34 protein-coding genes and 2 pseudogenes (1 of these 36 cut by a window edge) are annotated in these 43,846 nt (G+C 71.5%); 16 read left to right on the top strand and 20 right to left on the bottom strand.

Translation table 11 applies throughout. From position 1 onward, the window contains the following. The 3 genes and pseudogenes from ACZ56E_RS05885 to ACZ56E_RS05875 form a co-directional block, all read left to right on the top strand. Positions 1 to 213 (top strand): annotated as a pseudogene (locus ACZ56E_RS05885) (aa3-type cytochrome oxidase subunit I); the annotation flags it as partial. Positions 214 to 218: 5 nt separating this feature from the next. Continuing rightward, positions 219 to 578 (top strand): hypothetical protein, encoded by a 360-nt coding sequence (locus ACZ56E_RS05880; protein ID WP_471211439.1) that lies wholly within the window; start codon positions 219 to 221, stop codon positions 576 to 578. A 39-nt stretch (positions 579 to 617) separates the two neighbouring features. After that, a complete protein-coding gene (locus ACZ56E_RS05875; RefSeq protein WP_471211437.1) occupies positions 618 to 1,616 on the top strand; it encodes an AraC-like ligand-binding domain-containing protein in 999 nt (332 codons plus the stop codon). A gap of 12 nt (positions 1,617 to 1,628) precedes the next feature. Here ACZ56E_RS05875 and ACZ56E_RS05870 read toward each other — a convergent pair whose 3' ends face one another. Continuing rightward, the gene (locus ACZ56E_RS05870) at positions 1,629 to 2,606 is read right to left on the bottom strand and encodes an alpha/beta hydrolase (protein WP_471211435.1); all 978 of its coding nucleotides are present in this window, start codon (positions 2,604 to 2,606) and stop codon (positions 1,629 to 1,631) included. Positions 2,607 to 2,900: 294 nt separating this feature from the next. Between ACZ56E_RS05870 and ACZ56E_RS05865 the strand changes: the two genes are divergently transcribed. Next, the gene (locus ACZ56E_RS05865; protein ID WP_471211433.1) at positions 2,901 to 3,890 is read left to right on the top strand and encodes a helix-turn-helix domain-containing protein; all 990 of its coding nucleotides are present in this window, start codon (positions 2,901 to 2,903) and stop codon (positions 3,888 to 3,890) included. 55 nt (positions 3,891 to 3,945) lie between these two features. On the opposite strand, the gene ACZ56E_RS05860 is transcribed toward ACZ56E_RS05865, so the two are convergent. Beyond that, a complete protein-coding gene (locus ACZ56E_RS05860; protein ID WP_471211430.1) occupies positions 3,946 to 4,848 on the bottom strand; it encodes a helix-turn-helix domain-containing protein in 903 nt (300 codons plus the stop codon). A gap of 164 nt (positions 4,849 to 5,012) precedes the next feature. Between ACZ56E_RS05860 and ACZ56E_RS05855 the strand changes: the two genes are divergently transcribed. Next, a complete protein-coding gene (locus ACZ56E_RS05855) occupies positions 5,013 to 7,856 on the top strand; it encodes a helix-turn-helix transcriptional regulator (RefSeq protein WP_471211427.1) in 2,844 nt (947 codons plus the stop codon). On the opposite strand, the gene ACZ56E_RS05850 is transcribed toward ACZ56E_RS05855, so the two are convergent. The 8 genes from ACZ56E_RS05850 to ACZ56E_RS05815 all read right to left on the bottom strand — a co-directional run bounded on the left by ACZ56E_RS05850 (position 7,838) and on the right by ACZ56E_RS05815 (position 18,221). Continuing rightward, on the bottom strand, positions 7,838 to 8,401 hold the full coding sequence (locus ACZ56E_RS05850; RefSeq protein ID WP_471211425.1) for a dihydrofolate reductase family protein: 564 nt from the start codon (positions 8,399 to 8,401) through the stop codon (positions 7,838 to 7,840). The genes ACZ56E_RS05855 and ACZ56E_RS05850 overlap by 19 nt on opposite strands. A 65-nt stretch (positions 8,402 to 8,466) precedes the next feature. Then, positions 8,467 to 8,991, bottom strand: a complete 525-nt coding sequence (locus ACZ56E_RS05845) for a hypothetical protein (RefSeq protein ID WP_471211423.1) — start codon at positions 8,989 to 8,991, stop codon at positions 8,467 to 8,469. Positions 8,992 to 9,051: 60 nt separating this feature from the next. Beyond that, the gene (locus ACZ56E_RS05840) at positions 9,052 to 11,907 is read right to left on the bottom strand and encodes a helix-turn-helix transcriptional regulator (protein ID WP_471211421.1); all 2,856 of its coding nucleotides are present in this window, start codon (positions 11,905 to 11,907) and stop codon (positions 9,052 to 9,054) included. A gap of 47 nt (positions 11,908 to 11,954) precedes the next feature. Next, the gene (locus tag ACZ56E_RS05835; RefSeq protein WP_471211419.1) at positions 11,955 to 12,296 is read right to left on the bottom strand and encodes a GNAT family N-acetyltransferase; all 342 of its coding nucleotides are present in this window, start codon (positions 12,294 to 12,296) and stop codon (positions 11,955 to 11,957) included. A gap of 95 nt (positions 12,297 to 12,391) precedes the next feature. Continuing rightward, positions 12,392 to 13,195, bottom strand: a complete 804-nt coding sequence (locus ACZ56E_RS05830; RefSeq protein WP_471211417.1) for a phytanoyl-CoA dioxygenase family protein — start codon at positions 13,193 to 13,195, stop codon at positions 12,392 to 12,394. Between the two features lie 71 nt (positions 13,196 to 13,266). Further along, positions 13,267 to 14,178 carry a glutaminase gene (locus tag ACZ56E_RS05825; RefSeq protein WP_468611120.1) on the bottom strand — a complete coding sequence of 304 codons (912 nt, stop codon included), beginning with the start codon at positions 14,176 to 14,178 and terminating at the stop codon, positions 13,267 to 13,269. Positions 14,179 to 14,317: 139 nt separating this feature from the next. Next, the gene (locus ACZ56E_RS05820; protein ID WP_471211415.1) at positions 14,318 to 15,256 is read right to left on the bottom strand and encodes an alpha/beta hydrolase; all 939 of its coding nucleotides are present in this window, start codon (positions 15,254 to 15,256) and stop codon (positions 14,318 to 14,320) included. A gap of 94 nt (positions 15,257 to 15,350) precedes the next feature. Next, a complete protein-coding gene (locus ACZ56E_RS05815) occupies positions 15,351 to 18,221 on the bottom strand; it encodes a helix-turn-helix transcriptional regulator (protein ID WP_471211413.1) in 2,871 nt (956 codons plus the stop codon). 206 nt (positions 18,222 to 18,427) lie between these two features. Here ACZ56E_RS05815 and ACZ56E_RS05810 point away from each other — a divergent pair, with 206 nt between their 5' ends. Beyond that, the gene (locus ACZ56E_RS05810; protein ID WP_471211411.1) at positions 18,428 to 21,265 is read left to right on the top strand and encodes an AAA family ATPase; all 2,838 of its coding nucleotides are present in this window, start codon (positions 18,428 to 18,430) and stop codon (positions 21,263 to 21,265) included. A gap of 11 nt (positions 21,266 to 21,276) precedes the next feature. Here the strand turns inward: ACZ56E_RS05810 and ACZ56E_RS05805 are convergent, their stop codons facing one another. Continuing rightward, positions 21,277 to 21,702, bottom strand: coding sequence for an SsgA family sporulation/cell division regulator (locus ACZ56E_RS05805; RefSeq protein WP_471211409.1), 426 nt, complete (start codon positions 21,700 to 21,702; stop codon positions 21,277 to 21,279). A gap of 299 nt (positions 21,703 to 22,001) precedes the next feature. Between ACZ56E_RS05805 and ACZ56E_RS05800 the strand changes: the two genes are divergently transcribed. The 9 genes from ACZ56E_RS05800 to ACZ56E_RS05760 all read left to right on the top strand — a co-directional run bounded on the left by ACZ56E_RS05800 (position 22,002) and on the right by ACZ56E_RS05760 (position 32,937). Next, entirely contained in the window at positions 22,002 to 23,744 is a 1,743-nt protein-coding gene (locus ACZ56E_RS05800) for a pyruvate dehydrogenase (RefSeq protein WP_471211407.1), read from the top strand. A 50-nt stretch (positions 23,745 to 23,794) separates the two neighbouring features. Continuing rightward, complete coding sequence (locus tag ACZ56E_RS05795) at positions 23,795 to 24,670, top strand: alpha/beta fold hydrolase (RefSeq protein ID WP_471211405.1); 876 nt, start codon at positions 23,795 to 23,797, stop codon at positions 24,668 to 24,670. 265 nt (positions 24,671 to 24,935) lie between these two features. Further along, on the top strand, positions 24,936 to 25,661 hold the full coding sequence (locus ACZ56E_RS05790; protein ID WP_471211402.1) for an alpha/beta fold hydrolase: 726 nt from the start codon (positions 24,936 to 24,938) through the stop codon (positions 25,659 to 25,661). A gap of 51 nt (positions 25,662 to 25,712) precedes the next feature. Beyond that, entirely contained in the window at positions 25,713 to 26,576 is an 864-nt protein-coding gene (locus ACZ56E_RS05785; protein ID WP_471211400.1) for an alpha/beta fold hydrolase, read from the top strand. 47 nt (positions 26,577 to 26,623) lie between these two features. Then, entirely contained in the window at positions 26,624 to 29,554 is a 2,931-nt protein-coding gene (locus ACZ56E_RS05780; RefSeq protein ID WP_471211399.1) for an FAD-binding and (Fe-S)-binding domain-containing protein, read from the top strand. A 13-nt stretch (positions 29,555 to 29,567) separates the two neighbouring features. Beyond that, positions 29,568 to 30,407 carry a fumarylacetoacetate hydrolase family protein gene (locus tag ACZ56E_RS05775; RefSeq protein ID WP_398304771.1) on the top strand — a complete coding sequence of 280 codons (840 nt, stop codon included), beginning with the start codon at positions 29,568 to 29,570 and terminating at the stop codon, positions 30,405 to 30,407. 74 nt (positions 30,408 to 30,481) lie between these two features. After that, positions 30,482 to 31,456: an SMP-30/gluconolactonase/LRE family protein gene (locus ACZ56E_RS05770; RefSeq protein WP_471211396.1), complete on the top strand. Its 975-nt coding sequence runs from the start codon at positions 30,482 to 30,484 to the stop codon at positions 31,454 to 31,456. Positions 31,457 to 31,482: 26 nt separating this feature from the next. Next, complete coding sequence (locus tag ACZ56E_RS05765) at positions 31,483 to 32,007, top strand: MaoC family dehydratase (RefSeq protein WP_471211394.1); 525 nt, start codon at positions 31,483 to 31,485, stop codon at positions 32,005 to 32,007. A gap of 63 nt (positions 32,008 to 32,070) precedes the next feature. Then, on the top strand, positions 32,071 to 32,937 hold the full coding sequence (locus tag ACZ56E_RS05760) for a helix-turn-helix domain-containing protein (protein ID WP_471211392.1): 867 nt from the start codon (positions 32,071 to 32,073) through the stop codon (positions 32,935 to 32,937). Between the two features lie 56 nt (positions 32,938 to 32,993). Here ACZ56E_RS05760 and ACZ56E_RS05755 read toward each other — a convergent pair whose 3' ends face one another. The 8 genes from ACZ56E_RS05755 to ACZ56E_RS05720 all read right to left on the bottom strand — a co-directional run bounded on the left by ACZ56E_RS05755 (position 32,994) and on the right by ACZ56E_RS05720 (position 42,843). Continuing rightward, positions 32,994 to 34,424: a vanadium-dependent haloperoxidase gene (locus ACZ56E_RS05755; protein WP_471211389.1), complete on the bottom strand. Its 1,431-nt coding sequence runs from the start codon at positions 34,422 to 34,424 to the stop codon at positions 32,994 to 32,996. 135 nt (positions 34,425 to 34,559) lie between these two features. After that, positions 34,560 to 35,003, bottom strand: a complete 444-nt coding sequence (locus tag ACZ56E_RS05750) for a DUF6299 family protein (RefSeq protein ID WP_471211387.1) — start codon at positions 35,001 to 35,003, stop codon at positions 34,560 to 34,562. Between the two features lie 103 nt (positions 35,004 to 35,106). Further along, positions 35,107 to 36,069 carry a glycoside hydrolase family 6 protein gene (locus ACZ56E_RS05745; RefSeq protein WP_471211385.1) on the bottom strand — a complete coding sequence of 321 codons (963 nt, stop codon included), beginning with the start codon at positions 36,067 to 36,069 and terminating at the stop codon, positions 35,107 to 35,109. An 87-nt stretch (positions 36,070 to 36,156) separates the two neighbouring features. After that, positions 36,157 to 38,412, bottom strand: a complete 2,256-nt coding sequence (locus ACZ56E_RS05740; RefSeq protein WP_471211382.1) for a beta-glucosidase — start codon at positions 38,410 to 38,412, stop codon at positions 36,157 to 36,159. A 66-nt stretch (positions 38,413 to 38,478) separates the two neighbouring features. Beyond that, complete coding sequence (locus tag ACZ56E_RS05735; protein WP_468306772.1) at positions 38,479 to 39,315, bottom strand: carbohydrate ABC transporter permease; 837 nt, start codon at positions 39,313 to 39,315, stop codon at positions 38,479 to 38,481. Beyond that, positions 39,312 to 40,298, bottom strand: coding sequence for a carbohydrate ABC transporter permease (locus tag ACZ56E_RS05730; RefSeq protein WP_471211578.1), 987 nt, complete (start codon positions 40,296 to 40,298; stop codon positions 39,312 to 39,314). The genes ACZ56E_RS05735 and ACZ56E_RS05730 overlap by 4 nt, the downstream gene beginning before the upstream one ends. Before the next feature lie 12 nt (positions 40,299 to 40,310). Then, positions 40,311 to 41,645: an extracellular solute-binding protein gene (locus tag ACZ56E_RS05725; RefSeq protein WP_471211380.1), complete on the bottom strand. Its 1,335-nt coding sequence runs from the start codon at positions 41,643 to 41,645 to the stop codon at positions 40,311 to 40,313. Between the two features lie 205 nt (positions 41,646 to 41,850). Next, positions 41,851 to 42,843, bottom strand: coding sequence for a LacI family DNA-binding transcriptional regulator (locus ACZ56E_RS05720; RefSeq protein WP_471211576.1), 993 nt, complete (start codon positions 42,841 to 42,843; stop codon positions 41,851 to 41,853). Between the two features lie 292 nt (positions 42,844 to 43,135). Here ACZ56E_RS05720 and ACZ56E_RS05715 point away from each other — a divergent pair, with 292 nt between their 5' ends. Continuing rightward, positions 43,136 to 43,711, top strand: coding sequence for a DUF6328 family protein (locus ACZ56E_RS05715; RefSeq protein ID WP_471211378.1), 576 nt, complete (start codon positions 43,136 to 43,138; stop codon positions 43,709 to 43,711). 13 nt (positions 43,712 to 43,724) lie between these two features. On the opposite strand, the pseudogene ACZ56E_RS05710 reads toward ACZ56E_RS05715, so the two are convergent. Beyond that, positions 43,725 to 43,846 (bottom strand): annotated as a pseudogene (locus tag ACZ56E_RS05710) (LysR family transcriptional regulator) (it continues 797 nt past the right edge of the window).

Raw genomic sequence — 43,846 nt, 5'->3', positions numbered from 1 at the left:
CCGTTCTTCTACAACATCTGGAAGACGGCCAAGTACGGCAAGAAGATCGAGGTCGACGACCCGTGGGGTTACGGCCGTTCGCTGGAGTGGGCGACCTCCTGCCCGCCCCCGCGCCACAACTTCCAGACGATTCCCCGTATCCGCTCGGAGTCACCGGCGTTCGACCTGCACCACCCCGAGATCGCGGCGACCGAACAGCGAGCCCTGCGATGACGGCGATGGACGACCGCCCGGTGCGCGTACGGGCCTTCATCAACGACGTCGAGGGCCACCTCCTCGTGGCGGCCGCCCGCGCCGACGGCCGCACGGCGGCCCAGCACTTCACCGAGCGGCTGCCCTGGCTGACCGACACCCAACGCGCCGAGGTGGAACGGCTCTACGCCGAGGAGCACCTGTCGCTCACCCGGCACGGCTGGCAGCACATCGCCCGGCGCGCGTGCCAGCTGCGCGCCGAGTACGAGGAGACGTACCGCACTCTGCGGCGGCGGCTTCTCCTGCGGAGCCTGTGGGGCCTGCTGGGTCTGGCCGTGGCGCTGGCCCTCACGCTGGCGGTCCTGACGGCGGGAGGAGTGCTTTAGATTTCAATGAGGCAGAATGTTCCCCCTGGTAGGAGTCTTATGGGGGGTTCTGTGCTGCTGGTCGATCTGTCCACCGTGGCGCCGCGCGAGCGCGCGGACGCCTTCCACCACGCACTGACCGATTCGTCGGTGCCCAACGAGGTCGTCCACGAGGAGCCCGAGACGGGCATCCACGCCCGTATGGAGCTGTGGCGCGTGGGCGGCCTCGACCTCTTCGCCACCCGCAACTCGGGCTTCGAGGTGCGGCGGAACGAACGGCACGTACGCCACCACCGCAGCAACCCCGTGATCTCCGTCTCGCTCCAGCTGTCGGGCGCCCACCGCGCCGAGGTCGCGGGGCGGCAGCGGGTCCTCGGCCCGGACGACATCTGTGTCTTCCACGAGCTGTCGCCCCGCGTCTACGGCTGGTCGGGCGACGGCGCCTCCCAGGCCATGATGTTCGACGTGAACCGCCTCGACGTACCGGTGGACACCGTCGAGCAGGCCTCGCACCGGCTGCGCGCGAGCCCGATGTACGACCTCGTCCTCAACCACCTGCGCGGTGTGTGGCGCGACCCCGCGCGCCTCGAAGCCGACCCCGGCGCCGGGGCCCTCGCCACGGCCACCACCGAACTCGTCCGCGCGCTCCTCCTCTCGGCCGCGCACGCCGAGGACTCCCCCGCCGTCCGTTCGACGATGGACGACACGCTGGTCACCCGGATCCTCGCCTACGCGCGCCGCCACCTCGCGGACCGCGACCTCACGCCCGAACGGATCGCGCAGGAACACGCCGTCTCCGTCCGGAGGCTCTACGTCCTGCTCAACGGCGCGGGCATCAGCCTCGAACAGTGGCTCATCACCGAACGCCTCGCCAAGGCACGCGAGATGCTGGCCGCGCCCCGCTACGACCGCCTCACGGTCGCGGCGGTCGCCGCACGCTGCGGGTTCAGCAGCCCGAGCCACTTCAGCCGCCGCTTCCAGGCCGCCTACGGCGCGTCCCCCAGCGAGTGGCGCCGCCACCGCGACGGCCCCGGTGCCAAGGAGATCGACGCCACCTGACGCGGCCGGGGATCAGGCCGCGTGCAGTGCGGCGTGCAGAGTGTCCGTCACCTGGATGCGGGCCGCCCTGGAGGCCTCCGTGCGGCGCAGCAGGTCGAACAGGACGAAGCCGTGGATCGTGCCCTGGTAGCGGAGCGACACGACCGGCACGTCCGCCTCTCGCAGGCGCGCCGCGTACGCCTCCCCCTCGTCGCGGAGCACGTCCGCCTCCGCCGTGAGGACCAGCGCCGACGGCAGCCCGCGCAGCCGGCTCACCGGGGCGCGCAGCGGCGAGACCGCGCCGTGCGTCCGGCTCTCCCGGTCCGGCGCGTACTGCCGCCAGTACTCGCGCATGGCGGCGCGGCCGAGGAAGTACCCCTCCGCGAACTGGCCGTAGGACGGGGTGTCCATCGCCGCGTCGGTCACCGGACAGACAAGGACCTGGTGGCGGAAGCCGGGCCCGCCGCGCTCGCGCGCCGCGAGGGTGAGGGCCGCCGCCTGCTGGGCGCCCGCGCTGACGCCGACGACCGCCATCCTGCTCCCGTCCAGGCGGCATTCGCTGCCGTGCCGGGCGACCCACCGGGCGACGGTGTAGGCACGCTCCACGGCGTGCGGGTGCCGCGCGTCCTCCGGTACGTCGTACTCGGGAACGACGACTGCGGCGTCCGCTCCGAGCACGAGGTCCGCCACCAGCCGCCGGTGCGCGTACGCGTCCGTCAGCATCCAGCCGATGCCGTGCAGGTACAGCACGACGGGCAGGGGCTCGTCCGTGCCGGCGGGGCGCAGGATCCGTACCCGGATCCGGCTCCCGTCGGGGCCCGGCAGGGCGAGCCACTCCTCCTCGACATCCGGTTCGTCGCCACCGCCGCCGTCCCAGAGGGCCGCGACGCGGGCCCTGGACGCGACGGGGTCGGTCTCCGACGGCACCGGGCACGCGTGCGCCTCGGCGAAGGCGCGCGTCCATCGTTCGAGGACAGGTGTCTCCCGGGCGGCCGGAACGTCTGCTTCCACGGGGACTCCTGCACGAGGGGCGGATCACGGGGCCGTTCGCGGCTCCGCCGGGCACGGAGTACTCACCCTAGGACGCCGTCGGCCCGGAAGGGGCGCGGCCACCTTACGGATCCATGCCGCTGCGTGCACACTTCGGCCGCCCACCCGCCTTCGTCACACCGAAGGGCAGTCATATGACCTAACGCCTCCCCCGGTCGTCGGCCGAGACTCGCGGCAGGGCCGTGGGCCAGGGGCGACCGTCCCCCTCTGCCACGCACCGTGCACCGGCCCGGGGACGGACGAAGGGAGCCCTCCGTGAGCGCTCGATCCGCAACGGCCGTGGCACCGGGCCCGGTCACCGAGACGTCGACCGACGTGGAAGCCGCCGTCTCCCGATGGCTCACGCCGGTCGTCGAATCCACCGACCCGGCCGGGCGCGCCGACGGCGCCGTGACGCTCCACCACTTCGGATACGTACGCGTGCTCACGCTCACCTGTGAGGCGGCCGGGCCGCTGCGCCTCGTCCGCAGCGCCCGCTCTGCGGCGCGGGACTCCGGGGACGCGGTCGCTCTCCTCGTCCCCCGCGAAGGGACCCTACGGCTGGCCCAGGACGGGCGCGGCGCAACCGTGTCGAGCGGTGAGCTGGCCCTGATCGACCTGCGCCGCCCCTTCTCCATCGAGCACCAGGAGCGGGCCCGGACCCTCATCCTCCGCCTGCCCCTGCACGCGCTGCACCTCCCGGCGGTCCCCCTGCGCTCCCTCACGGCCCGCGCCGTCACTCCGTCGGAGGGCGCGTCCGCGCTCCTGCCGGCGCTGCTCCCGCGGCTGGACGCGTCGGGGACCCGGGTGCCGGCTCAGGTGGGCGAGCGGCTCGGGGGCGTCATCGCGGACCTGGTCGCCGGTCTGGTCGAGGACCTCGCCTCGGACGCGGAGGGCCCACCGAGTCCGGACCGGCACCCTCTCCTCGTCACGGTCCTCGACTACATCGAGAACCACCTCGGCGACCCCGACCTGTCCGCCGAACGCATCGCCGCGGCCCATCTCATCTCGGTCCGCTACCTCCACCGCCTCTTCGAGGCCGAGGGCGTGACCGTGGGCCGGCTGATCCAGCGTCAGCGCGTCGAGAAGTGCGCCCAGGAACTCGCACGGCGCGGACGGGTGAGCCCGTCCATCGCCGTGGTGGCATCCCGCTGGGGCTTCCGCAGCCCGGCCCACTTCAGCCGCGCCTTCAAATCCGTCCACGGCCACTCCCCACAGCAGTGGCGCCGCCTGACGACCTCCTCGCCGGAGGCGGAATCCCGCTGACCACTGCGGCACCGAGCGTTCGCCGCTCCTGCCGGCAGAGGCAACCGGCCGGGGGCTACTCGGCGGGTCTCGTTCTGCCGTCGCGCCAGGCGCTGGGTGACATGCCGTAGGCCGCGCGGAAGCTGCGGCTGAAGTGGGTGGCGCTGGCGAAGCCCCAGCGGCGGGCGACCGCCGAAACCGTGATGTCGTCGCGCCCGGGGCGGGCGAGTTCCCGCCGGGCCTCCTCCAGGCGGCGGCGCTGGATCCACCGGCCGACCGTGCTGTCCCGGCCTTCGAAGAGCTTGTGCAGATAGCGGATCGAGATGTGCTGGGCCTCGGCGACGCTCGCCGGGGTCAGGTTTCTGTCCCACAGGTTGGCGTCGACGTACGCGTGCAACCGGCCCAGCAGGGCCTCACGTTCCTGCCCACCCTCCCGCAGCCCGGGGCCGCTGTCCCGCGGCCCGCTCCCCGCGTCCTCGACGGCGAGCAGCCCGACCAGGTCGGCGACGGTCCCCGCGAGGCGGAGCTCGGACCGTGGCGCGTGCCCGGGCCGTGCGCCGGCGATGTCCCGCAGCAGCGGACCGAGCAGCGGCGCGACGGTCCCGTCGGCGAAGGGGGCCCGGCCGCCCAACTCCCGTACCTGCCCATCGGTGAGGGTGAGCGCGCGCCGCGGAATCCGTACGAGGTGCAGTTCGAAGTCCCCCTCCTCGTCCAGGACGAAGGGCTCCCCTCCGTCGCAGGCGAAGAGGTCACCCGGCAGGCAGATCTCGGTGCTGCCCCGCCGGACGAGGGTGGCCCGGCCGAGGCTGTGGATGCCGAGGAGGACGTACGGTTCGGTCACCGCTTCGTCCTCGGGGTCGTGCCGCACGGACTGCACTGTTCCCCGCACCGTACGCACGTGGAGGAAGCCGAGCGTGCGGGAGGTATGGGTGTCGCACGTGGCGGTGGGGCTGTGGGTCATGATCGTTGTCAGGCTCATACGGAGTCAGCCTGGGGTGGCCGGCCGTCGATGACGAGAGCGTGCGGCCTTCCCTGCGGGCAGGGGCACGAGCCGTGCACGGTGGGGCATCGCGGCGGTGCCACGGTGGTTCAGAGGCGGTGGGTACGCGACGGAATGCGGTGCCGCGGGACGAGGGGAAGGTCATGGGGAGCGGACAGGGCGACAGGACACTTGTCGGCCGTCAGCGCGAACAGGCGCTGCTGGAACGGTCCCTGGAGCGTGCGCGGGCGGGAGCGGGCGGCTCGGCGACGGTGCTGCGCGGCGACGCAGGCATCGGGAAGACCACCCTGCTCGACTGGACGGCGACGCGCGCGGCGCGGGATGCCTTCACGGTCCTGCGCGTCGCGGGCAATGAGGCGGAGTCCGGTGTCGCCTTCGGCGCGCTGCACCACGTACTGCGGCCGCTGCGCGAGAACTCCCGCGCCCTGCCCCCGCACCAGCGGCTCGCGCTCGAACGGGCCCTCGGCCTGCGGGACAGCCTGCCCCCGGAGGGCTTCATGCCGGAGGGCCATCTGCCGGAGGGCTTCATGGTGGGCGCGGCGGCGCTGGCCCTGCTCGCGGAGGAGGCGCGCCGCCGTCCGGTGCTCGTCCTCGTCGACGACCTGCACTGGGTGGACCCGTCGAGCGCTGCCGTCTTCGTCTTCCTGCACCAGCGGGTCGCCGAGATTCCCGTGGTCATGGTGTGCACGAGCCGCCCCGACCACTCCGCCCTTGAGGGCTGGCCGACCCACCCGGTGGACGTCGAGGCGCTGTCGGGCGAGGACTCCCGCACTCTGCTGCGGCGCTGGCACCCCGGGCTCGCGGCTGCCACCGCCCGGCGTGTGATGGACGAGGCCGCGGGCAATCCGCTGGCCCTGGCCGAGCTGCCCGGCCAGTTGGCGGCCGAGCACCGCACGGGCGTGGTGCCGCTGCCGGAGAGGCTGCCGCTGGGCGAGCGCCTGGAGGAACTGTTCGCCCGGCGGCTGCGGTCGCTCCCCGAGAGCGCGGCACGGGCCCTGCTGCTCGCCGCGCTGGACGGCACCGCCACCATCGGGCATGACACAGACGGGGACGACACAGGCGGGCAGGGGGCCGACCAGGACCGTGCCGAACGGGTTCTCGGCCGTATCGAGGCGAGCGGTCTCGCCCGGCTGGACTCCGTGGGGCGGCTGGTGTTCCGGCATCCGCTGGTACGCAGCGCGGTGATCGCCTCCGCATCGGCGGCCGAGCGGCGCGCCGCCCACCGGACGCTCGCGCGGCGGCTGCGCGAGGACGACCCGCGTCGGCTGCTGCACGAGGCGTCCGCCGCGGACGGGACGGACGAACGGCTCGCCGCGCGGCTGCAGGAGGCCGGGACCCGCATCGCGCTGCGCGGCGGTGACGCGGAGGGAGCGCTGCTGCTCGACCGCGCGGCTGCTCTCGGCGCCGACCCCGGCGACCGGGCGCGGCGGCTGACATGGGCCGCCGTCATGTCGGCCCGGGGAGGACGCCTCGCGTACGCGGCGGAACTGGTGAGGGAGATCCGGCGCGGGCCGGTGCCGAAGGACATCGCCCCGTTGTTCGCCTACGCGGTGGTGTACGTCGACCAGAGTCATCACGTCGACTTCGCCTCGTCGTTCGCGCTGCTGCCCGGCGCCCTGGCCGCGCTGACCGCGCCCGGCGCCCCGGTGTTCGGCGATCTCGTCGAGCAGATGGCGTTCAAGCTGCTGCTGGCCTCGGCCTACACCGGCGACCCGCGGGGGTGGGAGACGCTGGAGCGGCATCGCGAGCACCTCTCCCCCTCGGCCCAGCTCTGCCACCGCGCCTGGTCGGACCCGCCGCGCACGGCGCACGGCGCGGAGGCGGAGCTGCGCGGCCTGGTGGCGCGGATGGCGGTGCAGCGGGAGACCGCCGGTGCGTGGCTGCTGTTGTGGGCGGCGTCGGCGGTGGACGCGGCCGACGAGAAGCTGTGGCGGCTCTTCAACGACGAGCACACGTACGCCACGCAGGGGTCCGTCGCCAAGGCGCGGTGCCATCAGGCGTTTCTGCGGGGCCGTTGGGACGCCGCGGAGGCGTGTCTGCGCGAGGCCGACATCGCCGAGGAACTGGGCTACCACTGCAATGCCCTGCTCTTCCGGCACTACTACGCACACTTCGTGGCGGGCCGTGGCGACGAGCGGGGGCTGCGGGCGGTGCGGGCCCGCGTCGAACCGGCGGCGGCGCGAGCCCGGATGCGGTTCGTCACCGACCACCTCGACCGCCTCGAAGCCCTCGCCGCCCTGGCGCACGGGCGGTACGAGGAGGCGTACGCCCTGCTGCGGCGCTTGATGGCGCCGGGTGAACTGCCAGGCGGCCTGGCCTGGTTCCACCTCCCCTTCTTCGACTTCGTCGTCGCGAGCCTGCGCTGCGGCCGCCGGGCGGAGGCACTCGCCCACGTCGCGGCCGGACGGGCGGCGGTGATGGGCTCCATCTCCGCGCACCACGCCTTCCTGCTGGCCGCCGCCAGCGCGCTCACCGCCGACGACGAGGAGGCGGACGCGGCGTACGCGGCGGCCTATGCGGTGCCGGGCGCCGGCGAGTGGGTCTTCGACCTGGCGCGCCTTCGCCTGTCGCACGGCACCTGGCTGCGCCGCCGGGGGCGGTGCGCCGAGGCGACGGAGCCCCTGCGCGCCGCGGCCCGCACCTTTCAGGAACTGCGCGCAGACCCCTGGCTGGCACAGTGCCGGGCGGAACTACGGTCCGCGAACCGCTTCCGGGTCTCCGTACCGGTTTCACCCCCTGCGGCCGCGGGGGCTCTACCGACCGTCCCGGCCGGCGTGCTCACGGCCCAGGAGCTGCGCATCGCCCGCCTCGTCTCCACCGGTCTGACGAACAAGCAGGTCGGCGCAGCCCTGCACCTGTCACCACGGACGATCGGCGCCCACCTCTACCGGATCTTCCCCAAGCTGGGGGTCACTTCACGGGCCGCCCTGGCGAGGGCGTTGCCCGGGCCGGACTCCGGACGAGCCGGTCACCGCGCCACGCGGTAGCGGAGATAGACGACCTTGGAGTTGAAGGTGCGGGTCTCGGCCAGTTCGAGGTTCACCCGGCGCTCGTTCCGGGGGAAGAACGGGGTACCTCCGCCGACCAGTACCGGGTGGACCACGGCCCGGTACTCGTCGATCAGATCCGCCGCGGCCGCCTCGGCGGCGAGAGTCGCGCCGCCGATCGCGATGTCGCCCTCCCCCGGCTCGGCCCGCAACCGCTCGATCTCCTCCGCCACACCGCCGGAGAGCAGGCGGGCATTACCCTGCACCGACGACAGCGTCGTGGAGAACACCACCTTCGGGAGCGGATTCCAGAGCGAGGCCCACTCGAGCATGGAGTCGTCGAGCGAGGGATCCTGGTCGGCGGTCTCCCAGTACAGCATCGTCTCGTACAGCCGTCGTCCCATCAGGTGGACGCCGACGTCCCGGATCTCGTCGATCCAGAAGCGGAAGACGTCCGCGTCGGGCTCCGTCCAGTCGAAACCGCCGTCCGGACCGACGATGTAGCCGTCGAGCGAGACGCCCATCGAATAGGTCACGCTGCGCATCAGAAGTCCTCCTCGGTGACGGACCGCCCGGGCCGCCCGTACGGCCGCCGGACGCACCGGTGGCGTCAGGGGAAGTACAGGGACGCCTTCTCCAGGACGTGACGCGTGAACATGCCGCCCCACGCGACCCCGCCCCGGTACATGGTGACCCGGGTGGCTCCCGGGGCCGTCTCCACCGTGAGGGGTCGGCCGATCACGGACGTTCCCAGGATCCGGGCGTCTCTGGCAGCCCACTCTCTCGCGGACGGCCGGACGTCGCCACTGACGAGAGCGGGCAGGACCATCATCGCGTTGCGGGCACCGGGCAGACCGCTCCGGAGGCTCTGCGCATAGCTCAGGGCCCACCCGGTGAACTCGCCCAGCGAGGCGTCGTCGACTTCGGGGACCGCGGCGGCGAGGACGAACAGCTCCACCTTCGTGCCGAACCACCGCGCTTTGCGGTCTGCTCGACTGCCGATCGACACCGGGTGGTCGCGCCAGGTGGTCGCGGTCACCCCGCATCCGTCGGCCGCCAGCCGCTCACGAAGTGCCTCCACGTAGGTGCCGGCCGCGTCGGCCGGTGGTGCCCCGTCGGTCCGCTGCTGAGTCATGCGGGGATCATCCAGCACAAGGGGGGCATGGGGAAGACGGTTCGCCGATCGGCCTGCCGCCTACTCTCCGCCTTCGAGGGCACGGGCGATGCCGGCCCGGGTCGTGATGCCGAGCTTGGGGAAGACGCGGTAGAGGTGCGCGCCGATCGTGCGCGGTGACAGACCGAGCCGCTCACCGATCTGGCGGTTGGTCAGCCCTTCCGCCGCGAGTTCGGCGATACGTGTCTCCTGCGCCGAGAGGGAAGGGTGCCGGTGTTCTCCGGTCGGTCCGCCGGGTGCCCTGGCGGCCGCCGTCGCCGCGGTGAGTTCCTGGGATGTCTGGGCGGCCCAGGGCGTGGCGCCGAGACGGTTGAACACGGTCAGCGCGGCCCGGCCGTGCGCGGCCGCCCGGTCGGGCCGACCGTGGCGTCGGAGCCACGCGGCGTGGGCCAGATGGGTGCGGGCGAGCGGGAAAGGCCAACTCTCCGCGCCGGGCAGGGCGTACACGGCCTCGTACCGCTCCGCCGCCTCGTCCTCCTCAGCGGCGAGGGCCTCGGCGACGGCCACCAGGAAGGCGTGGTGCGCTGACGTGCGGGCGAGACCGGACGAGCTGACCGCGCGGAGGTGGCGTCGGGCCTCCGCTCGCCGTCCGCTGTCGACTGCCGCCTGTATGCAGTCGACGAGCGACAGATGGAGCCACGGGCTGCGGACGGGGAGTTCACCGGGCGGCAGGAGAGCGCGTGCGTGGTGCCACGCCTCCTCGGCGAGACCGTGCCCGAGTGCACACAGCAACTTCGCCGCGCGCAGGCGCTCGGTGACCAAGCGCAGGCCGTGGGCTCCGGCGGACATGCCGAGCGCGGGCTCCAGTGCGGCGACTCCGGCCCGCTCCCCGCGAGCGGCGAGGATCTGTGCGGTGTTCTGCAGGAACAGCATCTCGGTCAGTGCGTAACCGTGGTCCGCGGAGGTGCGGGCGCCCGCGCGGGACGCCGTCAGGGACGCGTCCCAGCGGCCGTGCAGGAAGTCGTCATGGGCGCGCAGGCTGTCGATGAACGTCTGCGTCGCGTACGCGTGGCGGCGCGCGAAGGCGCTCCAGAGCGCGTCGTGCTCGCCGACCGCGTCAACGGCGGCGGCCGCCCACAGGAGCAGCCAGGCGGCAGTGGTCTCTCGGTCGGCGGGCAGGGCCTCGATGGTCTCGCGGAGCCGGAGCGGCACCTCGTGGGTGGGCTTCCGAAGCGACGCCTCGTGGGTGGCCCGCCCAGGGCCGGACCAGGCCTCGAGACACAGCGCCGCCGCCGGAGAGGCCTGCACCGCGTGACGTTCGACGGCGGCCCACGCCCGCTCGTCCCCGGTGAGAACGGCCGCGACGAGGAGGAGGAAGAGCATCGGCTCGCGGAGCCCGGCCCGCTCGTCCTGCCGGTCCTCGGCTTCCGGTGACGCCTGCGGCGCGTCCAGCACGGCGGGCAGCAGTTCGATCGCGGGGTTCGGGTCGGCGTCGAGCTGAAGGCGGGCGTAGGCGACGGCGAAGGCGTACGGGGCGGCGGGTTCGGGCTTTCCCGGGCAGGCCTCCGTCTCTGCCTCGGCGACGAGTTCCGCCGCGAGGTGCGGGCGGCCGCTCCGTACGGCGCCGGCCGCGGCGGCGACCAGGCGGGCAGTTCTGCTCGCCGGGTCCGGGCTCAGCCGGGCCGCCCGGGCCATCAGCTCTGCCGCCTCCGGGTCACCGCCCTGGGCGGCCATGCTGTCGGCCTCCGCGTGCAGCAGTGCGGCCAGTTCGCCATCGGTGCCGAGCGCGGCGGCGGCCAGGTGCAGGGCGCGGCGGGGGCTCTCGGTGGGCAGGGCGTCCGCGAGCAGCCGGTGTGCGGCACGCCGCTCGGCCGGTGAGGCGATGTGCACCAGACAGGCGCGCACCAGCGGATGGTGGAACACCACGACGCCGCTCTCCGCATCGGTGTGCGCGAGACCGGAGTCCTCGATGTGCTCGGCAATCTCTGTCCACGGCGTGCCCGAGGCACGGTCGGCCATGTCCCGCAGCACGGCGCCACGTGGAGCGGACGCGTCGTCGAGAGCGGCCACCAGCAGGAGTCGCCGCACGGCATCGGGCAGGGCGCGCAGCCTGTCCTCGTACAACCGTCCGAGGCGCTCGCCCAGCGGCAGTACGTCGAAGGGTTCGGTCAGTCCGAGCGGGGCGGGGCCCGCGAGGAACTCGGCGCGGTCGGCGGCCACGCGCCGCAGTTGTTCGGGGAGTTCGTGCAGGGCGAGCGGGTTGCCGCCGGCGGCCCGCAGCACCCTGCGGCGCGCCCCGTCGGGCAGGGCGGGGTGGATGGTGCGCAGGAGCCGCTCGGCCTGCGGCCCGTCCAGCGGCGGCAGGTCGATCACCCGTCCCGGCAGGCCCTGGGTGGCGTCGCGCTTCTCTCTGACGGCGGCAGGCGTGCGGCCTGCCGGGTCGCCCGCCCGCCGGGTCGCGGCGATGGCGACGACGGGCAGCGGGGCCAGATGACGTTGTACGTATCCGAACACGGCGACGCTCGACGAGTCGGCCCACTGCAGGTCGTCCAGGAGAACCACCGCGGGGCGGCGCGCGGCGGCGTGGGCGAGCAGGGTGAGGGCGGCGCTCGCCACGGTGAAGCCCTCGGGCGGCGCCCCTTCCCGCATCCCCAAGGCACTCTCCAGGGCGTGCCGTTGCTCCTCGAAGAGGCCCCGCGCGTCGTCGAGCAGCGGCCAGAGGACCTGGTGGAGGGCGGCGAACGGCAGCCCGGCCTCCGCCTCGGCCCCGGTCATCCGCAGCACGCGCAGACCGGCACGACGGGCTGTCGCCTCGGCCGACCTCAGCAGCGCGGTCCGCCCCGTGCCGGGGTCGCCGCGCAGGATCACCGAGGTGCCGGTGGAGCCGATGTCCGCCAGGGCGGCGTCGATGACCGCGACCTGGGCTTCACGCCCCACCAGATGAGGGCCGTCGTGACCCGTCTGCTCTGCAGCGTCAGGGCCCATCAGCGTTTCAGCACGCTGTCCAGCCATTCCACGACCTCAGGGGCCACCGGGTCGGCGAGATCGGCGAACTCCTCGTGCTTCTCCAGGAACTTCGCCACGTAGGGGCAGACGGGCACGATGCGCAGGCCCGCGCTCCGCACGTCGTCCAGTGCTTCTCGTACGAGGGTCGAAGCCAGGCCCTGTCCCGCGTAGGCGTCGTCGATCTCGGTGTGGAAGAACACGCGCCGGTCGTCCCGGTCGCGGTACGCGGTGAATCCCGCGGCCTTGCCCTCGACCAGGATCTCGTACCGGTGCCTGGCGTCCACACGTCGAACCACCGGAGCCGCTGCGGGCTGCGTCATTGTCGTACTGCCTTTCAGTGGCGCCGACCGATGAAATACCACCACATCTTAAACAGTTCCGGCGTCTGCCCAGGTCAAGAGCCTGGGAGGGGGTATCAGTGACCGCGTCCGACGCCTCGGCGGATCGCGGTCTCCACGGGAGAGTAGGGGTCCCCATCGGGACGTTCGACGTTCGGGCCCCGACCCGGCTTGGGAAGCAGCGGCGGCTGCGCCATGAAGCGGGGTTCGGCTCCTCGGTGAGGTTGCGCGGCGTGTACGAGGAAGGGATGGCAGAGGTAGACGTCACCGGCCCGGCCCGTGGCGAGGGCGACCGGTCGGTGCTCGGTGGCGGGCACGGCGCGCTCGGCGAGTCGCATGAAGGGCAGACCGCCCTCGCGTTCGGGGGCGAGGAGTGCGGCGACGTCCAGGTGGGACCCGACACGGATCCGGGTGGGCGCGTCGTCCTTCCCCACGTCGGACATGAGGAACAGCATCAGCAGCCACCGCCCGCGAGAGGCGACGTTCACCCGGTAGGACAGGAAGTCGGCGGGGTCGTCTCCCGGGTAGCTCGCGTCGATGTGCCATCCGTCGTCGCCCGGTTCCTGGTCGCTGGGGAACCGCACCGGGAACGTACCGAGTCCGCCGAGAGGAGCCCAGCGCCCTTCGCCGACGAGGGCGTCGAACGCGGCATGCAGGCGGGGCGAGTCGGCGGCGGCCCGGAAGGGCTCCTGCGTATAGGCGCCGAGCCGCACCACGGGGCTCTGCCACGTCGCGGGGTCATCGGGCTCGCCGTCGATGTCCCGCCACATGATGTCCCGGCATGCCGCCGCGAGGTCACGCGAGAACGCCCCCTCCACGCGGAGGAACCCCTTCTCCACGAACTCGGACACGTCGTCGTCGCTGATCACCGATGTACTCATGCCGTGAGCGTGTCATCGGGGCGAGGTCGCCCACCCGACAGTTCCCGCACGGCTGCTGTCGGGCGGCACGGCTAGAACACCGACCAGCCCGTCACCGTGGTGAAGTGGTCGAGCGCCGCCACGCCCGCCACGGAGTTGCCGTAGCTGTCCAGGCCCGGGCTCCAGACGCACAGGGTGCAGCGTCCCGGGATGACCGCGACGATGCCGCCGCCGACGCCGCTCTTGCCCGGCAGGCCGACGCGGTAGGCGAAGCTGCCCGCCGCGTCGTACGTACCGCAGGTGAGCATGACCGCGTTGACCTGCTTCGCCTCGCGTGCGGGCAGCAGGCGCGTGCCGTCGCCGCGCAACCCGTGCCGGGCCAGGAAGGCCCCCGCGAGCGCGAGGTCGCGGCAGCTCATACGGATCGCGCACTGCTGGAAGTAGTGTTCCAACACCGTGGAGACGGGGTTGTCGAGGTTGCCGTAGCTCGCCATGAAGTGCGCGAGAGCCGCGTTGCGGTCGCCGTGCTCGGCCTCGGATGCGGCCACCACCGGGTCGAAGGCGACATCGGGGTTGCCGCTCTCCGCGCGCAGGAACTCCAGCATCGTCGTGGCGGCGTCTCCGGTGAGGCTCTGCAGCCGGTCCGTGACGACCAGCGCGCCGGCGTTGATGAAGGGGTTCCGCGGGATGCCGTTCTCGTACTCGAGCTGGACCAGCGAGTTGAAGGGGTTGCCGGACGGCTCCGTGCCGACCCGGTCCCAGATCCGCTCGCCGCCCTCCGCCAGGACGAGCGCGAGGCTGAAGGCCTTCGAGATGGACTGGACGGAGAACGGCTCCTGCCAGTCCCCCACTCCGTGCACCTCGCCGTTGACGTCGGCGACCGCGATGCCGAAGCGCTCGGCGTCCACGCCCGCGAGCGCCGGGATGTACTGAGCCACCTGGCCGCGGCCCACCAGTGGCCGGGCGAAGGCGGCGACTTCTTCTAGAACGGCCTGGTAGTCCACAACAACCTGAGCTCTCTGCGTATACGGCGCGGCCGTATCGTCCTGAAAAGCCGCTGGTCCGGGGCTGTGTCGTCGACCGCGGCCACAGAATATCGCCCGGTGGGGACGTCCTCTTGTCCGGGATGTCGGGATGGCCTGTTCACCGCAGACGAGCGCGCAGGAACCTCCCGCCGAGCCGCACCGCCGCAAGCGTCGGCGGGCTGTCACGCAGAGCGGTCAAGGACACGAAGTCGTGGACGGTGCCCTGGAAACGCGCCGCGGTAGCGGCGACACCGGCCTGGCGCAGCCGGTGCGCGTACTCCTCCGCCTCGTCCCGTGCGACATCGGCCTCCGCGGTCACGATCAGCGCCGGCGGCAGTCCCGCCAGCTCGGCCATGCTCGCACGCAGCGGGGCCGCGGTCGGCTCGTCCCGCTGCCGGGATTCGACCGCGTACTCCCGCCAGTAGGACCGCACGGCATCCCGGGTGAGCTGGTATCCCGTGGCGAACAGCCGTTGCGACGGGCTGTCGCAGCGGGCATCGGTCAGGGGGTAGTACAGCAGCTGGGCGCGGAGCTCCGGGCCCCCACGCTCCCGGGCCAGCAGCGTCAGCCCCGCGGCAAGGGTGGCCCCGGCGCAGTCACCGGCCACCGCGAGCCGTTCGGTGTCGAGCCTGAGCGACTCGGCCTGCCCGACCGTCCAGTTCAGCAGGGCGTAGCACTCTTCAAGGGCGATCGGGTAGCGGCTCTCGGGCGTGCGGCTGTACTCGGGCACGACGGCCGCGACACCGGCTTCCCGCACCAGCTCGCTCACGAGCCACGCGTGGGTCTGCGCGTCGCCCAGCATCCAGCGGCCCCCGTGGACGTACAGCATGGTGGGGGGCCGGCCCGTGACTCCGGTCGGCCGGAAGACCCAGAAGCCCACCAGGCCGGTGGGTCCGACGGGCGCCGCGTGAAACGTGGCAGCCACGTCGAAGTCGTCGATCCGGTCCCCCTGGGCCTCCTGCAACGCCTGGCGGGCGGTCGCCGGTTCCAGCTCGTGGAGGAAGGGTGGTGTCGCCGATGCGTCGACGAGCCGTTGCACCAGGGGGTCGAGAATCACGGGCCGCGGCTGCTCGGCGTGCCTCTCCCGGTCAGGCTCCGGCCGCATTCGTTCCGCCTCTCGCTCGGGCCCCTGGGTACGGATCGTTCGCACGTCAGCTGTCGTGCAGGAGGTCCCGAAGTTGATGGCGGTTGCTGATGCCCAGCTTGGGATACACGTTGTAGAGGTGCGAGCCCACCGTACGCGGCGAGAGGAAAAGCCGTTCGCCGATCTCGCGATTCGACAGGCCGGCCGCGGCGAGCCGCGCAATCTGATGCTGCTGGGCCGTCAGCTCGGCAAGCCCCTCCGCCGGGGCCGAGGTGGCCGCGGAGGCGTCGACGGCGCCCGTCGCGCGCAGTTCGCCGCGGGCGGCTTCCGTGAGTTCCCTGGCGTCGAGCCGGGCCGCCGTCTCGAGCACCGCGGTCAGCTGTGCGCGGGCCTCCAGGGGCCTGCGGCGCCTGCGCAGCCAGATCGCGTAGTGCAGCCGGGCCCGGGCCCGTTCCATCGGCCAGGTGTCGCCCTCGGGGTTGACCAGAGCCAGCCGGAAATGGTGCTCGGGGTCCGCTGTGGCGTCGACGAGTGCCGCTGCGTGGTGCATCAGGAGCGTCATGCGGGTCGTCGGCCGCTCGCCCAGGCCCGCCCGCACCGCGTCGAGCACGCGCGCCGCCTCGCCCTTCCGGTCCACGCGCTGCGCGGCGGTGGCCAGCTCACCGACGGAGCGCGGGGGCAGGTAGGGGACGACTGGCGATCCGTCTGCACCGAACAGGGACCTGAAGTGGCGGAACGCACGCTCGGCATCCCCCAGGGCGAGCGCGTGCAGGCCGCTGGCGCGCAGCATCCTGGCCCGGGTGGCGCGGTTCTCGTCGAGGCTGACGGAGCGCCAGTGCGAGCTGGTGAACGGGATGTCCGGCAGGCTGTCGCCGCGCAGTGCGCGCAGCGTCACGTCCAGCGCCTCGAGGTCCATGTCGACACGGGGCAACCGGTGGACGACCGCCTCGGAGCGCCCTTCTTCGATCAGGGCCTGGGCCTCCGGCCATCGGCCCATGGCGATGAGGGTGTCCACGTGGTTCGGAAGCGTCCACACCCGTGAGGCCCACGTCCGGTGGGCGCCGTGCAGTGTGCTCGCCTGCCGGTACATCTCCGCGCACCGCTCCGACTCGTCGGCGTAGTACGCCACCGAGGCGTGGGTCAGCAGCCGGGTGGGTTGAGTCGGGCCGGCATGCGTTCCGGCGTGCGATCCGGACGGTGGGACCGGCGTCCGGCGAGTTCTGCCGCCCCCGCGGGCATGGGCATCGAGACCGACCGATACGTAGGCCTCCAGGGCAGCCAGGACACCGGGCCCGGTGAGGCCGGACAACTCGCACGGGTCCACGCGTTCGGTGTCTCCGGCGGGTTCAGTGCCTCCGGTAGGTGTGTCGCGTTCGGAGTGCTCGGCCCGGTCACCCCCCGGCCCGGGTGTCGCCCGGGCCAGCCGACGTGCGTGGTCGAGCAGGCGGGGCAGCTCCTCCCGATGCTCCGGCAGACCCGATTGCTGGGCGATCGCCGCCACGAGCGCCGTGAGCGCGAACGACGTGGTGGCGGTACGCGGTGGAGCGTGCCGCGACGTGTCCAGCAGGAGCCCGAAGGCTTCCCTCTGGAAGGAGAGCAGCGACAGTGCGGCGGCCATGGCACAGGCCGCGACGCAGCGCAGGTCCGGGTCGCGGGCGACCCGGGAGAACTCCGCATACAGCTCACAGACCCACTCCGGGTCCCCGAGCATGCTCGCCGCCGTCATGGCCGCGGTGAGGCGACGGGCCCGGCCCGCGTCGTTCCCGCTGAGCCGCGCCGCCTGCTCCAGTGCCCTCGCCGCGATGTAGTGGTCTCCCGCGTTCGCGGCGTGCACGGCGGTCACGCGTTCCAGTGCGGCGGCGACCTCCTCGTCGTGGCCCATCGCGGCGGCAGCCAGATGCCAGGCTCGGTACGCCGGGTTCTGGCCCTCCGCCGCCGCCAGGTCGCGGTGGGCCCGCTGCCGCAGCTTCGCAGGCACTCGTTGGAATGCCGCCGCACGCACCAGCGGATGTCCGAACGCGAGGCGGCCGTCGGCGATGCGGATCAGCCCGCCCTCCTCCGCCGGGGTCCAGACGGTGAGGTCGTCGGTGTCCAAGGCCGCCATCACGACGCGGAGTTCCTCCTCCCGGAGTGCGGCCGAGGCGTAGAGCAGCGCGCGCTGTGCGTGCTCAGGAAGGGCCTCCAGACGTGACGCGAACACCTGCGGGGCCGAGGCCGATCCGGCACCGGCGCGCGATGCCCGGTGCAGGTCCAGGATCGCCAGCGGGTTGCCCTCCGCCTGCCGCAGCAGGTCCAGCCGGAGCCGCCCCCGGGGCGCGTCGGGCTGCGCGTCCAGGAGCCGGGCCGCTGCCCCGGCGGACAACGGCCCGAGCCTGAGGACGGGAAGATCCGCCGGGACTCCGGACGGAGGGGCTTCGCCGCGTGCGGTGAACAGCATGGTCACCGCCTGGTCCGTGAGCTGCCGCCATACGGAGAACAGGACGTCCAAGGAGGCGTTGTCCCACTCCTGCACGTCGTCCACCGCCACCAGCAGGGGGTTCCTGCGCGCGAGGCGGGACAGGAGTGCCAGCGTGGCGGCGCTCAGCGCACGTCGCTCCCGCACAGCTCCCACGCCCGGCTCGTACGCGGTACGCGGTACCGGCCACCGGGCCCACGGAAACATGTCCGGCTCCTCGGACACCGGGAGCAGCAGCCGGTGCAGCGCGGCGAAGGGCGCGGGTTCCTGTCCGCCCGGGCCGCGCGTCGACAGAACCCCGGACCCTTGCGCCGCGGCCGACTCCTCGGCGAACCGCAGCAACAGGGACCTGCCGGTGCCGGTCTCCCCGAGCACGAGCAGTCCCTGCGGGCCGGACCGCGCGTCAAGGCACCGCAGGAGCCGGCTGACTTCCTCCTCACGGCCGATCGGCACAGCCGCGCGTCCCGCTTCGAACTCCGTCATCGCACTCCGAACTCGCCTTGCGGGCGGCTTCTTCCCACCCCCGCGGGAATGCTCCCAAGAGGGGGTACAGGCCGCTTCTGTCATGTGACCAGTCATGCGGGCCGAGCGCCTGGCAAGATGACATCAACGCTGTGAGCAGGTATTTCGCGGCTGACCCCGCACCACTGGGCGGTCCGGGGCAGCCGTGGGGCGGGACTGGGGAGAACATGGACGTCGGCGCCGTGGAGGCACACACGCGGAGCATCCGCGGCAGGGCCCGTGAACGGGAGCGGATCGGCGGACTCGTCGACGCCGCGGACGGCCCCGGCGCGAAGGTGCTGGTGCTGACCGGTCAGCCGGGTGCCGGCAAGAGCACCCTGCTGGAATACGCCGCCGACCTGGCAGCGGCACGAGGAAGGCGGGTGCTCCGCGTACGCAGCTGCGAAGGTGAGCAGAGCCTCGACTTCGCGGGAGTGCACCAACTGCTGCGCCCCGTCCTCCACGACATCGGCCGGTTGCCGACGCGTCAGCGCGAGGCCCTACGACACGCGTTCGGTATGGACGACGGTGACGGTATCGCCCACGGAGCCGGCGGCAGGGCCGACGGTGACGACACAGGCGACGGGGCCGGGCAGCAGATCCCTGAGCCGCTGGTGATCAGATCCGGGGTGCTCACCCTCCTCTCCGAGGCGGCGACGGAACGGCCCCTGCTCATCGTCGTCGACGACGCCCAGTGGCTGGACGTCTGCTCCCTGGACGTGCTGGCGTTCGTCGCCAGGCGTCTCGAAGGCGAACGGATCGCCCTGCTGCTCGCGGCACGGGACGAGTCGGTGCCGGCGCGCTTCGACCGCGACTTCCCCCATCTGGCGACCGGCCCCCTCGACGGGGCGGAGGCAGGCCTTCTACTGGACGACCAAGCGCGCCCGCCGCGCGGCAGGGCACGCGCCCAGATCATCGAACAGGCCGCAGGCAACCCGCTCGCACTCATCGAACTCGCCCAGGCCTTCGCCGAGGGGCGGAGCCTTCACAAGCCCGGTGCGGTCGACGCTCTGCCCCTCACCACCCGGCTCGAGCGGCTGTTCGCGGCCGAGCTGCCGGGACTTCCGCCCAAGACCCGGCACGCGCTGCTCCTGGCGGCGGCCGCCGGCACGGACCAGCTCTCCGATGTCCTGCACGCCGTGCCGGGCCTGGACGACCCCGAGGTGTGGCGGCCCGCCGAGGAGGCACGGCTCGTCCGAGTCGAGAACGGCGACGTCCGGCTGCGCCATCCGCTGATCCGCTTCGCGATCCACCAGGCCGCCTCCTTCGCCGACCGCCGTGAGGCCCATCTGACACTCGCCGCCGCGCTCGCACACGAGCCCGACCGTCGAGCCAGGCACCTCGCCGCGGCCGCGTTCGGCCCGGACGAGGAGGTCGCCGACGCCCTGGCGCAGAGCGCCGAGCGCTCCCGGCGGCGCGGCGGATACGCGGCAGCGGCCACCGCGCTGGAACGAGCGGCCGAACTCACCCCGGACACCGAGCGTCGCGCCCGGCGCCTGCTCGCCGCCGCCGTCTCCGCCATGTTCGCCGGATATCCCCAGTGGGTCGGCGAGATCGCGGCCCGGGTGGGCCCCCTGACGCAAGATCCCGAGCTGCTCGCCGAGGCCTCCCTGTGCGGAGGCTGGTCGCTGTCCGTCACCCTCCGCCATGAGGACGCGCTGCGCTTCCTGCTGCCGGTCGCCGAATCGATGGCCACCGCGGCGCCCGCCCTGGCGTTGGACGCGCTGGGGACGGCGGCGACTCCGGCGTACAACTCCGGTGACCCCTTCTACCGCGCCGAACTCCAGCGCGTCGGTGACCTGATCCCCTTGCAGCCGGACCGGAGCGACAGGCTGTGGGCCGAAGCGGTCGCCCACCCCTTCACGGAGCGGGAAGAGGCGCTGCGACGTCTGCGCGACGTGGCGGGCCCCTCCTGGGAGGGCCCGGTCTCGGACCCCACCACGCTCGGCGACCTCACCATGCTGGGGGCCACCGCCTGGATCCTGGACGAGACCGACCTGTCCGTACGGCTCCTCGGCCGGGCCATGGACCACTACCGCCCGGCCGCCACGGCCGGCGCCAACTGCACGGTCACGCAGGCACTCGCCCTCGCCCTCTTCGACAGCGGGGCATGGACGGCGGCCTGGTCCGCGGCCGAGGACGCCTACTCCCTGGCCGCGGAAGCCGGGGCGGAGAACGTCGCCGTGGGGGCGCCGATCCTCCAGGCCACGTTGCGTGCCGTCCGCGGTGACCACGCCGGTGCGCGTGAGCGGGCCGCAGCGGCCGTCCGCGGCGTCGAGCTGGGCAAGTCCCGCAGTCTGTACGTCCGGCACTGCCAGGCGCTCGGCATGGCGGCGCTCGCGGAAGGCGACCACGGAGCGGCATACGAGCACTTTCGGCGCGTCTTCACGCAGGATTCCCCTCCCGTCCCCGTGCACCACCACGCTTCGCCCTACCATCTCGCCGATCTCGCCGCGGCCGCCGTGCGCGTCGGCCGGGCGGACGACGCCCGGGCCGTGCTCCGAGCCGTCGTGGACCACGTGGGCACGCCACGCTCCAGCCGCCTGGCCACGATCGTGCACCGTGCCACGGCGCTCCTGAGCCCACCCGACGACGCTGAGCCGCACTTCCTTTCGGCGCTCACCGACCCCGCCGGCGCGCGGTGGCCCTTCGAACGCGCCCTCGCGCAGCTGGACTTCGCCGAATGGCTGCGCCGTCGCCGCCGGGTTGCGGAGGCACGCCCGCTGCTCGCGAGTGCCCTGGAGGTGTTCGAGCGGCTCGATGCCCGCCCGTGGACCGAACGTGCCATCGCCGAGCTCCGCGCGGCCGGCGTGGCCGTCGGGGCCTCCACCGCCCCGGAGGCCGTGGCCGGTCTGACGCCGCAGGAGCTGCAGATCGCCCAACTGGCCGCCGAGGGGCTGACGAACCGGGAGATAGGCGCCCGGCTCTATCTGTCCCCTCGCACCATCGGCTTCCACCTGCACAGGATCTTCCCGAAGCTCGGCATCACGGGACGCGGTCAGTTGCGGGACGTCCTCAGCCCTTGACCGGACCTCCGTCAGCCCCTCCCACCGGTGAGCTCGCTGATGGCGCGGTCGAGGTCCAGGTGGAGGTTCTCCGCTCCCTCGGGCACCAGCGCGAAGGTCCGCCGGAGAAACATGGCCACCTCCGGAACCGCCATTTCGACCAACGCCGTGCTGCTGGTGTTCCTCAGGACGATGCGCAGGAAGCTCCGATGGCAGCGGTGCCGGGGAATGACCAGCACGTCACCTGAGCCGGTCGGCCGGTGCAGTCCTTCGGTCATCAGCTTCCGGGCGAACACCCAGTCGACGGGTCTCGTCAGCGGCGCGCCGAGGGAAAGACGGACGGCGTAGGGGTCCGTCATGTCGTAGTGCAGCTCCGCGGGCAACGGTGCGGGCATGCCCTTCGGAACGCTGACGCGCGCCGTCACCGCGTACGTGACCGTGCTGAGACGCTGATCCATGAATGCCCCAAAGAATGATTGCGGAAGCGGTTTTCTACGCTCGACCATAAATTTCGGTGGCTGGCACAGGTTGTCGCGGAACGCACGGAACATGGCCCATGAATGAACTGTGTTCCGGATCGTGTCTCCACGAATGCGACTCGAATTCGACCGGTGGTCGTCCGGCGCTCATGGGCCGAAAGCCGAGCGCTGCCGTGGTGCACTGCCGGGCCCCGAACAGTGCACGGAGGGACAACTGCTGCGCCCGGCTCCTCATTAGCGTGGCCACCGCCCCGTGAGCGACCATCCGAGGAGCACCCGTGCCCAAACAGACCGTTGCCGAGCAGTACGTCGACCTCATGGCCCGCGCCGGAGTGCGCCGCATGTACGGGGTGGTGGGCGACAGCCTCAACCCCGTCGTCGACGCCGTCAGACGGCACGACGCCCTGGAGTGGGTCCAGGTCCGGCACGAGGAGGTCGCGGCCTTCGCCGCCGGCGCCGAAGCCCAGCTCACCGGCAGGCTGGCGGCGTGCGCGGGGTCCTGCGGACCGGGAAACCTGCACTTGATCAACGGCCTGTTCGACGCCCACCGTTCGATGGCTCCGGTCCTCGCGCTGGCCGCGCAGATCCCCAGCCGCGAGATCGGAACCGGCTACTTCCAGGAGACGCACCCTGACCGGCTGTTCGAGGAGTGCAGTCACTACTCCGAGCTGATCTCCTCGCCCCGGCAGATGCCGCGGGTGGTGCAGACGGCGATTCAGCACGCGGTCGGGCGGCGCGGAGTGTCCGTCGTGTCGCTGCCGGGAGACGTCGCCGCCGAGAAGTCCCCGGTGGGCGGGGCCGAACTCGCGATGCCGCTGGACCGGCCGGCGATCCGTCCCGCCGACCATGACCTGACCCGGCTGGTGGAGCTGGTGGACGCCGCCGAGACGGTGACCGTGTTCTGCGGCCGGGGTGTCGCCGGCGCCCACGCCGAGGTGATGGCGTTCGCCGAGAAGGTCAAGTCCCCGGTCGGCCACGCGCTCCGGGGCAAGGAACACATCCAGTACGACAACCCGTACGACGTCGGCATGTCCGGACTGCTGGGATACGGCGCCGCCTACGAGGCCATGCACGAGTGCGACCTGCTGATACTCCTCGGCACCGACTTCCCGTACACAAACTTCCTGCCCCGGCACGTCAGAACGGTCCAGATCGACATCCAGCCCGAACGCCTCGGCCGCCGCACCCAGTTGGACTTCGCCGTGTGGGGAGACGTCCGCGAGACGCTGCGGTGCCTGACCCCGGCCGTGCGGGAGAAGCCGTCCCGCCGGTTCCTCGACCGGATGCTGGACCGGCACGTCCACGCCCTGGAGGGCGCCGTCGGCGCCTACACCCGCGATGTCGACAAGCACACCCCCATCCACCCCGAGTACGTGGCGGCGGTCCTCGACGAAGAGGCCGCCGACGACGCGGTGTTCACCGTGGACACCGGGATGTGCTGCGTGTGGGCCGCGCGCTACCTGACACCGAACGGCCGCCGCCGCATCCTGGGCTCCTTCGTGCACGGTTCGATGGCCAACGCCCTGCCGCAGGCCATCGGCGCGCAGTTCCTCGACCGGACGCGTCAGGTGGTGTCGCTCTCGGGCGACGGCGGCTTCTCCATGCTGATGGGCGACTTCCTGACGCTGGTGCAGTACGGACTGCCCGTGAAGGTGGTCGTCTTCAACAACTCCTCCTTGGGCATGGTCGACCTGGAGATGTTGGTGGACGGGCTGCCGCCGTACGGCACCGGCTATCCGCACACGGACTTCGCGGCCATCGCCACGGCCGCCGGTGCGCGCGGCATTCGCGTCGAGAAGCCCTCGGAGGTGCGTGACGCGCTGCGTGCGGCCTTCGACCACGACGGGCCCGCCCTGGTCGACGTGGTGACCGATCCCGACGCACTTGCGATCCCGCCGAAGATCACCTCCGAGCAACTCACCGGCTTCGCCCTGTCGGCGAGCCGCACCGTCCTCACCGGTGGTGTCGGACGCATGGTGCACCTCGCCCGCGCGAACATCCGGAACATGCCGCGGCCATGAGAGACCGGGACCAGCCCGGCAGCCCCATCCCCCGAACCGACTGGACACACATGGAAGACCCGACCGGCACGACACATCACACCGCCGTACTCAACGGGATCAGGCAGCACTGGGTGACCGCCGGGCAGGGCCCGCCCGTCTACCTGCTGCACGGCTTCCCCGAGACCTGGTACGGCTGGCGCAAGCAAATACCCGTACTGGCCGAGCGGTTCACCGTGATCGCTCCGGACCTGCGCGGCTACGGAGACACGGAGAAGCCCGCCTCCGGCTACGACAAGCGGACCATGGCCAACGACATCGTCGCGCTGATGGACCATCTCGGGCACGAGAGGATCGCCCTCGTCGGCCACGACCGCGGAGCGCGCGTCGGCACCCGGTTCGCCAAGGACCACCCCGGCCGGATCGACAGGTTCGTGGCCATGGACAACATCCCCACCCGGATCATCGCCGATACCTACGACGTGAGCCTCGCCCGGCAGGGGTACTGGTTCTTCACCTTCCTCGGCGTGCCCGACCTTCCCGAGGCACTGATCTCCGGCCGTGAGGAGATCTGGCTCACCCACTTCTACCGGAGCTGGTCGTACAACCCCGACATGCTCACTCCAGAGGAGATCGCCGTCTACGTACACGCCTACCGGCAGCCGGGCGCGGTGCGCGGATCCTGCATGGACTACCGAGCCGCACCCCAGGACGTCGCCCAGGACCGGGAGGACGCCGACCAGCTCATCGACTGCCCGGTGCTGACCCTGTGGGGCGAGGACTTCAGCGCCGTCGGACAGGCATACGACGTCCTGGACGTATGGAAGGGCATCGCCCGCGACGTCCGCGGCGTGCCCATCGCCCAGTGCGGGCACCTCTGCCAGGAGGAACGCCCCGACGTCGTCAACCGGGAACTCCTCGACTTCCTGGCCGACTGGAACGGCTGACCGGGACGCCGTATCCCGGGTCCCGGCCCCGGGAAGAGCGCGCCCGCCGACGTGGACACGCTCAGGCCACAGACAGGGCGCTGACAGACAAACACCCCGGCCGGCCGTCCCTAGAGTTACTCACATCCGGTCAGCGCACAACGCACGCAACCGGCACCGGGGGCGGGACCCGCGACATCTCGCGGTATTTCCCCGACGCCGCCTCACGGCATCCCCGCCGAACACCCAACCCCACCCCACCACCCCATTGATGAGGGAGTTTCCCATGCCCAGTTCCGCCAAGCCGACCGTCGTCCTCGTGCACGGCGCTTTCGCCGACGCCTCCAGCTACGCCCAGGTCATCCCCCGGCTGATCGCCCGCGGCCTGGACGTGGTCGCCCCGGCCGTGCCCAACCGCAGCCTGATAGGGGACGCCGCCTACGTCGCCTCCGTCGTCCGGCAGATCCCCGGTCCTGTCGTCCTGGTCGGCCACTCCTACGGGGGCGCCGTCATCACCGTCGCCGGTACCGAGGACAACGTCAAGGCACTGGTCTACCTGGCCGGTTATGCCCTGGAGAAGGGCGAGAGCCTGGGCGAGCTGCAGGGCCGCTTCCCGGACAGCGACCTCGCCGCCGCGCTCGTCTACACCCCTTTCCCCATCGAGGGCTCGACGACGCCCGGCACCGACGTGTCGGTCCGTACCGACAAGTTCCCCGCCATCTTCGCCGCCGACGTCGACCCGGAGCTCGCCGCCGTCCTCGCCGTGTCCCAGCGACCGCTGGCCGCACAGGCCTTCGCCGACGCCGCCCCGGCCGCAGCCTGGAAGACCAAGCCGTCCTGGGGCCTGGTCGCGTCGTCCGACCACACCATCAACCCCGACGTGGAGCGCTACGGCTACCAGCGCGCCGGCATGACCACCGTCGAGGTCGACTCCTCCCACCTGGTGATGCTCGCCCACCCCGAGCGCGTCGTCGACCTGATCGAGGAAGCCGTACGGGCCACCTCCAGCTGACGCCGCACCCACCCCTTCGCAGATCCTCCACCCCTCCCAGAGAGCTGAACGATGAACCCACCGATCTCCCGCCGCACCGTCACCGTGTCCCTCCTGGCCGGCGCCGCCGCCCTGGGGACCGCCGGTGCCGCACAGGCCGCATCAGCCGCACAGCCGGCCACGGCCGACCGCCCCGCCGACCGGTACGGGCGCCCGGCCGCGCCCACCATCGTCCTGATCCACGGCGCGTTCGCCGACGCCTCCAGTTGGAGCGCGGTCGTCGAACGCCTGCAGCACCAGGGCCACCGCGTACTGGCACCGGCCCTGCCCCTGCGCGGACTGACGAGCGACGCCGCCTACATCCGCAGCGTGCTCGACAGCGTCACCGGACCGATCGTGCTGGTCGGGCACTCCTACGGCGGAGCGGTCATCAGCCAGGCCGCGGCCGGCCACCCGCGGGTCAAGGCACTAGTCTACGTCGCCGCGTTCGTGCCCGATGTCGGGGAGAGCGCGCTCCAGCTCACCGACAAGTTCCCCGGCAGCACGCTGGGACAGGCGACCGCCACGCAGTACTACCCGCTGCCCGACGGCGGGCAGGGAGAGGAACTGGTCATCAAGAAGGACCTGTTCCGCAAGCAGTTCGCGGCCGGTGTCCCCCGGCAGACCGCCCAGGTCATGGCCACCGGACAGCGTCCGATCACCCTGGCGGCCCTCCAGGAACCGGCCACCGCGGCCGCGTGGAAGAAGATCCCCAGCTGGTACCTCGTGGCCACCGAGGACCGCAACATCCCGCCGGCCGCCGAGCGTTGGATGGCCAAGCGTGCCCGCGCCCACACGGTCACCGTCCGCGCCCCGCACGCGGCCGCGGTGAGCGATCCCGGCCCCGTCACCGGCCTGATCCTGCGCGCGGTCCGCTCCGTCCGCTCCCACCACTGACCGGGCCGCCCCCGGACGACATACCTCGCCATGGAAAGGAGAGCCGTATGGCCCTGCTCGATCCGGAACCGGGAAAGCTGCGCCCGCGGCAGACCCGCCCCTCTGCCACCGACCGGGTGCCCGACGAACGGGCGTCGGGTACTCCCGAGGCCCTGCGGGACGACCTGATCCGCCTGCTGGGCTCCCACAAGGTGCTGCACACCCTGTCGGACCTGGTGAAGTACGCCTCGGACGCCAGCCCCTACCGCTTCGTGCCCCAAGTGGTCGTGATCGCCGAGAACGTCGAGGACGTGGCCGCGGTGCTGCGGTACGCCCACGAGCAGGACCGCGAGATCGTCTTCCGGGCGGCCGGGACCTCACTCAACGGCCAGGCCCAGGGCAAGGACATCCTGGTCGACGTGCGCCGCCACTGGACCGGCGTCGAGGTGCTGGACGGCGGGAAGGAAGCCAGGATCGGGCCGGGTACCACCGTGGGACGCGCCAACATCACCCTGTCCCGTCACGGCCGGCTGCTGGGCCCCGACCCGGCGAGTTCCAGCGCCTGCACCGTCGGCGGGGTCGTCGCCAACAACGCCTCGGGCATGACCGCCGGAGTCACCCGCAACTCCTACCGCCTGCTGTCGTCCCTCACCCTGGTCCTGCCGTCCGGCACGATTGTCGACACTGCGGCTCCGGACGCCGACGCGCGCCTCCGGGAGGCCGAGCCCGAGCTGTGGGCGGGGCTGCTGTCGCTGAAGGGCGAGATCGAGGCCGACACCGAGCTGGTCGCCCGGATCCGCGCGAAGTACGCGTTGAAGAACACCAACGGCTACCGTCTCGACGCCTTCCTGGACAGCTCCACCCCCGTGCAGATCCTGCGCGGGCTGATGGTCGGCTCCCAGGGCACGCTCGGCTTCATCGCCGAGACGGTGTTCCGGACGGTCTCCCTGGACCGGCTCACCCACACGGCGCTGTTGTTCTTCCCCGACCTCGCCGCCGCCGCGGCCGCGGTACCGCTGTTCAACGACGCCGGAGCCCGCGCCGTGGAGGTGATGGACGGCAACACTCTCCGTGCCTGTGCGAGCGTCGAGGGAGTCCCCGCCGACTGGGCGGACATCCCAGGGGACACCGCGGCACTCCTCGTGGAGTTCCGCGCCCCGGACGCGGCGGCCCGCGAGGCCCACCGGCAGGCCGCCGCCGCTGTCCTGGCGAACCTGACGCTGGTGGCCCCGGTGGCTTCCGTCACCAACCGCTTCGTCGAGGACCCGGCCACGATCCGGACGTACTGGCACGCCCGCGAGGCGTTCATGACGGCGGTCGGCAAGGCACGGCCCGCCGGGTCCACGCTGATCACCGAGGACTTCGCGGTACCGCCCGCCCGTCTGGCCGAGGCGTGTGAGGCCCTGGCCGAGCTGCAGCGCCGACACGGCTTCGACGCCGCGGTCGCCGGCCACGCGGCCCACGGCAACCTGCACTTCCTGCTCGCCTTCGACGCCGCCCGTCCGGAGGAGGTCGAGCGCTACGCCGACTTCATGGACGAGTTCTGCACCATGGTGGTACGCCGGTTCGACGGCTCGCTCAAGGCCGAGCACGCCACCGGCCGCAACATGACGCCGTTCCTCGAAGCCGAGTGGGGTGTGCGTGCGACCAGGTTGATGTGGCAGGTCAAACAGACCCTCGACCCCGCGGGGGTACTCGCCCCCGGCGTGGTCCTGAACCGCGACCCCGAAGCCCATCTCCAGGGACTCAAGACCATCCCCACCATCGAGGCGGTCGCCGACCCGTGCATCGAGTGCGGCTTCTGCGAGCCCGTCTGCCCGAGCCGCGACCTCACCACCACGCCGCGTCAACGGATCGTCCTGCGGCGCGAGATGCTGCGCCAGCCCAACGGCTCCGCCGCCCTGGAGAGCCTCCTTGAGTCCTACGGATACGACGCGGTCGACACCTGCGCCGGCGACTCGACCTGCAAGACGGCCTGCCCGGTCGGGATCGACACCGGCGCCATGATGAAGGCGTTCCGCCACCAGCGGCACTCCGAGCGGGAGGAACGGAACGCTGCCCGGGTCGCGGAGCGGTTCTCCCTCGTGGAGTCATCGGTCAGGACCGCCCTCGGCATCGCGGACCATGTCGGCGACCGGGTCCTGGGACGCGTCACCTCCGCCGCCCGCAAGGTGGTCTCGCCCGACCTGGTGCCGGCGTGGATTTCCGCCGTACCGTCCCCGGCGCGTACGCAACTGCCCGGCGCGGACCGCGGGACAGCCGTTGCCGTCTACTACGTCGCCTGCGTCAACCGAATCTTCGCGGGACCCGACGGCGTGGCCGGGCCTACCCTGCCCGAGGCGATCGTCGAGGTCTCCCGGCGTGCCGGGCGGCCGGTGTGGATACCGTCGGACATGGCCGGTTCGTGCTGCGCCACCATCTGGCACTCCAAGGGGTACGACGACGGAAACACCGTCATGGCGAACCGCATCGTCCAGCGGGCCTGGGAGTGGACCGACGCCGGACGCCTGCCGCTCATCGTCGACGCGTCGTCCTGCACACTCGGCATCGGGCAGGAGGTCACGCCGTATCTGACGGCCGAGAACGCGCGCAGACACCGCGCTCTCACCGTGGTGGACTCCGTCGTCTGGGCCGCCACCGAACTGCTGCCGCACCTCGACGTCACCGACCCGATCGACAGCGCGGTGCTCCACCCCACCTGCTCCATGCGTCACCTGAAGGACGTCGACCAGTTGCGGGCCGTCGCCGAGTTCATCGCGCGGGACGTCAGCGTGCCCGTCTACGCGGAGTGCTGCGGCTTCGCCGGTGACCGGGGGCTGCTGCACAAGGAACTGACCGAGGCGGCGACAGCACACGAGGCAGCCGAAGTCTCCTCGGGCACGTTTGACGCCTATCTGTCGGCCAACCGCACCTGCGAGCTCGGCATGGAGCACGCCACGGGCCGCCCCTACCAATCCGTGCTGCTCGCACTGGAACGTGCCACCCGACCTTCCACCTGACAGGGAGCTCGCCTTGCGCATCGCCCATCTCGCCGGCCGACTGGTCGTGATCACCCACGGCCTGGCAGCCGACGTGCACACCGCCAGCGGCGGCCTGTTCTCCTCCGACCCACAGGCGGTCTACTCCCGCTGGGACGAGTTCCGCACCTGGGCCGCCCGGGCCGACCTCGACGGCGTCCCCTTCGACCCCGCGGACCTCGGCGCTCCTGCACCGGCCCCGCGCCAGCTCTTCGCCATCGGGCTCAACTACAGGGAGCACGTCGTCGAGGCCGGATTCACCACGCCCGAGGGCATGCCGCCGGTCTTCACCAAGTTCGCGACCGCTCTCACCGGCCCGGTGACCGAGGTGACGCTGCCACGGGACAGCCACACCGACTGGGAGGTGGAGCTGGTGGTGGTTGTCGGCAAGGAAGCGCGCCGGGTGCCCGAAGCCGACGCCTGGGACCACGTCGCGGGCCTGACGGTCGGCCAGGACATCTCCGAACGCGTCCTGCAGATGGGCGGCCCTGCCCCCCAGTTCAGCCTCGGCAAGTCCTACCCGGGCTTCGCCCCGACGGGCCCCTGGCTGGTGACCCCTGACGAGTTCGATGACCCCGACGACCTGGAGTTGACCTGCGCCGTCAACGGTGAGGAGGTGCAGCGTGGCCGTACCCGGCAGCTGATCTTCTCCGTGCCGGCCCTCGTCGCCAAGCTGTCCGATGTGCTGCCGCTGCTGCCGGGAGACGTCATCTTCACCGGCACACCGGCCGGTGTCGGCCTCGGCCGCACGCCTCAGCGTTGGCTGTCCGTCGGCGACGAGCTCGTCAGTGCCGTCGAGGGCATCGGCGAACTCCGACAACGGTTCGTCGCCTGACCCTCTCCGAGTTCCGGCGTTTCCCGCGTTTCCCGTAATCGACCACCCATCGAAGACAAAGAGAAGAGACCCCCATGCCCGGATTCCTGACAGGCACGCGCACCGGCCTCCTGGCCTCCGCCGTCGCGGTGGCGCTCACCATGACCACGGCCGGCCCCACGCCGGCGGCCACCGCCGCCCCGAAGCCGCACGTGCGCTTCATGGCCCACCTGAACATGGCCGACGGACAGCGCCCGGAGAACATCACCCTGGAGCCCGGCGGCAGTGCCGTCGTCACCTTCGCCTACAGCCGTCAAGTGGCCCGCGTCCACCGCGACGGCCGCGTACAGGTCCTCGCCACTCTCCCCAAGCCCCCGGCCGGCGCGGAGACCCCTGCCCTCTCCTCGCCCTTCCTCGGCGGCATCGTCCGTACCCATGACGGAACCCTGTACTTCCTGTACGCCACCGGCAGCAGCGACCTGACCGGACTGTGGCGTCTGCGCCCCGGCGGCACCCCGCAGCGCATCGCCGCGCTCCCGGCCGACGGTCTGCCCAACGGCCTCGCCCTCGACCGGCACGAAGGCCGGTTGTACGTGGCCGACTCGGTCCTCGGCACGGTGTGGCGGGTACCCGTCACCGGGGGCAAGCCCGCCCGGTGGGCCACCGCACCCGAACTGGCCGCCACCGGGTTCCTCGGAGCCAACGGCATCAAGGTCCACAAGGGAGCGGTCTGGGTGTCCAACCTGGACAAGGGCACCGTGCTGCGCATCCCCCTCACCCGGTACGGCGCCGCAGGCCGCGTCGAGACCCGGGCCACCGGCCTGACCAACATCGACGACTTCGCGTTCACCGGCCCCGGCACCACGCTCCTGGCCGCGATCAACGCGGACAACGAGGTGGCCCGCGTCAGGCCGGACGGCAGCCACACCGTCGTACTGACCGGCGCCGACGGGCTGGAGAACCCGACCTCGCTCGCCGTGCGCGGCAACAAGGCCTACATCGCCAGCGGCGCCTACTTCACCAACAACGACCCCAACCTCCTGGCCGCCCGGATCACCCCGGCCCGCTAGAGACCCCGAACGAGAGGACAGAGCCGATGACCCAGCAGGAAACACGGCAGGCACCAGTCACCGAGCCGCCCGAGTTCGACCCCGGAACATTCCTGGTCGTCCCGGCCAGAACCTTCGAGGACCTACGCGTCGGTGAAGTCTTCCGAGCCCCCAGCCGCACCCTGACGGACGCTCACGCCGCGGCCTTTCAAACCGTCTCCGCGGACAATCACCCGGTGCATTACGACGCCGAATGGGCACGCAAGCACGGGCACTCGGCACCGGTGGTGCACGGCCTGCAGGTGCTCGCCTTCACCGCGCCGGGCGCCACCCTGTTCCCCCACTTCATCGGAGAGGTGTTCATCAGCTTCCTCGAACTGTCCTGCACCTTCCTGGCCGAAGTGCACTCCGGAGACACCCTGTACCCGGCGCTCACCATCACCGGCCTGGAGCATCAGGACGACAACGGGGTCGTGGTCACCGCGGCCACCATCCACAACCAGCGCGGCGAGCTCGTGCTGTCCGGCCGGCACAAGTACCTGTTGCGGCGGCGAAGTGAGGAGGCGACGTAACGTACGGCAGACCAGTCGGCCGACTGATGCGTCCGTCCCCGGCGCGAAGGCACGCTTGCCCACATGTCAGCAATCTTTACCGGACCGCAGATGCGTCGTCGACAAGTGACCGGCACGGACGGCCTCGGCTCGCTGCGGGCCTCCGTGCTGTGTTCCGACGACAGGCAGACCGCCGTCCCGCCCTGGCTGTCGGAGGCCGGCCACGAAGATGTCCTGTACGTCGCCCTGCATGTCCACGGTTCAGTCGCGGTCTGTCACGACGGAGGCGACGCCTTCCTGCAACCGGGTGACATGGTCTTCTGCGACACGCGGCTGCGTGACGCCCCTCGCTTCGGCGAGCAGTTCCGGCTGACGGTCTTCCGTGTGCCGCGACGCCACCTGGAGGTCGCCGAGTCCGATCTGCGCCGGGTCATGGGGGCGCCTCTCCGCTGCGGAGACGGTGTGGGAGCGCTGGTGTCGAGCTTTCTCTCCGCGCTCGCCGCTGAGACGGCGTTCCACCAGACGCGCATCGGCCACCGGCTCGCCCGCAACGCCGTGGATCTCCTCGCCGCACTCGTCACGGAGTTCGTCGAGGAGGAGCACGCCGACGCCTCAGACGTCGGTGCGCAGACGACGCTCTCACGCATCCGGACCTTCATCGAGCTGCACCTCGCCGATCCGGACCTTTCACCGGAGTCGATCGCGCGCGCCCACCACATCTCCGTCCGCTATCTGCACAAGCTCTTCCGGAGCGAGGGCACGACAGTGAGCCGGCTCATACGGCTGCGCCGACTCGAGGCCTGCCGACACGAGCTGAGCCGGGCACCGGAGCGCAGGCTCGCCGTCGCCGCCGTGGCGCACCGTTGGGGTTTCGCCAGCGCGTCACACTTCAGCCGGGTGTTCCGGGCCACGTACGGCATGTCGCCCACGGAGTGGCAGACTTCGGCGTGACGGCAGCCGGTCGTCGTGCCGACCGGCTGCCGGGCTGGGTCGGCCAGGACCGAGCGTCAGAGCTTGCGCAGCTTGGTCGTGTAGACGTGGTTGGCGATCTTGTCACCGAGTACGAGGCCGTCCTCGGCGTCCCACGGGAAGTGGACGCCGAGCCAGACCCGGCTCTGGGCGTCCTCCTGGGCGGCCTGGCTGAAGCTGGTGAAGGAGCGCGACTTGATCGGGGACTGCGGTTCGTCGGTGGTCATGGTGAAGGCGATGTCATCGTTGCGGAAGTAGCGCTTCATCACGCCGGCCCAGGCGGCGCCGAAGGTGGCGTGTCCGGAGGCCCAGGCCGGGAAGCACGGGGTGACGTTGACTCCCGCCCGTGTCTTGAGCAGGGGCTTCCACTGGGGGTCGAGGCCGCTGTCGCGGATGGCGGAGACCGGCCGCCACAGGTCGATCGGGGTCAGGTACTTCACGTCCCGCACCGCGATGCCGGCGTCCGCCATCGCGATGGAGACGAGCGCGAACAGACGGGAGTTCTCGTACGTGTTGAGCTTCTGCTGGGTCGCGACCTCACGCGTGGCCTGGAGCAGCTGCCCCGGCGGCTTGTACGTGCCGTCCTCGTCGTTCGCCCAGAACCAGGCCACCGCTTCCTGCTCCGGGGTGCGGTTGATCGCGGGGGTCCTGGCGGTGGGCTCGTCGGCGCCGGCCTTGCGCACCACCTCGACCTGCTGCTTGTACGCGTCGCTGGCCAGCAGCTTCTCGTAGGTGCCGTACAGGCCGGGAGTCGGCGGCCGGAACTGCGAGCCCGAGGTCAGCGCGAAGGGTTTGACCTGCCCCCAGAACGGGGTCACGGCCTGGCTGGCCTGGTTGCAGCCGGGGTCGACCATGTCGGGGTAGCTGGTGGGCCGCCAGGCGCCGGGCTTGTTGTCCGCGACGTACTTCTCGTCGTTGTCGGATCCGTCGGCGTGCCGGGCGTCCCGCATCTGCTTGACCATCGGCCCGACGATCGTGGTGTCGAGGAGGTCGAACCCGGTCGGCTCGGTGCCGAAGCGTTCGCGGAACCGTGCGTCCAGGTAGTGGGTCTGCTCTGGGTAGAGCCCGAGCAGAATGTTGTACGCCGTCCGCCCGACGACGCGCTCCTCCTCGTCAGGCCCCTCTACCCAGCCCGCGTATTTGTCGGCGCGTATGTAGGGCTCGGAGGTGATCTTGCCCTTCCACTTGAGCTGGTACGAGGACTCCGCGTCGTAGATGGCGGCGTTGAGCATCGCGGCGGACCTGGCCATCGGGCCGGGACCACCGCCCTCTCTTCGTACGACCTCCATGAGCACGTCGTTCCAGAAGTGCACCGGGTCCGCGATGGTCTGCGGCGGCAGCGCCGCATGGGCTTGCTGCGGCACCGCGGTCAGCGTGGTGCTCGCGGCGGTCAGAGCCGCGGCGACCACCAGAGTCCGGCGCCAGCGTGCCGTCCGCTTGCCGTTGCCGGTCCGTATGTGCGCGGTCATGCTCAAACCCCCTGGGACGGTCCGTGTCGAGCTCCACCGGAGCGGTGGCGGCGAGATCCTCGCCCCAACGCACCGATGGCACAGACCACTCCCGGCGGAATGTCCGGCCCCGGCCAGATGCTTGTCCGAAACTTGTCAGACGCGCACGAGGGTGATGTCCTGCCGCCCAATCGCGTGGAACCTCGGCAGCGGGAGGCCGCTGCGGGTGTCCAGCTCCATCACGGTCGCCTCGACATGAGCCGCGCCCGGTTCCAGCTTGGATGCGGTACGGCCGCTGTTCTGCCAGCGGTGCTCCACGCCGTCGCAGACCGCGCGAGTGCCGCCGATGCCGTGTCGGACAACGGCGGAACTCTGGCGCACCGAGGAAGACACGAAGACCGGGCCCGCTCCACCCGAACAGCGGTAGGTGCCGGAGAGAGTGACGGTGCCGTCCGCGGCGAGCCTGCCGGTCCGGTCCACGGTCACCGTTTCCCCGGGAAGCCGGAGAACCTGGGGAACGGCGAACGCGTCGGTGACCGGAGCGGTGAGCAGGAGCAGTGCGGTGCCGATGGACGTGGCGGTGACCTGTCGCAAGGACATGTGAATTCCTCATGGCGTAGGGGCGCTCGGAACGAGGAGTTCCACATATACCCGGATGCCATCCACCCGGCACTCATTGACCCGATTTGTGTCGTGTCCCGGATCAGTAGCCGTAGATCATCTTGTAGGCAACCTCGGGGAGGAACTGACCAGCCGAGGAGCCGGCTCCGACGCCGCAGTCGCCGTCGGACTCCCCCGGGACCTTGATCCACAGGAGCATTTCCGCGCCACCGCCCAGCTGGGTGGGGGTGCCGATGCGGCGACCCGCGGGGTTGCACCACTGACCGTTGGAACCGTTGCCGTTGCGGCTCGTGTCCACGACGAACGGCTTGGTGTAGCCGTAACGGGCCTTGAGTTCACTGTTCACGGCGTTGCCGTACGCGGTGTTCTCGGCCGTGGTCAGGTAGTTGGAGACGTTGAGGGAGAAGCCGTGGGCCTGTCGGACACCGGCTTCGTGGAGGCGCCGGGCCATGGTCGCCGCGCTCGCCCAGGCCGGGTTGCCGGCGTCGAGATAGACCCAGGTGTTGGGGGCCTGGCGGTTGAACTCGGTGAGCGCGCCCTGGAGCATGGTCTCGCGTTCGTCGATCTGGGCCTGGGTCATACAGCCGTAGTCCCCGAGGGAGTCCGGTTCGAGGACGACGACGGCCGGGCGGTGGGCGATGCCGCCGGCGAACCGGGCGATCCAGTCCGCGTAGGCGGCCGGTGAGGGGGCTCCGCCCGCGGAGTGCCCGCCGCAGTAGTCGCGGTTGTAGATGTTGTAGGCGACGAGGAGGGGCAGCTTGTCCCGGGCGTCCGCGGCGCCGACGTACGCGCCGGTGGCGGTGCCGATGCTGCCGCTCCACGAACCGAACCAGCGGGCCGTCGGGGTGTCGGCGATGGAAGCCTTGATCGCAGGCGCCCGGCCGTCACCGGGGTTGGCGGCGGCCCACCGCTTCGCGCTCGAGTCGGGGTCCACGTAGAACCCGTTGGTCATGGTCGTCGGGTCGGCCGCGTGGGCCGGTGCGGCAGTGAGCGCCAGCGGCAGCGAGACGAGCGCTGTCAAGAGTGCGAGCAGTCTGCGGCGCATGAAAATACCTCGGCTTTCTGACAGTAATGCGGCGGACGGTCGGTGGTGCGCGGTTCAGGACCTGCGGAGCGGCTGTTTCCCTGCGGTCTACTTGACCCGCGTCTCGCACCACATCCGGCGCTCGTGTCCGACCTCGCGCACCGGGCCGGTCAGGGTGAGCGGCACGGTGTGGTGGACATGGGCGCTGGAAGCGGCGACGCGGAGTTCGAGGGCGCCGGGTTCGACGACGCGACGGCCGTCGGCGCCGGTGTACGCGGCGAGGTCGGCGGGGAACGTGGCGTGCACCTCGGCCGACGCGCCGGGCTCCAGCGGCACCCGGGCGTAGCCGACGAGGCGGACCTCGGGGCGGGCGACGGTGCCGACCGGGTCGTGCAGATAGAGCTGGACGACGTCGGTTCCGGGACGGTGGCCGGTGTTGCGGACGGTCAGGCGCAGCGCGGTCTCGCCGTCGGTGGTGAACTCCGTTGCGTCGCACACCGGTTGGCTCCAGCTGAACGTGGTGTACGACAGGCCGTGCCCGAACGGGTACAGGGGTGTCGGGTCCACGGAGCTGGGGAAGCCGTGCCGGCCGAGCGGCGGTGCGAGGTACGGGGCGGGCTGACCGCCCGGGTTGCGCGGCACCCCGACGGGCAGGCGCCCGGAGGGGGTGACACGGCCGGAGAGGACGCCCGCGACGACGCCGCCGCCCTCCTGCCCGGGAAAGAACGCCTGGACGACGGCGGCGGCCCGGTCGGCCCAGCGGCCGACTGCGTACGGCCTTCCGCTGAGCACGACGATGACGACCGGCACTCCGGAGGCCATTGCCTGGTCCAGTATCTCGCCCTGGCCGTACGGGAGTTGAAGATCTTCGGCGTCGCAGCCCTCGCCCGAGGAGCCGCGGCCGAACAGGCCCGACCGGTCTCCGACGACGGCCAGGCAGACGTCGGCCGCTGCCGGATCGTCGAGGAACACGGCGTCCGGGAACTCGGCGCGCAACGCCTCGGCGAGCGTCGGCACGTGGACGCCGGTGGGCAGCTCGGGGTGGTGCACGCCCACGTGCCGGGGGAATGTGTAGCAGCCGAGCATGGCGGCCTGCTCGTCGGCGAGCGGGCCGACGACGGCGATGCGCGGCCCGGCACCCAACGGCAGCACCCCGGAGTCGTTGGCGAGCAGGACGACCGACTCCTCGGCGACCTTGCTCGCCAGTTCCCGCAGATGCGGGGGGTTCAGGTCCACGGTCGCGCCTTCCGCGGCAGGCGCTGCGTCCGTGGCGGGCTCCCAGTCGGGGTCGAGCAACCCCAGTTCGCACTTCTGCGTGAGCACGCGCAGTGCGGCACGGTCCAGCAGGTTCTCGGGCAGCGGGTCGGCGGGGTCGAAGCAGCGCGCCGCCGGCAGCTCCACGTCTACACCGGCCGCGAGCGCGAGCCGCGCGGCACCGCCCTCGTCGGCGGCGATCCGGTGCGCCTCTTCGAGGAGCGAGACGCCGTAGTAGTCCGACACCACGGTTCCGGTGAACTGCCACTGTGTGCGCAGGAGTTGCGTGAGCAGTCCGCCGTCGGCATGGGCGGGCAGGCCGTCGACGTCGTTGTAGGCGGGCATCACGGAGCGGGCGCCGCCGTCGCGTACCGCCATCTCGAACGGCGGCAGGATCACGTCCGCGAGCTCTCGCGGGCCGAGCGAGGCGGGCGCGTGGTTGCGGGCGGCGCGCGAGGCCGAGTATCCGGCGAAGTGCTTGAGCGTGGCGACGATCCCCGCCGACTGGAGGCCGCGCACATAGGCGGTGCCGATGGTGCCGACGAGGTAGGGGTCCTCGCTGATCGTCTCCTCGGTCCGGCCCCAGCGCGGATCCCGTGCGACGTCCAGGACCGGGGCGAGCCCTTGGTGGACGCCGACGGCCCGCATCGACGCGCCGACGGCCTGCGCCATCTCGGTGATCAGCGCGGGGTCGTAGGTGGCGCCCCAGGCCAGCGGGGTCGGAAGGATGGTGGCCTGCCAGGCGGTGAACCCGGTCAGGCACTCCTCGTGGGCGATCGCGGGCAGGGCGAACCGGTTGCCGGCCTGGATCGTGCGCTGTAGTTCGGCGAGGCGGGCGACGCCCTCGGCGGGTGTGACGGGGACGGTGCCGAAGGGGCGGGTGAGGTGGCCGAGGCCGTGGGGCAGCAGGGCGTCGAGGGCGGCGCTGCGGGCCGCGTAGGTGTGCTGGCCGGGGGCGACATCGGAGACTCCGGCGCCGTCGGCATCGACGTCGGCGCCGATCCATACGCTGGTCAGCTGAGCGGTCTTCTCCTCGGTGGTCATTCGGGCGAGCAGGTTTGCCGCCCGGACGTGGGCGGGCAGGGTGGTGTCCTGCCATGGCTCGACCATGGAACTCCTCAAGTACGTCAAGTGCGTCAAGTGCGTCATGGGAAAGGCGTGTTCGCGCCTGGGGGCTCAGCCCTTGGTGGCGCCCGTGGTGATGCCGCCGATCAACTGCCGTTCGGCGACCGCGTAGAAAGCGAGGGCGGGCACCATGGCGAGGACGAGATAGGCGAAGACGCGGGCGATGTCGGTGCCGTACTGGCCCTGGAACTGCTGGACGCCGATGGGGATCGTCCACCAGGTCTGTTCACTGAACACCAGTAGCGGGAGAAGGAAGTTGTTCCAGCTGCCGACGATGGCGAGGATGGACACGGTGCCGAGCGCGGGCCGTGCCATGGGCAGCAGGATCCGCCAGAAGAAGCCGAACGCGGAGCAGCCGTCGAGGGTGGCGGCCTCCTCCAGTTCGCCGGGGATCTCCCGGAAGAAGCCGCGCAGGATGACGATGGTCATGGGCAGTCCGAACGCGGCCTGCGGCAGGATCACGCCCCAGGGGTTGTCGAGCAGTCCGAAGGTGCGCAGCAGGACGAACAGCGGCAGGATCGCCACGGCGAACGGGAACATCAGCCCCACGGCGAAGAGCGTGAAGAGCACCTCCCGGCCGCGGAAGGCGAAACGGGCGAGCGCGAAGGCGGCGAGGGCCGCGGCGCCCACCGTCAGCACGGTCGTGCCGACGGCGATCAGTGTGGAGGCACCGAGCATCCGCCAGAACGAGCCGGAGGCCAGTACGTCGGTGTAGTTGGACGTCACCCACGGCGAGGGCAGGCCGAACGTGTTGCGGGAGAGCTGGTCGGTGGACTTGAACCCGGAGACGAACGCGTACAGCAGCGGCGTGACCATGACGGCGCCGACCAGCCACAACGTCACGTACAGCGGCACGGAGCGCAGCTTCCTGCGCACGCCCGCGCTCATCGGGAGGCTCGCATGGTGGTGAGGGCTCCTTGGGTGTCGCGGCGCAGCACGGAGCGCTGGTAGACGAGGGCGAAGACGAGGCTGATGAGGAACATGGCGATGCTGATCGCGCTGGCGTAGCCCATCTGGTAGCGCTTGAAGCCGAACTGGAACATGGTCACGGCCATGGTTTCGGAGTGGTGGTCGGGGCCGCCCTGCGTGACCACCCACACCAGGTCGAAGAGCTGGATGGCGCCGATCACGGAGAGGAAGACGCTGATGCGGACCGTCGGCCCGAGCAGCGGCAGGGTGATGTGGCGGAAGCGCTGCCAGGCGTTCGCGCCGTCGATGCGGGCCGCCTCGTGCAGTTCGGCGGGGATGCCCTGCAGTCCGGCCAGGTACAGCATCATGTGGAAGCCGAAGTACTTCCACGTCATGACGAGGAACAGCGTCGGCAGCACATGGCCCTGGTCCGCGAACCACAGACCGCCGAGGCCGTCGAGGCCGACCGAGCCGAGCACCTTGTCGGCGAGCCCGTCGTCCGGTGCGAAGATCATGGAGAAGAGGACGCCGGTGACGACCTCCGACAGGACGTAGGGGGCGAAGAACAGCACGCGGTACAGGGCACGGCCGCGGAGTTTCCGGTTGAGCAGCACGGCCATGCCGAGCGCGAACGGCAGCTGCACGCAGACCGAGAACAGTACGAGCAGCAGGCCGCGCCACAGGTCACCGAGGAAGACCGGGTCGTGGAGGAGTCGGCTGTAGTTGTCGAGGCCGACGTAGTCCGAAGGGGACCCGAAACCACCCCAGTTGAAGAGGCTGACGTAGAGGGCGTACAGGATCGGGGCGAGCACGAGCGCGCCGAACAGGAGCAGGGCGGGCAGGGTGAAGCAGACGGCGGTCAGCCAGTCGGCGACCCGGCGGGCCCTCGGCCGGGCGGGCCTCCTGTCCGGCTGCCGCGGTGGGGCGGCGGGCTCGGGTGCTTTCACGTACGTGGAGGTCATATCGGTCATCGGTCACTGACTCTTCGCGACCTGGGTGATCGAACGGGCCACCTGCTCGGGCGACTTGGAACCGGCGATCAGGGCGGCGACCGAGTCGTTGATCTCCTGGCCGACGGCGGGCGGGTATGCCTGGTCGAGGTAGAGCTGGAAGCCGGTGGCCTTGTCGACGGTGTCGGAGACGAGCTTGAGGTTGCGGTCGGTCAGAGCGCTCGTCGCTTCCTTGACGACCGGCATGATCGAGGCCTCTTTGACGAGGATGCGGTCGGATTCGGCCGTCATGAAGAACCGCAGGAAGTCGATGGCTGCCTCGGGCGCGCCCTTGCGCACCGCGTAGCCGCCTCCGCCGCCGAAGACGTCGGTGAGGGCGCCCTTGCCGCCGTCGACCGCGGGGAACGGGAAGAACCCGAGGTCCTCGCCGATGCCCTTGCCCGCGTCGGCCTGCGCGACGGGCGCCCACTGGCCCATCAGCTCCATGGCCGCCTTGCCGTTGCCCATGGTGGCCGCCTCGCCGTTGGGCGTGGCGTACGCGGCACCGAGGTGGCCCTTCTGGAACGGCCGGAGCGAGACGAGGTCCTTGAGGTGCTCGCCCGCCTTGACGAAGTCGTCGCCGGTGAAGTCCTCGGCGTCAGCGGCCTTCCGCATGCCGTCGACTCCGGCGATCCGCATGGACAGGTAGGCCCAGTAGTACATGCCGGGCCATTTCTCCTTGCCCGCGATGGCGATGGGGGTGATGCCGGCGCTCTTCAGCTTCTCGACCGTGTCGAGGTAATCGACCCAGGTGGCGGGCGGCGCCTCGACGCCGGCGTCGGCGAACAGCGCCTTGTTGTACCAGAAGCCCACCGCTCCGATCTCGAAGGGCACGGCGTACGTCTTCCCGTCGGTCTCGTACGGCTTCAGCGAAGCCGGCATGAGCGTGTCCGCCCAGGGCCGGATGGACGGGGTCAGCTCCTCCACAAGACCGGCGTCGATCTGCTGCTCGAGCACACCACCGCCCCACGTGTGGTAGATGTCCGGAAGCTTTCCGGAACTGGTCAGCGCCGTCATCTTCGACTTGTAGGCGTCGTTCTCCATCGTGACGAGCTTGATGCGCACGTCGGGATGCTCGGCCTCGAACGCTTTGGCCCGCTCGGGCCAGACGGACTTCGACGGCTCCGTGGTCTGGATGTTCCACCACTCCACGACGGTCCTGCCCTCGCTGTCGGTGGTGGTGGACCCGGAGTCCGAGCAGGCGGAGAGGCCGGCCGCGCCCAGCCCCACCGCCGACGCGGCCCCCAGGAACCGGCGGCGGGAGAGAGCTGTTGACGCGGCGCCGGACGCGGACGTGGCGGCTCGGTCGAAGGCTGGCATGACGCACCTTCCGGAATAGTTCCGAGAATTATCGAGAAGTGGCCATGGAAGTTACGGGTATACGTCGGGGGCGTCAACGGCCCTGACAGAAACGGGCGTTGACGCCCCCGGTGGGTGCTGTTCCGCTACGCGGGGCGCTGTGCTGTTAGGCGGGGTGCTGTTGCGCTACTCGGGGCGCGGTGGCGCTACGCGAGGCGCGGTGGCGCTACACGTGGCGCGGTGGCGCGGTGCTCGCGCGGACCACCAGCTCGGTCGCGAGTTCCACCCTCGGCGACGCCAGCTCGACGTCCCGTGCGAGGTCGAGCAGCATCCGCGCCGCCACCTTGCCCATGTCGGACAGGGGCTGACGGACCGTCGTGAGGGGAGGCGACGACCAGCGCACCTCCGGCAGGTCGTCGAAGCCGACGACGCTCATGTCCTCCGGCACGCGGAGGCCGCGACGGCGCAGTGCCTCGATCGCGCCGAGCGCCATCTGGTCGCTCGCGGCGAAGATCGCGGTCGGCGGTTCGGCGAGGTCCAACAGCCGTCCGGCGCCGGTGAATCCGGACTCATGGTAGAAGTCACCGGGCACCACGAGCGCGTCGTCGACGGCGGCCCCGGCCACGTCGAGCGCGGCCCGGTAGCCGTCGAGCCGGGCCCGTGAGCACAGCAGCCGCGGCGGGCCCTCGATGAACCCGATGCGCCGGTGTCCGAGCTGGAGCACGTGCTCGGTCGCCGCCATCCCGCCCGCCCAGTTCGTGGCGCCGACGGTCGGCGCCTCGGTGGCGGGGGAACCGGCCGGGTCGATCACCACCAACGGCACGCCCAGACGCCGCAGTTCGTCGTGGAGGCCCGGTTCGAGCACCGACGTCACGAGGATCACTCCGTCGGAGGCACGGGCCCGCAGATTGGTCATCCACTGCCGCGCCGCGCCCGCCCGGTCGTGGATCGCGGAGACCACCGTGCCGACACCTGCCTCGTGTGCGACCTCCTCCACACCCCGGATGATCTCGACGGCCCACGGGCTGTCCAGGTCGTTGAAGACCAGGTCGAGCAGTGCCGCCCGGGCGCCGGGCGCGGCCGGGCGGCGCCGGTAGCCGTGCCGGTGCAGCAGGTCCTCGATCCGCGCGCGGGTCGCCGACGAGACGTCCGAACGTCCATTGACGACGCGCGAGACGGTCGGCACGGACACGCCGGCCTCCCGGGCGATCTCGGCGATCGTGACCTTCGCCGCCCCGTCCGGGCTCCGTGAGCCTGTCTGGCGCTGACCGACTGTCTGACGCTGGGTTCCCGTCTTGCGCTGGGCTCCTGCCTTGCGCTGAGTGGCTGCCTTGCGCTGAGTTGCCGCCTTGCGCTGCGTGCCTTCCCCGGCCACCGTCCCCACCTCCCCGTCACTGGCCCCCCGGAAAGTCCGGACGCCTTCCGGAAACCGTAAGACATCCGGATGGTGCGACGTCAGGTTGGAAGGAATCGAACGGGGCATCCGGTTTCCCTGGGAACGGGAGGATGCCATGACCATGACGGAACGACCGGCCGAGCCGACGGACGAGAACGCCGTCCGCTGTCCGCGTCACGACAGTGACGGCCAGGAGTGCGGCGGTACCGAGGCGCCGGAGTCCGCGCGCGAGCGGGTCAACCGCCGCTGGAACGAGATTCTGCAGGAGACGCGTGTCGCCCAGACGGGCGTGCAGATCCTCTTCGGATTCCTGCTCAGTGTGGCGTTCACCCCTCTGTTCCGGGAGCTGGAGACGTTCGACCGCGTGGTCTACGTCGTCACTGTGGTCCTGGGCGCGTCGGCCACGGGATCGTTGATAGCGCCTGTCTCCATCCACCGCTTCCTGTCCGGTCAGCGCATGAAGGACGAGGTGGTGCAGACCGCGGGGCGCCTGATGATGTGCGGCATGGTCCTCCTCGCGTTGACCATCGGCTGCACGCTCCTGTTGATCCTGCGCATCGTGGTGCCCGGCCCGCTCGCCGAAGCCCTCGTCGGCGGCGTCATGCTGTGGTTCGGCATCTGCTGGTTCGCGCTGCCGCTGCGCTTGCGGCACCGCGCCGCACAGCGGACGACGCAGCCGCGCGAAGACTGAGGTTGCGCGAGGTTCACCCCTCCGAGGCGTCGGCCATGCGACCACCGACGCGGGCCGCGGTCTCCCGGAGCCATATGTGGGCCGCGTCATGCGTGTGTACGGGGTGCCACCACAACGCCTGCCGCAAGGGCACCG

This window comes from Streptomyces sp. NPDC039480, from assembly GCF_055597165.1.
This window is presented reverse-complemented; position numbering and strand designations above follow the sequence as displayed.

What these genes read in the sequence shown, in the direction of transcription:
- ACZ56E_RS05880 (WP_471211439.1), top strand. Translation starts at nt 219, where the DNA reads ATGGACGACCGCCCGGTGCGCGTACGGGCCTTCATCAACGACGTCGAG.
- ACZ56E_RS05875 (WP_471211437.1), top strand. Translation starts at nt 618, where the DNA reads ATGGGGGGTTCTGTGCTGCTGGTCGATCTGTCCACCGTGGCGCCGCGC.
- ACZ56E_RS05860 (WP_471211430.1), bottom strand. Translation starts at nt 4,848, where the DNA reads ATGAGCCTGACAACGATCATGACCCACAGCCCCACCGCCACGTGCGAC.
- ACZ56E_RS05855 (WP_471211427.1), top strand. Translation starts at nt 5,013, where the DNA reads ATGGGGAGCGGACAGGGCGACAGGACACTTGTCGGCCGTCAGCGCGAA.
- ACZ56E_RS05850 (WP_471211425.1), bottom strand. Translation starts at nt 8,401, where the DNA reads ATGCGCAGCGTGACCTATTCGATGGGCGTCTCGCTCGACGGCTACATC.
- ACZ56E_RS05845 (WP_471211423.1), bottom strand. Translation starts at nt 8,991, where the DNA reads ATGACTCAGCAGCGGACCGACGGGGCACCACCGGCCGACGCGGCCGGC.
- ACZ56E_RS05835 (WP_471211419.1), bottom strand. Translation starts at nt 12,296, where the DNA reads ATGACGCAGCCCGCAGCGGCTCCGGTGGTTCGACGTGTGGACGCCAGG.
- ACZ56E_RS05830 (WP_471211417.1), bottom strand. Translation starts at nt 13,195, where the DNA reads ATGAGTACATCGGTGATCAGCGACGACGACGTGTCCGAGTTCGTGGAG.
- ACZ56E_RS05815 (WP_471211413.1), bottom strand. Translation starts at nt 18,221, where the DNA reads ATGACGGAGTTCGAAGCGGGACGCGCGGCTGTGCCGATCGGCCGTGAG.
- ACZ56E_RS05810 (WP_471211411.1), top strand. Translation starts at nt 18,428, where the DNA reads ATGGACGTCGGCGCCGTGGAGGCACACACGCGGAGCATCCGCGGCAGG.
- ACZ56E_RS05805 (WP_471211409.1), bottom strand. Translation starts at nt 21,702, where the DNA reads ATGGATCAGCGTCTCAGCACGGTCACGTACGCGGTGACGGCGCGCGTC.
- ACZ56E_RS05795 (WP_471211405.1), top strand. Translation starts at nt 23,795, where the DNA reads ATGGAAGACCCGACCGGCACGACACATCACACCGCCGTACTCAACGGG.
- ACZ56E_RS05790 (WP_471211402.1), top strand. Translation starts at nt 24,936, where the DNA reads ATGCCCAGTTCCGCCAAGCCGACCGTCGTCCTCGTGCACGGCGCTTTC.
- ACZ56E_RS05785 (WP_471211400.1), top strand. Translation starts at nt 25,713, where the DNA reads ATGAACCCACCGATCTCCCGCCGCACCGTCACCGTGTCCCTCCTGGCC.
- ACZ56E_RS05780 (WP_471211399.1), top strand. Translation starts at nt 26,624, where the DNA reads ATGGCCCTGCTCGATCCGGAACCGGGAAAGCTGCGCCCGCGGCAGACC.
- ACZ56E_RS05770 (WP_471211396.1), top strand. Translation starts at nt 30,482, where the DNA reads ATGCCCGGATTCCTGACAGGCACGCGCACCGGCCTCCTGGCCTCCGCC.
- ACZ56E_RS05765 (WP_471211394.1), top strand. Translation starts at nt 31,483, where the DNA reads ATGACCCAGCAGGAAACACGGCAGGCACCAGTCACCGAGCCGCCCGAG.
- ACZ56E_RS05760 (WP_471211392.1), top strand. Translation starts at nt 32,071, where the DNA reads ATGTCAGCAATCTTTACCGGACCGCAGATGCGTCGTCGACAAGTGACC.
- ACZ56E_RS05755 (WP_471211389.1), bottom strand. Translation starts at nt 34,424, where the DNA reads ATGACCGCGCACATACGGACCGGCAACGGCAAGCGGACGGCACGCTGG.
- ACZ56E_RS05750 (WP_471211387.1), bottom strand. Translation starts at nt 35,003, where the DNA reads ATGTCCTTGCGACAGGTCACCGCCACGTCCATCGGCACCGCACTGCTC.
- ACZ56E_RS05745 (WP_471211385.1), bottom strand. Translation starts at nt 36,069, where the DNA reads ATGCGCCGCAGACTGCTCGCACTCTTGACAGCGCTCGTCTCGCTGCCG.
- ACZ56E_RS05740 (WP_471211382.1), bottom strand. Translation starts at nt 38,412, where the DNA reads ATGGTCGAGCCATGGCAGGACACCACCCTGCCCGCCCACGTCCGGGCG.
- ACZ56E_RS05735 (WP_468306772.1), bottom strand. Translation starts at nt 39,315, where the DNA reads ATGAGCGCGGGCGTGCGCAGGAAGCTGCGCTCCGTGCCGCTGTACGTG.
- ACZ56E_RS05730 (WP_471211578.1), bottom strand. Translation starts at nt 40,298, where the DNA reads ATGACCTCCACGTACGTGAAAGCACCCGAGCCCGCCGCCCCACCGCGG.
- ACZ56E_RS05725 (WP_471211380.1), bottom strand. Translation starts at nt 41,645, where the DNA reads ATGCCAGCCTTCGACCGAGCCGCCACGTCCGCGTCCGGCGCCGCGTCA.
- ACZ56E_RS05715 (WP_471211378.1), top strand. Translation starts at nt 43,136, where the DNA reads ATGACCATGACGGAACGACCGGCCGAGCCGACGGACGAGAACGCCGTC.